This is a genomic window from Howardella ureilytica (assembly GCF_054657495.1).
This window is the reverse complement of record NZ_BAAHYP010000002.1, coordinates 57,672-115,342: the sequence shown is the minus strand read 5'-3', so window position 1 is coordinate 115,342 and position 57,671 is coordinate 57,672. Positions and strand designations below refer to the sequence as shown.

General features: G+C 38.3%; 55 protein-coding genes and 6 tRNA genes (2 of these 61 cut by a window edge). 56 read left to right on the top strand and 5 right to left on the bottom strand.

The features are described 5' to 3' along the window. A protein-coding gene (locus ACYQ1N_RS01790) for a glycerate kinase family protein (RefSeq protein WP_459832024.1) crosses the window boundary here: on the bottom strand, positions 1 to 19 show its beginning. It extends 1,136 nt beyond the left edge of the window; only the first 19 of its 1,155 coding nucleotides appear in the window; the start codon lies at positions 17 to 19; its stop codon lies off the left edge, out of view. A 215-nt stretch (positions 20 to 234) separates the two neighbouring features. Here ACYQ1N_RS01790 and ACYQ1N_RS01785 point away from each other — a divergent pair, with 215 nt between their 5' ends. The 12 genes from ACYQ1N_RS01785 (at position 235) to rbr (ending at position 10,293) form a co-directional block, all read left to right on the top strand. Further along, a complete protein-coding gene (locus ACYQ1N_RS01785; RefSeq protein ID WP_459832021.1) occupies positions 235 to 1,314 on the top strand; it encodes a CdaR family transcriptional regulator in 1,080 nt (359 codons plus the stop codon). Between the two features lie 17 nt (positions 1,315 to 1,331). Then, the gene (locus ACYQ1N_RS01780; protein ID WP_459832019.1) at positions 1,332 to 1,679 is read left to right on the top strand and encodes an arsenate reductase family protein; all 348 of its coding nucleotides are present in this window, start codon (positions 1,332 to 1,334) and stop codon (positions 1,677 to 1,679) included. Continuing rightward, positions 1,676 to 2,059, top strand: a complete 384-nt coding sequence (locus ACYQ1N_RS01775) for a DUF1294 domain-containing protein (RefSeq protein ID WP_459832016.1) — start codon at positions 1,676 to 1,678, stop codon at positions 2,057 to 2,059. The genes ACYQ1N_RS01780 and ACYQ1N_RS01775 overlap by 4 nt, the downstream gene beginning before the upstream one ends. Positions 2,060 to 2,083: 24 nt before the next feature. After that, the gene (locus ACYQ1N_RS01770) at positions 2,084 to 2,527 is read left to right on the top strand and encodes an Rrf2 family transcriptional regulator (RefSeq protein WP_459832013.1); all 444 of its coding nucleotides are present in this window, start codon (positions 2,084 to 2,086) and stop codon (positions 2,525 to 2,527) included. 482 nt (positions 2,528 to 3,009) lie between these two features. Next, positions 3,010 to 3,570 (top strand): phosphodiesterase, encoded by a 561-nt coding sequence (gene yfcE, locus ACYQ1N_RS01765; protein ID WP_459832011.1) that lies wholly within the window; start codon positions 3,010 to 3,012, stop codon positions 3,568 to 3,570. Positions 3,571 to 3,676: 106 nt separating this feature from the next. Next, positions 3,677 to 4,240, top strand: coding sequence for a TetR/AcrR family transcriptional regulator (locus tag ACYQ1N_RS01760; protein ID WP_459832009.1), 564 nt, complete (start codon positions 3,677 to 3,679; stop codon positions 4,238 to 4,240). Positions 4,241 to 4,342: 102 nt separating this feature from the next. Further along, a complete protein-coding gene (gene lon, locus ACYQ1N_RS01755) occupies positions 4,343 to 6,592 on the top strand; it encodes an endopeptidase La (protein WP_459832007.1) in 2,250 nt (749 codons plus the stop codon). A gap of 205 nt (positions 6,593 to 6,797) precedes the next feature. After that, positions 6,798 to 7,274 carry a GNAT family N-acetyltransferase gene (locus tag ACYQ1N_RS01750; protein WP_459832004.1) on the top strand — a complete coding sequence of 159 codons (477 nt, stop codon included), beginning with the start codon at positions 6,798 to 6,800 and terminating at the stop codon, positions 7,272 to 7,274. 8 nt (positions 7,275 to 7,282) lie between these two features. Continuing rightward, positions 7,283 to 7,957 (top strand): DNA/RNA nuclease SfsA, encoded by a 675-nt coding sequence (gene sfsA, locus ACYQ1N_RS01745; RefSeq protein ID WP_459832002.1) that lies wholly within the window; start codon positions 7,283 to 7,285, stop codon positions 7,955 to 7,957. An 84-nt stretch (positions 7,958 to 8,041) separates the two neighbouring features. Next, entirely contained in the window at positions 8,042 to 8,698 is a 657-nt protein-coding gene (locus ACYQ1N_RS01740; protein ID WP_459832000.1) for a cupin domain-containing protein, read from the top strand. Positions 8,699 to 8,936: 238 nt separating this feature from the next. Next, a complete protein-coding gene (locus ACYQ1N_RS01735; protein ID WP_459831998.1) occupies positions 8,937 to 9,470 on the top strand; it encodes a flavodoxin family protein in 534 nt (177 codons plus the stop codon). Positions 9,471 to 9,633: 163 nt separating this feature from the next. Beyond that, positions 9,634 to 10,293 carry a rubrerythrin gene (rbr, locus tag ACYQ1N_RS01730; RefSeq protein WP_459831996.1) on the top strand — a complete coding sequence of 220 codons (660 nt, stop codon included), beginning with the start codon at positions 9,634 to 9,636 and terminating at the stop codon, positions 10,291 to 10,293. Between the two features lie 162 nt (positions 10,294 to 10,455). Here rbr and ACYQ1N_RS01725 read toward each other — a convergent pair whose 3' ends face one another. Together ACYQ1N_RS01725 and pyrB are read right to left on the bottom strand one after the other, a co-directional pair. Continuing rightward, positions 10,456 to 10,878, bottom strand: coding sequence for an aspartate carbamoyltransferase regulatory subunit (locus ACYQ1N_RS01725; protein WP_177955805.1), 423 nt, complete (start codon positions 10,876 to 10,878; stop codon positions 10,456 to 10,458). Between the two features lie 36 nt (positions 10,879 to 10,914). After that, on the bottom strand, positions 10,915 to 11,835 hold the full coding sequence (gene pyrB, locus ACYQ1N_RS01720; RefSeq protein ID WP_459831994.1) for an aspartate carbamoyltransferase: 921 nt from the start codon (positions 11,833 to 11,835) through the stop codon (positions 10,915 to 10,917). Between the two features lie 198 nt (positions 11,836 to 12,033). Between pyrB and hslO the strand changes: the two genes are divergently transcribed. The 18 genes from hslO to ACYQ1N_RS01630 all read left to right on the top strand — a co-directional run bounded on the left by hslO (position 12,034) and on the right by ACYQ1N_RS01630 (position 33,212). Then, the gene (gene hslO / locus ACYQ1N_RS01715) at positions 12,034 to 12,990 is read left to right on the top strand and encodes an Hsp33 family molecular chaperone HslO (RefSeq protein ID WP_459831991.1); all 957 of its coding nucleotides are present in this window, start codon (positions 12,034 to 12,036) and stop codon (positions 12,988 to 12,990) included. Position 12,991: 1 nt separating this feature from the next. Continuing rightward, positions 12,992 to 13,522 carry a shikimate kinase gene (locus ACYQ1N_RS01710; protein WP_459831988.1) on the top strand — a complete coding sequence of 177 codons (531 nt, stop codon included), beginning with the start codon at positions 12,992 to 12,994 and terminating at the stop codon, positions 13,520 to 13,522. 14 nt (positions 13,523 to 13,536) lie between these two features. After that, a complete protein-coding gene (locus tag ACYQ1N_RS01705) occupies positions 13,537 to 15,198 on the top strand; it encodes a glutamine--tRNA ligase/YqeY domain fusion protein (protein WP_459831985.1) in 1,662 nt (553 codons plus the stop codon). A 250-nt stretch (positions 15,199 to 15,448) separates the two neighbouring features. Continuing rightward, entirely contained in the window at positions 15,449 to 17,866 is a 2,418-nt protein-coding gene (locus ACYQ1N_RS01700) for an HAD-IC family P-type ATPase (protein ID WP_459831983.1), read from the top strand. Next, positions 17,827 to 19,209: an MATE family efflux transporter gene (locus ACYQ1N_RS01695; RefSeq protein ID WP_459831980.1), complete on the top strand. Its 1,383-nt coding sequence runs from the start codon at positions 17,827 to 17,829 to the stop codon at positions 19,207 to 19,209. The genes ACYQ1N_RS01700 and ACYQ1N_RS01695 overlap by 40 nt, the downstream gene beginning before the upstream one ends. 146 nt (positions 19,210 to 19,355) lie before the next feature. Beyond that, positions 19,356 to 20,447: a PHP-associated domain-containing protein gene (locus ACYQ1N_RS01690; protein WP_459831978.1), complete on the top strand. Its 1,092-nt coding sequence runs from the start codon at positions 19,356 to 19,358 to the stop codon at positions 20,445 to 20,447. Further along, positions 20,431 to 21,378, top strand: coding sequence for a putative manganese-dependent inorganic diphosphatase (locus ACYQ1N_RS01685; RefSeq protein ID WP_459831975.1), 948 nt, complete (start codon positions 20,431 to 20,433; stop codon positions 21,376 to 21,378). The genes ACYQ1N_RS01690 and ACYQ1N_RS01685 overlap by 17 nt, the downstream gene beginning before the upstream one ends. Continuing rightward, positions 21,378 to 22,250 (top strand): methionyl aminopeptidase, encoded by an 873-nt coding sequence (locus tag ACYQ1N_RS01680; RefSeq protein WP_459831972.1) that lies wholly within the window; start codon positions 21,378 to 21,380, stop codon positions 22,248 to 22,250. The genes ACYQ1N_RS01685 and ACYQ1N_RS01680 overlap by 1 nt, the downstream gene beginning before the upstream one ends. A 13-nt stretch (positions 22,251 to 22,263) precedes the next feature. Beyond that, positions 22,264 to 23,163, top strand: a complete 900-nt coding sequence (locus ACYQ1N_RS01675) for a DNA-3-methyladenine glycosylase family protein (RefSeq protein ID WP_459831970.1) — start codon at positions 22,264 to 22,266, stop codon at positions 23,161 to 23,163. Positions 23,164 to 23,209: 46 nt separating this feature from the next. After that, complete coding sequence (locus ACYQ1N_RS01670) at positions 23,210 to 23,836, top strand: GNAT family N-acetyltransferase (RefSeq protein ID WP_459831967.1); 627 nt, start codon at positions 23,210 to 23,212, stop codon at positions 23,834 to 23,836. A 137-nt stretch (positions 23,837 to 23,973) separates the two neighbouring features. Further along, the gene (locus tag ACYQ1N_RS01665; protein WP_459831965.1) at positions 23,974 to 24,258 is read left to right on the top strand and encodes a co-chaperone GroES; all 285 of its coding nucleotides are present in this window, start codon (positions 23,974 to 23,976) and stop codon (positions 24,256 to 24,258) included. A gap of 59 nt (positions 24,259 to 24,317) precedes the next feature. Continuing rightward, positions 24,318 to 25,937 carry a chaperonin GroEL gene (gene groL / locus ACYQ1N_RS01660; protein WP_459831962.1) on the top strand — a complete coding sequence of 540 codons (1,620 nt, stop codon included), beginning with the start codon at positions 24,318 to 24,320 and terminating at the stop codon, positions 25,935 to 25,937. A 296-nt stretch (positions 25,938 to 26,233) separates the two neighbouring features. Next, complete coding sequence (locus ACYQ1N_RS01655) at positions 26,234 to 27,733, top strand: methyltransferase domain-containing protein (RefSeq protein ID WP_459831960.1); 1,500 nt, start codon at positions 26,234 to 26,236, stop codon at positions 27,731 to 27,733. Between the two features lie 30 nt (positions 27,734 to 27,763). Next, positions 27,764 to 28,831 carry an ABC transporter permease gene (locus ACYQ1N_RS01650; protein ID WP_459831957.1) on the top strand — a complete coding sequence of 356 codons (1,068 nt, stop codon included), beginning with the start codon at positions 27,764 to 27,766 and terminating at the stop codon, positions 28,829 to 28,831. Continuing rightward, positions 28,821 to 29,717, top strand: a complete 897-nt coding sequence (locus tag ACYQ1N_RS01645) for an ABC transporter permease (protein WP_459831954.1) — start codon at positions 28,821 to 28,823, stop codon at positions 29,715 to 29,717. Before ACYQ1N_RS01650 ends, ACYQ1N_RS01645 begins: the two co-directional genes overlap by 11 nt. 18 nt (positions 29,718 to 29,735) lie before the next feature. Beyond that, a complete protein-coding gene (locus ACYQ1N_RS01640) occupies positions 29,736 to 31,349 on the top strand; it encodes an ABC transporter substrate-binding protein (protein ID WP_459831951.1) in 1,614 nt (537 codons plus the stop codon). A gap of 69 nt (positions 31,350 to 31,418) precedes the next feature. After that, entirely contained in the window at positions 31,419 to 32,351 is a 933-nt protein-coding gene (locus tag ACYQ1N_RS01635; protein WP_459831949.1) for an ABC transporter ATP-binding protein, read from the top strand. 99 nt (positions 32,352 to 32,450) lie between these two features. After that, a complete protein-coding gene (locus ACYQ1N_RS01630) occupies positions 32,451 to 33,212 on the top strand; it encodes an ABC transporter ATP-binding protein (protein WP_459831946.1) in 762 nt (253 codons plus the stop codon). Positions 33,213 to 33,524: 312 nt separating this feature from the next. Here ACYQ1N_RS01630 and ACYQ1N_RS01625 read toward each other — a convergent pair whose 3' ends face one another. Next, positions 33,525 to 34,397: a PHP domain-containing protein gene (locus tag ACYQ1N_RS01625; RefSeq protein WP_459831944.1), complete on the bottom strand. Its 873-nt coding sequence runs from the start codon at positions 34,395 to 34,397 to the stop codon at positions 33,525 to 33,527. Positions 34,398 to 34,491: 94 nt separating this feature from the next. Next, a complete protein-coding gene (locus ACYQ1N_RS01620; protein WP_459831942.1) occupies positions 34,492 to 34,866 on the bottom strand; it encodes a metal-dependent transcriptional regulator in 375 nt (124 codons plus the stop codon). Positions 34,867 to 35,258: 392 nt separating this feature from the next. On the opposite strand from ACYQ1N_RS01620, the gene ACYQ1N_RS01615 reads away from it, so the two are divergent. From ACYQ1N_RS01615 to trpA, 26 genes are all read left to right on the top strand, one after another. Further along, complete coding sequence (locus tag ACYQ1N_RS01615) at positions 35,259 to 35,489, top strand: FeoA family protein (protein WP_459831940.1); 231 nt, start codon at positions 35,259 to 35,261, stop codon at positions 35,487 to 35,489. A 24-nt stretch (positions 35,490 to 35,513) separates the two neighbouring features. Continuing rightward, on the top strand, positions 35,514 to 37,937 hold the full coding sequence (feoB, locus tag ACYQ1N_RS01610) for a ferrous iron transporter B (RefSeq protein ID WP_459831938.1): 2,424 nt from the start codon (positions 35,514 to 35,516) through the stop codon (positions 37,935 to 37,937). A 12-nt stretch (positions 37,938 to 37,949) separates the two neighbouring features. Then, positions 37,950 to 38,144, top strand: a complete 195-nt coding sequence (locus ACYQ1N_RS01605) for a FeoB-associated Cys-rich membrane protein (protein ID WP_459831935.1) — start codon at positions 37,950 to 37,952, stop codon at positions 38,142 to 38,144. A 450-nt stretch (positions 38,145 to 38,594) separates the two neighbouring features. After that, a tRNA-Pro gene (locus ACYQ1N_RS01600) sits at positions 38,595 to 38,669 on the top strand. A gap of 9 nt (positions 38,670 to 38,678) precedes the next feature. Continuing rightward, positions 38,679 to 38,749: transfer RNA gene (locus ACYQ1N_RS01595), tRNA-Gly, on the top strand. 5 nt (positions 38,750 to 38,754) lie between these two features. Then, positions 38,755 to 38,828 (top strand) — tRNA-Arg (locus ACYQ1N_RS01590). 10 nt (positions 38,829 to 38,838) lie between these two features. Continuing rightward, positions 38,839 to 38,912, top strand: a tRNA-His gene (locus ACYQ1N_RS01585). A gap of 13 nt (positions 38,913 to 38,925) precedes the next feature. Then, a tRNA-Gln gene (locus ACYQ1N_RS01580) sits at positions 38,926 to 38,997 on the top strand. A gap of 21 nt (positions 38,998 to 39,018) precedes the next feature. Continuing rightward, a tRNA-Lys gene (locus ACYQ1N_RS01575) sits at positions 39,019 to 39,091 on the top strand. A 355-nt stretch (positions 39,092 to 39,446) separates the two neighbouring features. Further along, positions 39,447 to 39,746: an ArsR/SmtB family transcription factor gene (locus tag ACYQ1N_RS01570; protein WP_459831933.1), complete on the top strand. Its 300-nt coding sequence runs from the start codon at positions 39,447 to 39,449 to the stop codon at positions 39,744 to 39,746. A gap of 51 nt (positions 39,747 to 39,797) precedes the next feature. Beyond that, positions 39,798 to 40,016, top strand: coding sequence for a cation transporter (locus ACYQ1N_RS01565; RefSeq protein WP_459831931.1), 219 nt, complete (start codon positions 39,798 to 39,800; stop codon positions 40,014 to 40,016). Positions 40,017 to 40,033: 17 nt separating this feature from the next. After that, positions 40,034 to 41,920: a heavy metal translocating P-type ATPase gene (locus ACYQ1N_RS01560; protein ID WP_459831929.1), complete on the top strand. Its 1,887-nt coding sequence runs from the start codon at positions 40,034 to 40,036 to the stop codon at positions 41,918 to 41,920. A 216-nt stretch (positions 41,921 to 42,136) separates the two neighbouring features. Further along, positions 42,137 to 42,700 (top strand): TetR/AcrR family transcriptional regulator C-terminal domain-containing protein, encoded by a 564-nt coding sequence (locus ACYQ1N_RS01555; RefSeq protein ID WP_459831927.1) that lies wholly within the window; start codon positions 42,137 to 42,139, stop codon positions 42,698 to 42,700. 222 nt (positions 42,701 to 42,922) lie between these two features. After that, positions 42,923 to 44,341 (top strand): radical SAM protein, encoded by a 1,419-nt coding sequence (locus tag ACYQ1N_RS01550; RefSeq protein WP_459831924.1) that lies wholly within the window; start codon positions 42,923 to 42,925, stop codon positions 44,339 to 44,341. A gap of 277 nt (positions 44,342 to 44,618) precedes the next feature. Then, positions 44,619 to 45,884: a 3-isopropylmalate dehydratase large subunit gene (gene leuC / locus ACYQ1N_RS01545; protein WP_459831922.1), complete on the top strand. Its 1,266-nt coding sequence runs from the start codon at positions 44,619 to 44,621 to the stop codon at positions 45,882 to 45,884. A 15-nt stretch (positions 45,885 to 45,899) separates the two neighbouring features. Then, positions 45,900 to 46,388 (top strand): 3-isopropylmalate dehydratase small subunit, encoded by a 489-nt coding sequence (gene leuD / locus ACYQ1N_RS01540; RefSeq protein ID WP_459831919.1) that lies wholly within the window; start codon positions 45,900 to 45,902, stop codon positions 46,386 to 46,388. Positions 46,389 to 46,421: 33 nt separating this feature from the next. After that, positions 46,422 to 47,903, top strand: coding sequence for a threonine synthase (gene thrC, locus ACYQ1N_RS01535; RefSeq protein WP_459831917.1), 1,482 nt, complete (start codon positions 46,422 to 46,424; stop codon positions 47,901 to 47,903). 36 nt (positions 47,904 to 47,939) lie between these two features. Beyond that, on the top strand, positions 47,940 to 49,316 hold the full coding sequence (locus tag ACYQ1N_RS01530) for a radical SAM protein (RefSeq protein WP_459831916.1): 1,377 nt from the start codon (positions 47,940 to 47,942) through the stop codon (positions 49,314 to 49,316). 323 nt (positions 49,317 to 49,639) lie between these two features. Next, positions 49,640 to 51,034, top strand: coding sequence for a DUF1254 domain-containing protein (locus tag ACYQ1N_RS01525; protein ID WP_459831915.1), 1,395 nt, complete (start codon positions 49,640 to 49,642; stop codon positions 51,032 to 51,034). A 487-nt stretch (positions 51,035 to 51,521) separates the two neighbouring features. Beyond that, the gene (gene trpE / locus ACYQ1N_RS01520; protein ID WP_459831913.1) at positions 51,522 to 53,045 is read left to right on the top strand and encodes an anthranilate synthase component I; all 1,524 of its coding nucleotides are present in this window, start codon (positions 51,522 to 51,524) and stop codon (positions 53,043 to 53,045) included. 1 nt (position 53,046) lies between these two features. Further along, the gene (locus ACYQ1N_RS01515; RefSeq protein ID WP_459831911.1) at positions 53,047 to 53,613 is read left to right on the top strand and encodes an anthranilate synthase component II; all 567 of its coding nucleotides are present in this window, start codon (positions 53,047 to 53,049) and stop codon (positions 53,611 to 53,613) included. 149 nt (positions 53,614 to 53,762) lie between these two features. Further along, positions 53,763 to 54,779, top strand: coding sequence for an anthranilate phosphoribosyltransferase (trpD, locus tag ACYQ1N_RS01510; protein WP_459831908.1), 1,017 nt, complete (start codon positions 53,763 to 53,765; stop codon positions 54,777 to 54,779). Positions 54,780 to 54,820: 41 nt separating this feature from the next. After that, complete coding sequence (gene trpC, locus ACYQ1N_RS01505; protein WP_459831906.1) at positions 54,821 to 55,621, top strand: indole-3-glycerol phosphate synthase TrpC; 801 nt, start codon at positions 54,821 to 54,823, stop codon at positions 55,619 to 55,621. Beyond that, complete coding sequence (locus ACYQ1N_RS01500; RefSeq protein ID WP_459831903.1) at positions 55,621 to 56,256, top strand: phosphoribosylanthranilate isomerase; 636 nt, start codon at positions 55,621 to 55,623, stop codon at positions 56,254 to 56,256. The genes trpC and ACYQ1N_RS01500 overlap by 1 nt, the downstream gene beginning before the upstream one ends. Next, positions 56,243 to 57,439 carry a tryptophan synthase subunit beta gene (gene trpB / locus ACYQ1N_RS01495; protein WP_459831901.1) on the top strand — a complete coding sequence of 399 codons (1,197 nt, stop codon included), beginning with the start codon at positions 56,243 to 56,245 and terminating at the stop codon, positions 57,437 to 57,439. Before ACYQ1N_RS01500 ends, trpB begins: the two co-directional genes overlap by 14 nt. Then, a protein-coding gene (gene trpA / locus ACYQ1N_RS01490; protein ID WP_459831899.1) for a tryptophan synthase subunit alpha crosses the window boundary here: on the top strand, positions 57,432 to 57,671 show its 5' end (the start). It continues 540 nt past the right edge of the window; only the first 240 of its 780 coding nucleotides appear in the window; the start codon lies at positions 57,432 to 57,434; its stop codon lies off the right edge, out of view. Before trpB ends, trpA begins: the two co-directional genes overlap by 8 nt.

The window sequence follows — 57,671 nt, the reverse complement described above, 5'->3', positions numbered from 1 at the left end:
TTGCCACAACTATATTCATGGTATTCTCCTTTCCTGTATTTTCGAAAGATAAAATTTTTGAAAAATTGTATCAACGAAAGTACAAAATTTAATATTTAGTATCATACAAGTCACATACAAATTAGAACATATTACAAATAACATAAAAGATTGTAAATAATTAAAATCTATAGTATATATAACATATTGACATAACTTATTATCCTAATTTTGCATATTGTAACGGAGACTGAAATGCTTTTATCACTGTCAAGACAAACGGCACAGAAAATTGTTGATGCGGTAAAGGAGGTATGCGGGTACGACATTAACTTTATCAACAACAGGGGAATAATCTTTGCCAGCACGGATAAATCAAGAATAGGCAATTTCCATGAAATAGGTAAAAAAGCGATAGATATGGGAGAAACCATAGAAGTCGAATCGGATGATCTTTTCCTGGGAACAAACAAAGGCGTTAATATACCATACAGATATAATAAGGAAATAATAGCCGTAATAGGAATAAGCGGAAAACCCGACGAAGTTAGGAAATATGCTCTTCTTGCTCAAAGAATTACGTCATTGATTCTAAAAGAGCATGAAATAGACTCTCTCAATTACAACAGAAAAAGTTGGCTGAATTATATTACAAGGAGTCTTATTGAAGGAAGAGAATTTGAATATAATGAATTACAGCCGTATTTTAACGAATTGAAACTCAGCATTAATTGGAATTACAGAACCGTGGTTGTAAGGATAAACATAAAGGATAACATTTCCAATATCTCATCCGTGGAAAATGATATATATCGTACATTTGAAAAAATATCAGCAAGATTATTTACATTTCAATTTCCGAATGAATATGTTGCGTTATTGCCGGAACATCAGTATGTTAACTGCAGTGATGCATTGGAAGGTCTTGCTTCCGAATATAAGAATATAATAAGCACGGGTGTGGGAAACAGTTTATCAATATGGCGCCAGTTTGAATCGTATCAATGCGCCGAAATTGCAATAGAAAGTCTTGAAAACGGTGAGAACTATTCGGTTTTTGATAAATTGGATTTGGAAATTATTTTGGGATGCATAAATGAAAATGTAAAAAACGAATATATTTCAAAAACCATCAGTAAGCTTGACCGTGAAGACAGAAAGATACTTAAAATTTATTTTGATAACAATTTATCACTAAAGGATACATCTGATAAATTGTTTATTCACAAAAATACATTACAATATAAGTTAAATAAAATAAAAAACATAACAGGATATGATCCGAGAGTATTTAAGGATGCATTAAAGTTATATATGGCAATAAGGCTTGAGTAATTATCAGGGAGGAAATTATGTTATTTATTGAATATCCGTCCTGTTCCACATGTAAAAAAGCGAAAAAGTGGCTTAATGACAACGGAATAGAATATACGGACAGACATATAGTTGAGGATAATCCAACGGTGAAAGAATTAAGGGAATGGCACGTTAAAAGCGGTTTACCCCTTAAGAAATTTTTTAATACAAACGGCAAATTATACAAGGAATTAAACCTTAAAGATAAGCTTCCGGGGATGAGCGAAGAGGAACAATACGAACTTTTGGCATCCGACGGAATGTTGGTGAAGAGGCCCATTGTTGTTGATAATGATAAAATACTTGTGGGCTTCAAAGAAACGGAATGGGAATATCTTAAATGATTTGGATATTTTTAACATGCGCCGCCGTAATTGCGGGAATAATAACATTGATTTCTACCGGACATATCAATGAAACTCCTGTTTTTTTGCCCTTTGATTACTTTTCCGAACATAAAATTCTCATGGTATATGTAATTGCAATTAATACTTTTGCATTTACAATATACGGAGTTGACAAATTACAGTCAATAAAGGGCGGACAGAGAGTCAGAGAAACAACTTTGTTTATTCTCGCTCTGCTCGGAGGAGGAGCAGGGGCGTGGTGTGCCATGTATGTATTCAGGCATAAGACAAGAAAGTCATATTTTGTATCGGGAATTCCGTTCATGACAGGTATGAATATATTCTTATTATTTTATATTATAAATTTTAAATGGTAGATTATTGTTTTTGAGGGGGGAAATATGCAAATATCAAGCAGATTTACGATAGCAATTCATATTTTTGCTGTTATAGATATATACGAAAAAGATCATAAGATTACAAGTGATTTTCTTGCGGGAAGCATAAATGTTAATCCGGTAATAATAAGAAATGTTCTTCAGCAGTTAAAGGCTGCGGGTCTCGTTACGGTTAAAAGGGGAAGCGGCGGAGCAAGTATTGTAAAGCCGCTTAACGAAATAACTTTTTTAGATGTATTTAATGCTGTTGAGAGTATAGAAAACGGAGAATTGTTCCATTTTCACGATAATCCAAATCCTAATTGTCCTGTCGGCAGGAATATACACAAATCTCTTGATGACAAATTAAATTTAATACAAGAAGCCATGGAAAAACAAATGCAGCAGATAACCATAGAAGATGTGGTAAAGGATACTCAAAAGTATATAAGTACGGAACATGTATAATTTTTACCAAAATGTCGAATAAATTGTCCAATTTGGGTAATATTAGGACAATTGGAGTAAAATAAATGAAATGCACAAACAGAAGTGGTATATTGAGTTTAACCTAGTTAGGTAAACAATTTTCAAGAATTTTGTTTATGTTGTTTATGAAGTTTTATGCTTCACAATCCGATACCGTAAATAGTCCCATATATTATGGTATCAATTAGGTTTTATACTTTTGGTAACATTAGTGTAATTATTTTTTGTGCTTTATTTTAAGTAGAAAAACTATTATTTTCTTCCCCAAAGAGATTATAGTTAAAATCCCTAAGAGACCGTCTGCGTAAGTTTTATCTTCGCAGGCGGTCTTTTGTCTGTTATCGGCGGCAATTGTGAGCATATTTTTAAAAGTAGGGTGACAAAGTTCTCTTTACGGGTACGTGACAATGGTTCTAACCGTATATTAAAGTCTGTTAAAAATAAAGGAGTTATATAAATAAATGAAATATTTAGTTGCAAGCGATATACACGGCTCTGCGTATTGGTGCGAAAAGTTTCTTGAAAAGTTTGAATCTTCGGAAGCAGAAAGAATTATTCTTCTCGGCGACATACTTTATCACGGTCCGAGAAACGATCTTCCCAAAGAATATAATCCGAAAAAGGTAATTGAAATGCTGAACCGATATAAGGACAGTATATATGCGGTACGCGGGAATTGTGAATCGGAAGTGGATCAGATGGTATTGGAATTTCCGGTTATGTCAGATTATGCGATACTTGACACAGGCAGTTACAATATTTTTTTAACCCACGGACATAAATACAACGAAGACAATTTGCCTCCGATTATTAACGGTGATGCTATAATGCACGGGCATACACATATTTTAAGGGCAGAGAAATGCGCAAAAAACGGATTGACGTTTTTTTGTCTTAATCCCGGATCAATATCCATTCCGAAGGGAGGCAATCCCGAAAGTTACGCAGTATTAGATGGGAATATGTTTACGGTTTTGGATTTTGATGAAAACATTTTGGCTGAAATAATCGTATCAAATTAAGAGAGTAGGATATATCTCAATATATTTTTATTTATTATTTATAAATTTAATGAATAATACATTGACACGTGTCAATGTCGGAAGTATCATATATTCAGTTGGACACGTGTCAGTGCGAAGGGAGGTAATTGAAATTTATCAGGGAGATAATCAAACCGCCCTGGAATCACAGAAATTAATCAGCAACACTTTCTTTGAACTGATGAAGCATAAGAAATATTCCGAAATCAACATTAAGGAAATCTGCGAGAAGGCCGGAGTATCAAGACAGACTTTTTATTCTCTGTTTGAAACAAAGGAAAATGTGATTGTCTACGGAATGGGATGTTCATGTTCGCATCTTAAAGCATCATATATAAAAAACGGGAAAATATCAGCGGATGTAATGAGTACCGTTCTTGCGGATTTCATATATTGTAACTATGATTTCTTAAAATTACTTATGGATCACGGATTAATATGTGTTCTCTACGATTATTTTTATAACAGTTTTAATGAGTGTAAATTATGGGGCGGAATGAAAGATATTTCGGGAGATATTCTCAAGAATTTCTTTATCGGAGGTATGACGGGATTAATTAAAAGTGCCGTAAACGATCCGTCTTACAGGGACAAATCGCAGCTCAGGCATATAATTATAAAATTGTTTGCGGGCGATTATTTGGAATGACATTAGTGTGTGTATGTACGATAAGTTCAAACACACACTATATTTTTAAAATAACTTTGGCACTCATATAAATCAAGTGCTAATAAAGAAGAGGTGTAAGATATGAAAATAATTCCTATAAGTAACAGTTTGATATTGGCAAATACAAAAATACAGCTAAGCGGAACATATCTTGAAAAAATGGATGTGGGTGACATTAAACCCGACGAGGAATTGATACTTTTGATAAAGAAAGATTCCGAAGGCGGCGTGAGATTTCAGCCTGTTGCGTTTTTGGGTAAGGCGTCCGTCGGAGAAATGTCTGATGACGTTACAATAAATGTAGGCGAAAGAGTCAGGGTAGACGAGGTTGATTTAAATAATCAATATGTCACATATCACAGTTATCCTGAGATTGAAGACGTAAATAAAGAAGAAGCCATGAAAAAGCTTGTCGACATAAAAGAGCAAATGATAAGTGTTTTCGGTCCGATGATTAACGGAGGAGAGGCGGTTCCGAGAATGTATCTTTCACGTGCCGCGGATTGGAATCAGACAGCGGTTATGAGCGTTCCGTATCTTCATTTAAGCTCTCCGGAAAAGTATGAAGTTATGAAAGCGGAGAAAGAGTCTGAGAAGATAGATTTGCTTACAAAGTATATTCAAAAATCTCTTGCGATAATTGAAGTTGCAAATGAAGCGCAAAACAATAATGACGAAAGTTATAAACAGTTATACAGAGAATCGGCCATAAAAAAGCAAATCGAATATTTACAGAAGGAGCTTGATGAACTTCATCCCGAAAATAAATCCGATATTCAGCTTTTTGAAGAGAAAATTGAAGATTCAGGCATGAATGAACAGGCGAAAAAAGAAGCCGAAAAAGTAATAAAAAGGCTGAAAACCGAAGGGGAAAGCGGACACGAGTACGGAATGCTTACGGATTACCTTGAATTTGTTACGTCACTTGACTGGAAGAAACACGAAGCAAAGGACATTGACATAAACAGAGCAAAAGACATTCTTGACAAGGAACACTTCGGACTCGAAAAGGTTAAGAAGAGAATAGTGGAACAGATGGCCGTAATGTCGCTGAGTAAGAAGCAGTCAGGATCCATTTTGCTCCTTGTCGGAGCTCCGGGAACAGGAAAGACAAGTATTGCAAAAAGCATAGCTGACGGACTGGACAGAGAATATGTAAGAATAAGTCTCGGAGGTGTAAAGGATGAGGCCGACATAAGAGGACACAGAAGAACATATATCGGCGCCATGCCCGGAAGGATTATGGACGGAATAAAGAAAGCAGGTACAAGTAATCCTGTAATTGTTCTTGATGAGATAGATAAACTTTCAACAAGTTACAGCGGAGATCCCGCAAGTGCTTTGCTTGAAGTCTTGGATCCGGAACAGAATAATACTTTTACGGATCACTATATGAATGTTCCGTATGATTTATCGGATGTAATGTTTATATGCACGGCAAATACATTAGATACAATACCGGGACCTCTTTTGGACAGAATGGAAATTATTAACTTTAACGGATATACTCCGACAGAAAAACTACATATAGCGAAGAATCATTTGATAAAGAAGTCAATGGAGAAGAGCGGAGTAAGTGAAGAAAACTTATCGATTACCGATGACGCATATGAAAAAATAATTTCAAATTATACAATGGAAGCCGGAGTCAGAGGTTTAAAGAAACAGCTTGATAAATTGACAAGAATTGCAGCCGTAAAAACGGTTAGTGACGGCAAAGGTAAAATCGAAGTTACCTCGGAAAACCTTTCGGAGTATATGGATCAGAGAGAAATACATCATGAAAAAATACATGAGACAACAACTCCGGGAATCGTAACCGGACTTGCATGGACTCCCGTAGGCGGTGAAATATTGTTTATAGAAACAATGCTTACAAAGGGCAGCGGCAAGGTGCAAATAACGGGGCAGTTGGGAGACGTAATGAAAGAATCCGCTCAGATTGCCGTCAGTCTCGTAAAGAAAATGTATCCTGAAAAAGCTGAAGTTTTTGAAGAAAACGATATTCATATACATGTTCCTGCCGGTGCAACGCCAAAGGACGGACCTTCTGCGGGAATAACTCTTACAACGGCACTTTCTTCGTTAATTAATGAAAAGCCCGTTGACTCCGAATATGCAATGACCGGTGAAGTATCTCTGAGAGGAGATGTTATGCCGATAGGAGGTCTTCCGGAAAAACTTATGGCTGCTCAGAGAGCGGGAGTAAGGAGCGTATTTATCCCTAAAGAAAATGAATACGACTTAAAAGATGTGGCTCCGGAGGTTCTTAAAGAGCTTACGATAATTCCTGTTGAAAGAGTGGATGAAGTTGTAGGAAAAGTTATGTGATAAGTATCCTTTACCTGATTTTTAAAACATATTAAAGCATTTAAAATCTCTTAACGTATATCTGTTAAGAGATTTTTTTTAAATATAATTTATTATTTTAAACAAATTGTTGTATTATCATTTCATATATAAATGAACAATTTAAAAAACGGTTTTAAAGACTGCGAATCACGCTTAAACCGTTAGTTAAGATAAGGAGATTTACATGGGTTTAGAATTCAGATATGCAAAAAGAGAAGACACGGAGTTAATTCTTTCATTTATTAAAAATCTGGCAGAATATGAAAAAATGTCGGATGATGTGGTTGCGGATACTGCAACACTGGAAAAAGAAATATTTGATGATAAAAAAGCGGAAGTGTTGTTTGCGGAAGTTGACGGAAAAGAAATAGGTTTTGCACTGTTTTTTCACAATTTTTCAACATTTGTCGGCAGATCGGGACTGTATTTGGAAGATATATATATTTTGCCTGAATACAGGGGAAAGGGATACGGAAAAGCGATGTTAAAAAAGCTTGCGTCAATTGCAGCGGCGAGAAATTGCGGAAGAATGGAGTGGTGCTGTTTAGACTGGAATAAACCCAGCATTGATTTTTATTTATCCCTTGGAGCTAAACCCATGTCTGAATGGACGATATACAGGCTTTCAGGGGATGAACTTAAAAATTTCGGTGAAGGGTAATGTGACGTATGATCAGATACACTGATATTCGCTTGGGAAAATTCATAGACAGACCCAACAGATTCATATCTCATGTGGAAATAAACGGAAAAACAGAGACGGTTCATGTAAAAAACACAGGAAGATGCAAAGAGTTGCTCATTCCGGGTGCAACTGTAAGCGTACAGTATTTTGATAAACCGGAAAGAAAAACAAAATGGGATCTGATAGGAGTAGAGAAGAAAAGTCTGGGATGGATAAATATTGACAGTCAGATTCCGAACAAGGTTGTATGGGAATGGCTGAAGGAAGATAACAAAGAATTTAATAATATTACATTGATTAAACCTGAATACAAATACGGCAATTCAAGGGTGGACTTTTATGTGGAAGACGGAGACAGAAAAGCGCTTTTGGAAGTAAAGGGATGTACGCTGGAAAATGACGGCATGGGATATTTTCCGGATGCCCCAACCGAAAGAGGAAGAAGGCATTTAAATGAACTTTCTTCTTCAATAAAAGACGGATATGAGGCTTATCTTGTTTATTGTATTGCAATGAACGGCATTAAAGAGGTATATCCCAACGAAAAGACAGATCCGAAATATGCGGAATGCTTTAGAAAAGCGGTGAATTCAGGTGTGAAGGTTATTTACCTTCAATGCGACGTAACTTCGGATTCCATAGGGTGGAAGGAATATTAAATTAATTTCGTTGTTATTACAACATAATATATTATTCAATCGCGGTATATTAAAACCATAATCATTGCAAAGGAGATGAGTGCCGTGAAAGAAACTTCAGGAAAAGTGTTTTCCATAGCTGCAGACAATCCGCCTGTTTCGGGGTGTACCGTATCAAAGTCGGTATATTCTGAAAACGGGTTTGACATAGCACATTTTTCAATGGCAAAAGATACAGATATAAGTGCTGAAAGTTATATGTATACAAAGCTTTGGCTGACGGATGCCGGAGTTCTTGAGGCATTTGACAATAATTCATCGGTAAATACCGTATCTGAAGGACAGATTTTTATCACGCCTACGGATACGCCGATCGGAGCAAGAGCGATTACGGATTGTGTATATACGGAAATTGCATTAAGGGAGGATACGGAAATGAACGAAATTTTAAAAGCGGGAGAAGTAATAACATTAAAGGATCTTCTCCCATATCAGGAAGAAAAAATAGTAAATATGGACCTTATAAATAATTCTCATATGAAATTTGTTATTATGAGTTTTGACAAGGGAACCGGATTATCCGAGCATGCGGCACCGGGTGAAGCGTTGGTATTTGCACTTGACGGTGAAGCCGTTATCGGATACGAAGGTAAAGAATATCATATTAAAGCCGGAGAAAATTTCAAGTTCGATAAGTCCGGTAAGCATTATATAAAGGCTACGGAAAAGTTTAAGATGGCTCTTTTGCTTACTCTTGATTAATTACTGAACCGTAATGCATTCAAAAGTGTGAATACATTACGGTGACAAAACGGAAATCACATATCCGATGTCGGGAAGAACCCGGTGTCTGATATGTGATTTTTGATATAATTCATAAGATAAAAATATTGTGATAAGTGTTTAAAAATTTTTCGGAAATTTAAAAGTAAAATACATTTTTTTGTACACGGCTTTAAATTGAATGTCTGAAGTATCAAAAAATATACGGGAGGTAAATATGAATATTGTAGTAATAACCGGAAGCGCACATCAGAAGGGCACAACAGCCGCATTGGCTGATGAATTTATTAGGGGAGCATCAGAAAACGGCCACAACATTTACAGATTTAATGCGGCCGTTAAAGACGTTCATCCATGCATAGCGTGTGAGCAGTGTCATGAAACGGATAAAGGATGTGTATTTAAGGATGACATGGGAGTACTTAATCCATATCTGTTAAAAGCCGACACCGTGGTATTTGTAACTCCTATTTACTACTATAATATGAATGCTCAAATAAGAAGTGTAATCGATCGTTTTTACGCAAATGACTCCAACCTTCATCATAATAAAAAAGCCGTTCTTATTACGGCAATGGCAGATACGGATAAAAAGTCGGCGGACGGAGCAAATATATCATTCTCCCACATGCTTGAGTATTTGGATTGGGAAAACGCCGGAATAGTAAATGCGGCCGGATGTTGGGAAAGAGAGTCTTTGAAAAATACCGACTATCCGGAACAGGTATATAAGCTTGCAAAAAGCATATGATACCGTATAAATTATGATATTTTTAAAGCTGTTTTCAGTCGTATAAGATTTTAAACTGTATACATTATCATTGCAAAATGTGCCTTTTTAAGTATATAATACCGATATAAACAGGTGAATTATCGGTTGTTTATATGTGTTTTTATATAACGGAGGTGTTTTTATGGCAAAATATGTTTGTAAAGTATGCGGTTACGTTCATGAAGGCGAATTAACCGATGATTTCAAGTGCCCGGTATGCGGTGCACCGGCAAGTGAATTCGAAAAGGTAGAGGAAACTTCAAAGAAGAATCCATATGCGGGAACAAAGACTGAGAAGAATTTATGGACTGCATTTGCAGGTGAATCTCAGGCAAGAAATAAGTATACGTATTTCGCTTCTGTTGCCAAAAAACAGGGATTTGAGCAGATCGCGGCATTGTTTTTAAAAACGGCCGAAAATGAAAAAGAGCACGCTAAGCTTTGGTTTAAGGCTCTCGGCTGTATAGGTGATACTGCAGAAAACTTACTTTCGGCTGCCGAAGGTGAAAATTACGAATGGACTGACATGTACAGTCAGATGGCAAAGGATGCCGATGAAGAAGGTTTCCATGAACTTGCCGAACAGTTCAGAGGCGTAGCTGCCATCGAGAAGACTCATGAGGAGAGATACAGAGCTCTTCTTAACAATGTTGAAATGAAACAGGTATTTGAGAAGAGTGAAGTTAAGGTGTGGGAATGCCGTAACTGCGGTCATATTGTTGTAGGAACCAAAGCTCCTGAGGTATGTCCGGTATGTAAGCATCCACAGAGCTACTTTGAATTACATGCAGAGAATTATTGATTAATATGATGTATTCAGTGTCTGTCAGTAATGGACGCTGCCACATGCATTGGCGACGGTCGTCTTTTGACACTGTACATATGACTGTTAATATACAATAAAACAATGCCGCAGGCACTACGCCTGCGGCATTGTTTTATTGTATACCTGATTTTCGGATGATTATTTCGCTTTTTCATCACAGTACTTGCATCTGTATGTATGGTGAGAAGCATCTGCCAGGTAAAATATCTGGTCAAGATTAGTTTCAGATGAAGTAATACAACGTGGGTTGCTGCATTTTATGATATTTGTTAACTTCTTAGGTAAAGAAAGAGGCATTTTTTCAATAATTTCTCCGTCCTTTATGATATTAACGGTTATATTGCAGTCTATATATCCTAAAACATCAAGGTCTACAAGATCCAGTCCGCCGTCAATTTTTATAATATCTTTTCTCTCCATCTTGTTGGATTGAGCATTTTTTATTATGGCTATTCCGCAATCAAGATTATCAAGATCCAGATATCTGTATATTTCCATTGCCTTGCCGGCTTCTATATGATCAAGAACGATACCGTTATTCAGGGCTCCTATGCTTAACATATAATATCCTTTCGTGAACAGTTATTCATGTATTGATTATTTTTCGGGAATCAGATTCAAAAGCGTTAATATTACTGCCTGTCTGACATATACGGCATTCTGAACCTGCTCAAAATACTTAGCGCGCGGGTCGTTGTCAACATCTGTGGCAATTTCGTTTACACGTGGAAGCGGATGAAGTACGTACATATCAGGTTTTGCAAGTTTTAGCTTCTCTTTATCCAATATATAGTAATCTTTCATTCTTAAGTATTCGTCTTCGGAAAAGAATCTTTCTTTTTGAACACGCGTCATATAAAGAATATCCAATTCTCCGATTACATCTTCAAGTTTTGTAACTTCTTTATATTCAATATTTTTTTCGTCGAGAATACTTTTTATATAACTCGGAATGCGAAGTTCTTCCGGTGATATAATAACAAATTTGACATTCTTATAATGTGAAAGTGCTTTAATAAGAGAGTGAACTGTCCTTCCGAATTTTAAATCACCGCAAAGTCCGATTGTGAAATCGGATAAGCTTCCCTTCAATTCTTTTATTGTCATAAGGTCTGCCAAAGTCTGAGTAGGGTGTTCATGTCCGCCGTCACCGGCATTAACTATCGGAACGGTAGCATTTTCCGATGCAACAAGAGGCGCACCTTCCTTTGGATGTCTTATTGTAATTATGTCGGCGTAACATGATACGACCTTTATCGTATCGGCTACAGTCTCGCCCTTTGAAACAGAACTTGATTGGGCAGAAGAAAAGCCAAGCACATTACCGCCCATATTCATCATAGCGGCTTCAAAACTCAAACGAGTCCTTGTACTCGGCTCATAGAAAAGTGTTGCAATTTTAAGTCCATCACACAGATGCGAATATTTTTTCGGATTGACCTGAATATCATGTGCAAGAGATAGAAGGTCGTCAATTTCTTCTATAGAAAAATCTTCCGGACTTAATAAATGTCTCATAGTACCCCTCCTGTAATTTTTTACCATTTTACAATGAAAAAAAAAGTATGTAAATGGAGAAATCGAATTTATTTAATTATAGGGAAATATAAATATTAAAATATTTTTTTTCTATGCTATACTATAACGGATAAACATGGTATACAGACGCGTGAAATTATTTTAAGTCTTTACCAAAATGAAAAAGAGGTGCAAATAATGAGCAGAATTCTAAAAGCAGTAACAGCCAACGGCGAAGCAAGAGTGTATTTGGCTGAAACAAAAGAATTAGTTGACGAAGTAATTAAGAGACATAACATGAGTCCCGTAGCCGGTGTAGCTATAGGAAGATTGCTTACGGCGGGTGCCATGATGGGTACGATGATGAAAAACGAGCAGGATATCCTTACGATAAGAATAAAGGGAAACGGACCGATAGGAGACATGCTTGTGACTGCGAAACCTAACGGCGACGTAAAGGGATATGTTACAAATCCGCAGGTTTTTGTTCCTCTTAAAGAAGACGGAAAGATAGATGTGGCAAAGGCTGTAGGTATCGGAGTTTTAAGTGTAACAAAGGATATGGGACTTAAAGAACCTTATATCGGCGACTGTATTCTTGTAACAAGCGAAATAGGCGACGATCTTACGTATTATTTCGCAACAAGTGAGCAGACTCCGTCGGCGGTGGGGCTTGGAACTACTCTCAACAGTGACAATACCGTAAAAGCTTCAGCCGGATTTATTATTCAAATGATGCCCGATGCAACGGATGAAACAATAGGAACAATAGAAGTAAATATTGCAAATATTACATCGGTGTCGGGACTTATCGAAGAAGGAAAAAGTCTTGAGGACATACTTGCCATGATTTTAAAGGGACTTGAATATAAAATAGTGGAAGAGATACCTGCCCGTTTTAAGTGTGACTGCTCAAGAAAGAAGGTTACGGATGCGCTTTTAAGTCTCGGTTCAGAGGAACTCAAGAGCCTTATAGACGAAGGAAAGCCGGTGGAAACCACATGTCAGTTCTGCGGAGAAAGATATGAATTCGGGCTTGACGAGCTTTCGGTTATGGAACAGGCAATGAGAGTTAAAGAGCAGCTCAGAAGATCTAAGAGTGCGGCAGCCGAAGAAGACGGAAACGAGAAATCTGACAAAAAGGAAGAAAACTGACTTGGATAAGGGGAAAAAATCAAAAAACAATATTATACTTATCGGTATGCCCGGCAGCGGTAAAAGTACAATAGGAGTTCAGCTTGCAAAGTGGCTGGGATATAAGTTTTTGGATTCCGATCTTGTAATGCAGGAAGTTATGGATAAACCGCTGGGTGATATTCTTAACGAATTGGGTGATAAGCGTTTTATTGAATTTGAGGACAAAACAAATTGCGCAATCAATACGGAGAGAACCGTAATTGCCACAGGGGGAAGCGCGGTATACGGTGCTTCGGCAATGGCTCATTTTAAAGATATGGGGCATATAGTTTATCTCAAGACAGATGTAAAGGTCCTTAACGGAAGACTCGGAGACCTGTCTGTCAGGGGAGTGGTATCAAACGGAAAATCCACAATAGAAGAAATATATGCAGAACGACAGGAACTTTATGAAAAGTATGCGGAGGTAACCGTCGTTATGAATAAAGACGAAAGTTACAATTCGGCAAGAAGGGTATATGAGGTATGTAAAGACCTGATTGATAATTAAACGGAAGGAACGGTATGGAAAAAGAAGAATCAACATACAAGAATTTTATTGAACAAATCATAGATAAGGATCTTGAAGAAGGAAAAACAGACAAAATAATCACGAGATTTCCTCCGGAACCTAACGGATATCTTCATATAGGTCATGCGAAATCGATATTCCTTAATTACGGAATTGCGCAGGAATATAACGGCACATTTAATTTAAGATTTGACGATACTAATCCCGGAAAAGAAAAGGATGAGTATGTGGACGCAATATTAAGTGACATTAACTGGCTTGGCGTTACATTTGACGGAGACGTGAAATATGCGTCAAATTATTTTGAAAAAATGTACGATGCCGCTGTTACACTTATAAAAAAAGGCAAGGCATATGTCTGCGATCTTACGGCGGAAGAAATAAGAGAGTACAGAGGCACGCTTACGGAACCGGGAAAAGAGAGTCCGTACAGGAACAGATCCGTTGAAGAGAATCTTGATTTGTTCGAGAGAATGAAAAACGGTGAGTTCGCAGACGGCGAAAAAGTGCTTCGTGCAAAAATTGACATGGCATCGCCAAATATTAATATGAGAGATCCGGTTATATACAGGGTAGCTCATCTTACACATCACAGAACAGGAGACAAATGGTGCATTTATCCGATGTATGACTTTGCTCATCCGCTTGAAGATGCTTTCGAATGCATTACACACTCTCTTTGTACTTTGGAATTCGAGGATCACAGACCGTTATATGACTGGTGTGTTAATGAAGTGGGATTTGAGAAGAAACCTCAGCAGATAGAATTTGCCAAATTGAGACTTAAGAATGTTGTGACCGGCAAAAGATATATAAAGAGACTTGTTGAAAACGGTGACGTTGACGGCTGGGACGATCCGAGACTTGTATCTATAAGCGCTCTCAGAAGACGTGGGTATACACCGGAATCAATAAGGGAATTTACAAAATTGGCGGGTGTAACAAAGGTGGAAGGCGAAGTTGAGCTTCCGATGCTTGAGTTTTGCATCAGAGAGGACCTCAAACCGAAATGCAATCGTATGATGGCAATATTTGATCCCGTAAAGGTGGTTATTGATAACTATCCGGAAGATAAAGAGGAAATGCTTACAATCCCTAACAACATTGAAAATGAAGAGCTGGGAGAGAGAAGCGTACCTTTTTCAAGAGAGATATATATAGAAAGAGAGGACTTCATGGAGGAGCCTCCGAAGAAATATTTCAGATTGTATCCGGGTAATGAAGTAAGACTGATGAACGCATATTTAGTTACATGCACGGATATTGAAAAGGATGAAAACGGCAATATAACTCTTATTCACTGTACGTATGATTCTGAGTCAAAAGGAGGAAATTCTCCGGACGGAAGAAAGGTTAAGGGAACTATTCATTGGGTAAGCGCAAAACATGCAAAGAGTGCGGAAATCAGATTATATGACAATATAATAGATGAAGAAAAAGGTGTCTTTGCCGAAGACGGAAGCATCAATGTTAATAAGGATTCACTTATAGTAATTAATAATGCAATGCTTGAACCGGAACTTATGAATGCAAAGGCTGAAGACAGATTTCAATTTGTAAGAAACGGATATTTTGTATGCGATCTTAAAGATTCAAAAGAAGGTCAACCTGTATTTAACAGAATAGTATCTCTTAAGAGTTCTTTTAAGTTATAATAATACCCGATATTCCCGTTAAGAAATTACATTTACTATCAAAGTGTTTTTTATTGCATAATATTTTCTTCTATGTTAGTATATGTTTCAATACTTAACAGTAGTAAGTATTATTGATATGGAATTTAAAGATATAATCATATTTGTATGAGAATATCCGGAATTTATATGTTGTTGTTTGTTAAAATTATGGGGAGTAGCTGTTTTGTTGACAGTTACTCTTTGTTTTACTATTTTGAGGTGCATCAATATGACAGACCATAATATAGGACTAACAACTGCGGAAGCCAACAGAAGAGCGGCTTCCGGAATGTCCAATGCGACAGAAAAAAACACATCCAAAACAGTCGGGCAGATTGTGAGAAGTAACCTGCTCACGGCATTTAACATTCTGTTCTTCTTTTTTGCGATATTGGTAATCACAACCGGATCATTTAACAATTTGACATTTATCATAGTTGTTATTGTCAATACCGTAATAGGAATAGTACAGGAACTTAATTCCAAGAGAATACTTGACAATCTTTCGGTTTTAACGGCTCCCCATTCTAATGTAATAAGAGACGGTAAATTACAACGGATAGAAACCGAATCTCTTGTTAAAGGAGATATATGTGAATTTACGACAGGGGATCAGATAAGTGCCGATGCTGTGGTTTCTTACGGAGAAATAAAAGTAAACGAAGCGCTGGTAACGGGTGAATCCGATGAAATAATTAAAAAGCCCGGAGATAAGCTTTTGTCGGGCAGTTTTGTTATATCCGGAACATGTAGGGCAGAGCTCACGGATGTGGGTGAGCATTCATATGTTAACAGATTAACAAGAGAAGCTAAGGCAAGTAAGGGAAAGAGCAGCACGGAAATGATGAACTCTCTTTCAAAGCTTATTAAGCTTATAAGTATTTTTATGGTACCTATAGGTGTAATAATGTTTTTGCTTGACATGTTTGTCCTCAGGTTCGACTATGTGCAAACAATAAACAGCGTTGTCGCATCTCTCGTAGGTATGATTCCGGAAGGATTATATCTCCTTACAAGTATTGCTTTAACGGCCAGCGTTGCCAAACTCGGCGTGCAGAAAGTATTGGTGCAGGAGATGGCGAGTGTTGAGACTCTTGCCAGAGTAAATGTATTATGTCTCGATAAAACAGGTACACTTACGGAAAACGAAATGGCGTTTGAAGCGCTTGTACCTCTTGACGGATACGATGATACCAATCCTAATCAGCCTACGCTTACACAGATGCTTGAGGATTTTGTGGGTGAAATGTCAAATGACAATGTTACGATGGCCACATTAAAGAAGACATTCGGAAAAAATCACAAGAGCAGAGCGGTCAGGCTGTTTCCGTTTTCATCGGTTGTCAAATATTCCGCCGTGGAGTTTGCGGAAGGTACATTTATATTAGGCGCTCCCGAAAAGCTGCTGCTTGACAAATATTCCGAATATGAAGAGCAGATAAAGGGTTACATGAACATCGGAAACAGAGTTCTTCTTTTCGGGTATATTTCCAAAGAAGACGGAAAAGTGGAAGACGGCAAGCCTATTGCAAATCCGGTTATTCCTTTGGGGTTGGTATTGCTTACAAATCCTGTCAGAAAATCCGCAAAAAAAACCATAAAGTTTTTTCAGGAACAGGGCGTGGAAGTTAAGGTCATTTCAGGCGATAATCCCGCAACCGTGGCGTCCGTAGCCAAAAAAGTAAGGATAAAAAATGCGGATGAATACGTTGACGCGTCAACATTGGAAACAGACGCAGATATATATCGCGCCGTAAGAAAATACACCGTATTCGGACGTGTGGCGCCTTCACAAAAGAGAAAGATAGTTGAGGCGCTGCAGCTTGATGAAAAAGTCGTAGCCATGACCGGAGACGGTGTAAACGATGTGCTTGCCCTTAAGAAAGCCGACTGTTCCATTGCAATCGGAGAGGGATCGGACGTGGTAAGCAAGGTTTCTCAGATCGTTTTACTGGACGCAGACTTTTCAAGAATGGAGTCCGTGGTTTCAGAGGGAAGACAGGTGGTTAACAACATACAGCGTTCCGCATCGCTGTTTCTCAATAAGAATATTTATTCATTCCTTACAGCCATTCTGGTTATGATAATAGGAAGTGCGACTCCGATTTATCCTACTCAAATGTCCTATTTGAGTCTGGTTACAATCGGAATACCGGGATTTTTCCTTTCGTTTGAACCTAACAATGAATTGATAAAGGGTAATTTCCTAAAGACGATTTTGCGTAAGGCACTGCCGGCAGGTTTAACCAATTTTGTAATAGTTTCGGTGGTTACCGTGTTGGCGAAGATATTGAATATAGAATTCAATCAGAGTTCCACAATGTCAATTTTGTTGCTTCTGTTTGTAGGAGTGTTAATGCTCTATAAAATATGTACGCCGTTTAGCAAATACAGATTATTTATATGGTGTCTCACAATATTCTGCACCATAGGAGGCATGATTATTCTTCCTAAGTTATTTGAGATTCATCCTCTTGAAATATGGCAGATTATATGGGTGGCGGCATTGGCTGTTGCTGCGGTATTCCTATATCAAATATTCTATAAGTTGGAAGAAAAGCTTATGAACAGATTTATAAAAAGAGTTAAGAAGAACGGAGGTAACAATTGGATAGGGAAAATAATGCGTCGGATAGGCTTGGTATAATGCCGGTTAATAAACTGGTGTTCAGCATTTCGCTTCCGGTCATTATATCAATGATAGTTCAGGCGCTGTATAACATAGTTGATTCGGCTTTTGTTGGAAGTTACGGTGATATGCCGCTTCGTGCGCTGTCACTGGCGTTCCCGATACAGAATTTATTTATATCATTTGCGGTAGGTTTCGGCGTCGGAACAAATGCGCTTGTTGCACGATATTTAGGACAAAATAAAAAGAAAAAAGCGAGCAGTATTGCCAATACGGGAATAATGCTTTCGATACTCGGATATTTAATATTCCTGGTTTTAGCGTTCTTTATCTGTGAACCATTCTTTTCATTCCAGACGGAATTCAGGGAAGTTGTGGATTACGGTGTAGAATATCTTTCGATAGTAATGATCGGAAGTATCGCCATTTTTATTGAAATAATTCTTGAAAGAATACTTATGGCGACGGGAAGAACAAAGCTGAGCATGGTTTCCCAGGCAACGGGCGCCGTTATAAACATTATCCTTGATCCTTTAATGATATTCGGATACGGTCCTTTCCCTGAAATGGGTGTAACCGGTGCGGCAATCGCAACGGTTATAGGTCAGATTGCTTCAGCAATAATTGCTCTGATTTTAAACCTTGTATATAACAAAGAGGTTACGCTCAGCATCAGACAGGTATTTTCATTCAGATTTAAGGAAATGGGAGAAATACTTAAAATAGGTATTTCATCAATTATACTTAACGCAATTACATCGATTGTTGTTCTTGTGATGAACCAAATCCTAATTCGGTTCTCGGAAAATGCCATAACCGCATACGGCGTTTACTTTAAACTGGTCAGTATTGTATATATGCCTGTTTTTGGACTTAATGCGGGAATTGTACCGATTTTAAGCTATAATTACGGGGCTAAAAAGCTTGACAGAATAAAGCAGGTATATAGAATAAGTATTATATTTGTGGCTATTGTAACGGTTGTATGTACAGTGGTATGCCAGTTATTCCCGGCTCAGTTATACTCAATTTTTAATGCCACACCGGAAGTAACCGCAATCGGAATTCCGGCAATCAGGATAATGTCCATAGGTTTTGTAATGGCGGGAATAGATACCATTAATTCAACCATGTTCCAGTCTATCGGTAATCCGATGCACAGCCTTATATGTATTTTGTTGAGACAATTTGCAATCCTTATTCCGCTTTCCATAGTGTTTGCGCTTACGGGTAATCTTATTTTGGTATGGTGTGCTTTACCTGTTTCTGAGGCGTTTGCGCTGTTTATGAGCTTTATGTTTATGAAGACTCTTAACAGAAATATTCGGAAAACAATAGGAAGCGGACTTCAAAATGCATAATTACTTAAAAATTGGATTATTATTCAATTTACTAAATTAATTAAATATATTAGAATAAATGGGTTATGGACAGTGTTACAATTTTGGTTGTTAATTTACGTTTCATAACCCATTATTTATTTTAAGAGATTGATGGAGATTTTGTTATGTCGAGAGAGTTATTTGATATGCATTGCCATTCGAGAGAAGGTTCATTCGATGCGCATGTACCTTTATCGCAATATGCATCAATTCTTAAAGAAAAGGGATTTACGGGGATGGTCGTAACGGATCATGACTCTTACAAAGGTTATTATCATTATTACGATAATAAAGATATTTTCCCTATACCGGATGATTTTGTAATCTTAAAGGGCATAGAGTATGATACAAGAAATGCGGGTCATATTCTTGTGATAATGCCCGATGATGTAAAATCGGATTTTTTGCAAATTAAAGGTCTTACCATTGATCAGCTTGAAAAAGAGGTTCACGGTAAAGGAGGTATAATAGGATGTGCGCATCCGTTTATGCCGGGACCTTGGGCATACGGCAATACATATTTCGGTAAAGATCATAAGAATTTTCCGAAGAAGTTTGATTTCATAGAGACTTACAACAGTACTATTAACCCTATATATAACCTGCAGGCAGAAGCTTTTGCTTCATATTACGACAAGCTTGCGACAGGAGGTTCGGACGCACATGTTGAGGCGTCGGTGGGAAGGGGGTTTACCCAATTTCCGGAAGGAGTTTCCATAAAATGCAATAATGACCTTATTGCGGCAATTAAGGGTAAGGTTGAGACAACAACGGGCGGAAGCATAGTTGATAAAGTTATAAAGGATAAAAGCAGACCGATAAAACGAATTGTAGACGCCGCATTCTGGGTTTATAACAGATTCGGCGCAAATAAAAACAAGGGCCTGTTGCTCAGTATTATTAACGGTTCCTTCATTGAAGAAGACTTCTTCGGAGATGATGAGGACGCAAGAAACAAGATTTTAAAATATGCCAAGAAGCTCAAAAAACAGGAGCAAAAGAGATTAAAAGAAAGAAGAAGGATTATTCAGAAAGCGCTTGACAGGGGTGCAAAGCCTTCGGAGCTTAAGCTTAAAAAGAAGAATAAGATACATTATCCTATTAAAACAATTAAGTATACTAACAATAAAAAAACTTCACGTAATGAAGACAACGTAACGCCCATAGAGGCAGTTACGGGTAATGAGAGGACTGAAACATATGGGAAAGTACAGTGATAAGATTTTGGTAACAGGACACAAGAACCCGGATACGGATTCAATATGTTCGTCAATTACATATACTAATTTTAAAAACAAACTTGAAAATACGGACAAATATGCAGCCATGAGGCTCGGAAACGTAAGTGATGAAACCAAATTCGTTCTCGATTATTTCAATATGCCGGAGCCTGCTTTAATTGAAGGCGCTCTTGAGGAAGGTGATAAGGTTATACTTGTTGACCATAACGAGAAGTCTCAAACCGTTGACGGAATAGAGAATGCCGAAGTCTTGGAGATTATCGATCATCACAGACTCGGAGGTCTTGTTACAGCTACTCCGTTGTTTATGAGAGTTCAGCCTGTTAGTTGTACGGGAACGATTGTATATCAGATGTATAAAGAAAACGGTATTGAAATAAGCAGGGAAATGGCGGGTCTTATGGTATCGGCAATTCTTTCCGATACTTTATTGTTCCGTTCTCCTACATGTACGGAAGCCGATAAGATTGCGGGCAAGGAATTGGCTGCAATAGCCGGAATCGATCCGGAAGTATACGCAAAGGAAATGTTTAAAGCAGGAAGCAATTTATGTGAGAAATCCGCTGAAGAAATCTTCAATATAGATTGTAAAAAGTTCGAAATGGGAGAGAAAGTAATTACTGTTGCTCAGGTAAGTACGATTAACTCCGATGAGATTGAAGACATACATAAGAAGGTTTCAGACTTTATGGGAGAAGGAATAAAGGCTTCAGGCTGCGATATGGCATTTCTTATGATTACGGATATTATAAATGAAAGTTCAACAGTGGTTTGTGCAGGAGAAGGAGCCATTGATGTTATGACAGACGGCTTTGAAGTTGAAGCAAACGGAGATGCTGTTTATCTTCCGGGTGTTGTTTCAAGAAAGAAGCAGATGGTTCCTGCAATTATGGGGGCGTTTAAATAATGAGAAGATTAAAGCCGACAGACGAGTGCTGGTGTGGCAGCGGCTTAGCCTATAAAGATTGTCATGCGGCATTTGACAGAAAGTTAGACGGATACAGAAAAAAGCATATAAGAGTACCGGGACACAATCTGCTTAAAACTCCTTATCAGGTTGAGATGATAAAGAAGAGCGCTGAAGTAAATGTTGCAGTGCTTGATTATGTAGCGGAGCATATAAAGCCCGGAATTACAACTGAAGAGATTGATCAGATGGTATATACGGAGACCGTAAAAAGAGGAGCTGTTCCCGCACCTCTTAATTATGAAGGATTTCCGAAATCCGTATGTACTTCCGTTAACGATGTTGTATGTCACGGTATACCGTCAAGCAGTCAAGTGTTAAATGAAGGGGATATCATCAATGTGGATGCCTCTACAATACTTGACGGATATTTCAGTGATTCTTCAAGAATGTTTATGATCGGCGAAGTTTCCGATGAAAGAAGAAAACTGGTAGAAGTAACTAAGGAATGTGTTGACCTCGGTATAAAGGCTGTTAAGCCATGGGGATTCTTAGGCGATATTGCGGATGTTATTCAGAAGCATGCATATGCCAACGGATTTTCCATAGTAAGAGAAATCGGAGGACACGGTGTGGGACTGGAATTTCATGAAGATCCGTTCGTTTCGTATGTAATAAGAAAGGGAACGGGAATGATGCTTGTACCGGGACTTATGTTCACCATCGAGCCGATGATTAATGCGGGAATGGCAGGGGTATACACGGACAGGAGAAACGGCTGGGAAGTTCACACTGAGGACGGCAGAGATTCTGCACAGTGGGAAGTACAGGTTCTTGTAACGGAAGACGGTTGTGAAGTGATAAGCTGGTAATCGGAGAAATTTAATGAATGACAAAGGATATAATCCTGAAGTGATATCATTAGATAACAATATAATTATTAAAAACATAGAAGATTTTGATTTAAAGGAAACATTGGAATGCGGACAGTGTTTCCATTTTTTGAATACAGAGGAATCAGACAATAATTATACATATCTAATTTCATCATTTAACAGGGGATTAAAAATAGAACAAAAAAACGGTGATTTGATATTCCATGACACTACCGTTGATGAATATAACAGCATCTGGAAGGAATATTTTGATTTGGACAGGGATTATAAAAGCATTAAAAAGGAAATCGGTGATGCAAGTCCGGAACTGAGGGATATAATCGAAAAAAACAGCGGCATTCGTCTGCTTAATCAGGATTTTTTTGAAACATTGATTTCTTTTATTATTTCCCAAAACAACCAAATTCCCAGAATAAAAAAACTTGTAAATGATATATCCGAAAAATGGGGAAGCAAGTCATTTTCATACATTGACAACATATATAATTTTCCGGATGCGAGGACGATGGATAAGGTTACGGAAGAGGAACTCAGAGAGTTGAAAACGGGATTCAGAGCACCGTATATCGTAGACGCCGTATCAAAATTCAACAGCGGTGAAATCAACGAAGAAGAGCTCAGACAGGCGGATACCGCGGAATGTGAAAAGAAACTTTGTATCATCAGGGGAGTGGGTAATAAGGTTGCAAATTGTGTGATGCTTTTTTCTCTGGGGAAAAGAGATTCATTTCCGATTGATGTATGGATGAAACGAGTTCTTGAACAAGTTTATTTTAACGGAGAGGAAAAATCAAAAGAATACTTGTTTGATTTTTCAAAGGATAAATTCGGAAGTCTGGGCGGCTATGCTCAACAATATTTATTTGCGTTTGCCAGAGGTATAAGGTAGGCTTTGATATATTATGTAAAACGATGAATACTGACAGGAGGTGCACATGTACAGAAAGGCAGAAAAATCGGACTTAGAAGAATTGGTAAGACTCAATTATGAGTCATTTTCAGATTATCCGTTATTCAGGGTATTGAGAGAGGACTGTGAATCGGAAAAAGCGTACGAAAATCTCGTATATGCTCTTATGAACGTATATATAAAATCCAATTTCGGCAAAGCGACATATATTGTAAGAGAGATACATGGGAAAATTGCCGCTTTTGCACTGCTGTTGCCGCCTAATCACAAAAGGTCCTCCGTTTTAAAGGATATTTTATACGGAGGAACAAAGGTAATAAGTATACTCGGAATAAAAAAAGCAATTGCATTTAATAAATTCCTTGACGAAACTACCGAGGCATTTGAAAGTGTAATCGGAGAAGAACATTGGCATCTCGATCAATTTGCGGTTTCTCCCGCAATGCAGGGACAAAGCGTCGGAAGTAAAATGATGCAGCAGGCCGTGCTTCCGTTCTTAAGAAGAAAAAATGCAAAGTGTCTCACACTTATTACAAACAAAGAAATAAACAGAAGATTCTATGACAAAAACGGATTTATACAGGTATTTAACAACGAAGTGATATGGTCAAACCAGGTTGTTGATAACTGGGGATTTAAGATGGATTTATAAACTAAATATAAATAATATTATAATTGTGGAACATTTTAGAAATTCCTTGACATGTAATATTATAAGTGTTAAATTCACTAATAAATAAATAGCACTCAATTTTATAGAGTGCTAATAATCGAATAGGGAGGCTTACCATGAAACTTACACCACTTGGAGATAAAGTTGTATTAAAAGCTATTAAGGAAGAAGAAAAAACAAAATCAGGTATTATATTAACGGGAGAAGCTAAAGAAAAGCCACAGCAGGCAGAAGTTGTTGCAGTAGGCCCGGGCGGAATCGTTGACGGAGAAGAAGTTAAGATGCAGGTTAAGGTCGGCGACATCGTAATTTATTCAAAATATTCCGGAACAGACGTAACACTTGAAGACGAAGACTACATTATAGTATCTCAGTCGGATATTTTAGCAATCGTTGAGTAATTATTTAACGATTCAATCACTTTTTTGTAATTATTTTGATATAAGTAAGGAGAAATATAATGGCAAAAGAAGTTCAGTACGGTTTAGATGCAAGAAAGGCACTTGAAGCCGGCGTTAACAAACTTGCAGACGCAGTTAAGGTTACTATCGGACCTAAGGGAAGAAACGTTATTTTGGAGAAGTCATACGGTGCTCCTCTTATTACAAATGACGGCGTTTCAATTGCAAAGGAAATTGAGCTTGAAGATAAGTTCGAAAATATGGGTGCACAGCTTGTTCGTGAAGTAGCTACAAAGACAAACGATGTAGCCGGCGACGGTACAACAACAGCTACCGTACTTGCACAGGCAATGATTACGGCAGGCATGAAGAATATTGCGGCAGGCGCAAATCCTATTATTCTCAGAAAAGGCATGAAGGCAGCCACAGAAGTTGCGGTAGAAGCCATTCAGAAAATGAGCCGTAAGGTAACAGGTAAGGATCAGATTGCAAAAGTAGCTTCAATCTCGGCTGCAAATGAAGAGGTAGGTCAGCTTGTATCAGATGCAATGGAAAAGGTTACAAGCGACGGAGTTATAACAATCGAAGAATCCAAGACAATGAAGACAGAGCTTGATCTCGTTGAAGGTATGCAGTTTGACAGAGGTTATGTATCTGCTTATATGGCAACGGATATGGATAAGATGGAAGCTAATCTTGATAATCCTTACATCCTCATTACAGATAAAAAGATTTCAAATATTCAGGACATCCTTCCTGTTCTTGAACAGATTGTTCAGGCAGGCGCAACTCTTCTCATCATTGCGGAAGATATCGAGGGAGAAGCACTTACTACACTTATTGTTAATAAGCTCAGAGGAACATTTAATGTTGTAGGTGTTAAGGCTCCGGGATATGGTGACAGAAGAAAAGAGATGCTTGTTGATATTGCAACTCTTACGGGAGGACAGGTTATTTCAAGTGACCTCGGAAATGAGCTTAAGGATGCAACAATCGAAATGCTCGGTCGTGCAAAGTCTGTTAAGGTTAAGAGAGACGAAACAATTATTGTTGACGGTGAAGGCAGAGCAGAGGACATCAAGTCAAGAGTTGCTCAGATTAAGCAGCAGATTGAAGAAACAACATCTGACTTTGACAAAGAGAAGCTTCAGGAAAGACTTGCAAAATTATCGGGCGGAGTAGCTGTTATCAGAGTCGGAGCAGCTACGGAAACAGAAATGAAAGAAAGCAAGCTTCGTATGGAAGATGCTCTTGCAGCTACTAAGGCAGCTGTTGAGGAAGGTATCATTTCCGGCGGCGGAAGCGCATACATTCACGCATCCAAGGAAGTTCTTAAGTTAGCGGATACTCTTGAGGGAGATGAAAAAACAGGTGCTTTAATCGTACTTAAGGCTCTTGAGGCTCCTTTATTCCAGATTGCCACAAATGCGGGACTTGAAGGTGCGGTAATCGTTAACAAGGTTAAGAATTCTGATGTTGGCATAGGTTACGATGTACTTAAAGACGATTATATCGACATGATTGAAGCAGGTATTCTTGATCCTGCAAAGGTTACAAGAAGTGCACTTCAGAATGCTACAAGTGTGGCTTCAACTCTTCTTACAACGGAAGCTGCCGTTGGAATAATTCCTGAACCGGCTCCTGAAATGCCTGCAGGCGGTATGCCGGGAATGATGTAATAATGTTATGAATTGTTTTATGACATTGACGTAAAAGAAATTCCGCATACATTGTTTATCGTATAAATTAAAAATCCCAAAAGTAAGTTATAACTTACTTTTGGGATTTTTTTATGTTCATTTTTAAAGCACAAACAGCCCGTAAAATTGTAACTGTTTTTTATCAAGTCCTGATTTTTTTATTTAACACAAAACCACATAGGGGGGTTAAAGCCTAAAAAAGGCAACATTATACTAAAAAAAATATTTATTAAAACTAAAAAACTTTATTAAATATGCGGAAATGAGGTTTGTAAATGAAAGATGAAGAAAGAGCGTCACGTTGGGCAGACGGAAGCAGTTACAATGAATATATTCTTGAAGAATTCAGTTCGTTCAGAAAACAGGCATGGAAAGATCGTATAAACAAAAAAATATACTTTAAAGGCAGCGGTCTTGATATTCTCGACATAGGAACGGGACCGGGATTTTTCTCCTGTATTTTATCAGAAGAAGGACATAATGTGACGGGAATAGATCAGTCTCCGGGAATGCTTGAATGTGCAGAGGAAAACGCAGAACGCCTTAATGTGCGACCGAAATTTATTAAAGCAGACATTAATGAAATAGATACAAGATTTCCGAGAGAATCGTTTGATGTAATTATTTCGCGAAATGTCACATGGACTCTTGAGCATCCAAAAGAAGTTTATAAAAAGATGAAAGAGTTACTCAGACCCGGAGGCATAATTCTTATTTATGACGCAAACTGGTTTAAGCATAATTTTGATGAGGAACTGAAAAAGAAAGTAGAGCGGCTTGAAAAGGAACATTTTGAAAAATACGGTGTTGAGAGGAAGGTAACGAAAGCTGATTACGAATACTACGATACAGCTCCGCTTACGAAAGAAGACAGACCGAACTGGGATATAAATGTTCTTAAAGGAATGAATATGAATGTTTCCGTTGAATATGATATAGGTCGATATGTATATGAAGATTGGGAAAAAGAACTGTATCGTGAATCGCCGATGTTTGAAATAGCCGCAATAAAGCTTTCCTCAGATGAAGTGCAGAAGAACATGAAAGATTACTGGAACGAAAGAAGTAAAACTTTCGGTTTCCCATATGCTGAAATGGATGATATCAGACATGAGGTTGCTCATATTCTTCCAAGGGAAAAATGTAAGGTTCTCGATGTAGGTACAGGAACAGGTATTATGGCTGCTGTAATGTCAAGCTTAGGTCATGAAGTAATTGCCGTTGATATTGCTGAAAACATGATAGAGAAGGCGAAGGAAAATCTTTACAGCCTTAATCTTAAAGCGGAATTTGTATGTACAAACTCTGATGAACTGCCATTCCTTGATAATACATTTGATGTAATCTGCTCAAGAAATCTTATCTGGGCTTTTCTTGATCCGGAAAAGGTTCTCAGACAGTGGAGACGAGTTCTTAAACCGGGCGGTTTACTTTTATATTATGACGGTAATCATTATAGATATTTATTTGATGAAGAAACAAGAAAAAATAGAAATATTTTGATTGAGCATCTTGGAGATATCCACGGACACAGCGAAGAAGATAAGAAGAAAGTGGATTATTCAAAATGTGATGAGACTGCATATGATCTTCCATTATCAAAACTTAACAGACCGGCTGAATGGGATGACATAGTTCTTCCACAGTATAATTTTGCAATTACTCAGGAAATCCTCAGAATGCCTCAGAGTCTCATACCATATGGAAGATATAAGCCAAACGGTGGATATTATACAAATTTCCTCATTTCTGCAATTAACTGCAAAGAAGATTAAAAATAAAATTATAGTAAAAAAGGTTTTAAAATGGGCAAATATCTTATTAAGAGACTGATATGGCTGATTCCCATTATGATTGCCGTATCACTCGTCGCTTTCTTTCTGATGTATCTGTCGCCCGGTGATCCCGCGGAAATGTATTTAAGACAGGAAGGTAATTCACCGTCACTGGCTGAAATAGAAGCAATGAGAGAACAGATGGGACTTAACAGACCCGTGTTTATTCAGTACTTCAGCTGGCTCGGAGGCGTATTTACCGGAGACATGGGTATTTCATACTATACCCACAGACCGGTAGCACAGGAAATATTGTCATATTTTCCAAATACACTTTTGCTTGCATGTATTTCTGTTGGTTTAACAATTATTATTTCCATTCCTTTGGGAATAATTGCAGCAGTCTGGAAAAATAAATGGCTGGACGGTCTTATCAGAGTCCTTTCATTTGTTTCCGGTTCTTTACCGGGTTTCTTTGCAGCAATGTTAGTTATCATTTTATTCAGTCTGACCTGGAAAATGTTACCGACTTCTGCATCAGGTAATCCTACCGGAATATGGCTTCCTATAATTACTCTTGTAGTAACCATGTCAGGGCCGTATGTCAGACAGGTAAGAGCTGCAGTGATAAATGAACTTAACAAAGAATATATACAAATGGAACGCGCCAGAGGAATAAAGGAATATATGATACTTTTTGCCGGCGCACTAAAAAGTTCATTACCTTCAATACTGACTATAGCAGGTTTGAATTTTGGTCAGCAGCTGGGTGGAACAGCCATTATAGAACTTGTGACATCATATCCGGGAATAGGTCGTCTGGCTGTACAGTCTATTACAAACAGAGATTATCCTCTTATGCAGGGATATATTCTGGTTATGGGAGGCATATATGTACTTGTTAATCTTTTAGTAGATATTTTACATGCATATGCTGATCCAAGAGTTAAAGAGAGATATATAGCAGAAGGCGACAAGGGCAAAAGAAAGATTCATGCAAGGCAGCTGGAGCTTAAAAAGAAAGAAGAAAGAAAAGAAAAAGAAGCAAAGGGTGCATGTAAAAATGCATGCAACAGTGCGGGCATAAATGGTGAGTAAATTTAATTTTAATGATTTAAATGTCAGCCGTGGTATCTGCTCAATAAGAAAGACATTTAATAAAGGGAGCAGTGGTAAAAAGAAAGCTGCAAGAAATTTTAAAATATGGCTGATTATCACGTTATCTATGCTTGGTGTCATATTTTTCATGCAGTTTTTTCCACCATATGATCCATATCAGATTGACGTAAAAAACATTATGAGCGGACCGTCAGCGGAGCATTTGCTGGGTACTGACTACCTGGGGCGTGACTTGTTATCACGACTTATGGTAGGTGGAACAAGAAGTGTTTTTACAGCCATACTGGTTGTTATTATAAATGCTACTGTTGGGACGCTAATAGGAATAATAAGCGGATATGTAGGTGGTAAGGCAGATTTAATTGTAATGAGAATTACTGATATGTTCCAGGCATTTCCAAGACTTGTATTTACAATTTCCATAGCAGCAATGCTTGGCGGAGGTCTCGGATGGAGTGTACTTGCCATCTGTACAGTTGGCTGGACACCATATGCAAGACTTGCAAGAGCACAGGCACTTTCCTTAAAAGAGAGAACATTTGTCAATGCGGCAAGAGTCACAGGTCAGTCAAGACCGGCAGTGTTATTTAAAACAATATTACCTAATGCTCTTACACCATTGATAGTAGAAGCGAGTATGGACGTTGGCCGTGTAATACTTGAGTTCGCGGGACTTTCATTCCTTGGACTTGGAACAGCAAGACCATATCCTGAATGGGGATCAATGTTAAATGATGCTCAGACATCATTTATGATAGTACCTCATACAGCATTGGTACCGGGAATTGCCATACTTATAGTTGTTGTAATTGTGGGTATATTTGGTGACAGTGTAAATGAATATTTAAGTTCAAAAGAAGATTAAAAGGAGTCATAGTTTATCATGAAGAAAAAGGCAGTATTAAAGGTTTTAGGAGTATTATCAACAATTTCCGTATTCGGAGGAGTATTGGCAGGATGCGGCGGGTCAGCCGGCCAGAGTTCGGAAACGAAATCGGCGGTTGCGGATTCGAATGCAGAATTAAATTATATCGTTACACATGCCAATACTCAGACAACGTTGATTCTTGATCCTGCCGTTGATTATTCGGGGCAAAAATCAATGAATGCGGGTATGACCGAAGCATTATTCTATGTGGATGATAATACACATGAAGTTACGCCGTGGCTTGCGGAAAGTATAAAGCAGACCGATAACACAACTTGGGTTATAAAGATAAAAGACGGCATTAAATTCAGCAACGGCAAAGAATTTGATGCTGCTGCGGCAAAAGCAGCCATAGAATATATAATAAAGGACGGCAACAATAAGAGATTGCGCGGATTATTAAAAGCTTCATCTATTGATGCAGACGGTTTGACGCTTACCGTTCATACCGACGGTATTAACGCCGTAGTGCCTAATGTTTTGGCTGATGTCAATATGATAATGTTCGATGTAAATGAGAACAGTGACGATTACAACAAAGGCCTTACAGGTACAGGACCGTATATACTCCAAAAAAAGGATGCCGAAGGCAATATGGATCTTATAAGAAATGAAAATTATTGGGCCGGTAAACCTGCCGCTGCCGCAATTCATACCAAATCAGGTCTGGATTCAACGGCTCAGGTAAATGCCATGTTGAATGAAGAAATCGACTTTGTTCAGCTTTCCGGAACTCAGGGAGCAGACATTTCAAGATTCGAGGCTGATACCGGTAAATTTGACATTAAGCAGTTCGATCAGGGGAGATTATTTTACCTATATATAAATCCCGATGCGGTAGGAACAAAAGATGCGAAAGTTCGTGAGGCGCTTCAATATGCATTTGACAGAGATGCGATAGTAAACGGTGTTTACGGCGGGAGAGCATCCGCAACAACATCAATTTTCCCTAAGGATTCAAGATTTTATCAGGAAAATGACAATGCAGTATCACATAATGCGGAAAAGGCCAGAAATTTACTCCGTGAGGCGGGATATACGGATACAAACAACGACGGATTCGTCGATAAGGACGGAGCTAACTTAAAGCTTCATATTGTTAATTACTCAGCCAACGGATTTCCTACCTTATCGGAAGTACTGCAGTCACAACTGAAAGAAGTTGGAATAGATGCAGATCTTGAGACCTCCGGAACGATTACGGAATCACTTAAATCCGGAAATTATAATATCGGAACATATGCATACAGCACTCAGACAGACGGAGACGCATATAATTATTTGCAGCCGGTATTTAAGTCTGACGGTACTTCCAACTTCAATTCATATTCAAATGCCGAAGTTGATAAATTGCTGACGGAGCTTACATCAACAACAGATGCAAATGAAAGAGCACAGAAGATAAAGGATATTCAAAATGCAATATACAAAGATGACGATACTCATATTTTCCTTTGTCATATTCTGAGTTATAAGATTTCAAGAAAGAATATTACCAATATGACAGGTCCGTTCTTAAGCGATAACGGTGATAACTCCATATTGTATAAAATAGGAAAGACTAATTAAACAACGACTTATATTGTAAATGTATCCGAATTATATTGCGGTTGTATCAGGCTTATTAAAAGGAAAAATATGGATAACATACTAAGTATCGAAGACATATATGTAAACTATGCCGAAAAACCTGTATTAAGAGATGTTAGCTTAAACATTAAAAAGGGGCATATACTCGGTGTTGTAGGAGAATCCGGAAGCGGTAAGAGTACAATTATTAAAACTGTTTTAGGCATTCTTGGTGATAACGGATGGGTTAAAGATGGAAAGATAATATTTCAGGACAGAGATATTATTGAATTACCTAAGGAAGAACTTAGAAAAATAAGAGGCAAGGATATTGCTCTTATTTCTCAGGATCCATCGCAGGCATTCCATCCCGTAAGAAAAAACGGTACACAGGTTAATGAGTTTGCAAAAGCCCACAATGAAAATCCTGAAAAAGTTACCGCAAGAATGCTGGAACTTCTTGAACTTTTTAAGTTAAGTAATCCTAAGAGAGTACTAAACGGCTATTCATATGAATTAAGTGGTGGAATGGCTCAGAGAGTGTCCATAGCCATGGCGATGCTGCTTAATCCAAAAGCGCTTTTAGCCGATGAAGTTACAAGTGCCCTTGATGTAGTTGTTCAAAGAGAAGTTGTAAAGCAGTTTGAAAAGATAAAGAATGAATTTCAGACTTCTATATTTTTTGTTTCCCATAACATGGGAGTAATATCATATTTAGCTGATGAAATAGCAGTTATGTATGGCGGTATGGTTATGGAATACGGTTCAAGGGATAATATTGTGAATAATCCTGTTCACGAATATACAAAGAAGCTCTATGAAGCAATTCCCAAAATGAATGTTATGGTTTCAAAAAATGTAAAAGCAACTTTGCCGGACAGATATACCGAAGGGTGTCCTTATCACGAAGGCTGTTCAATGGCATGCAGTGAATGTAAAACAAATATGCCTGAATTAAGAGAAATTGAACCGGGACATTTTGTAAGGTGCCATGAGGTGTAAATAAAGGGTTATATTGAGTTGTAACTTTGTAAATGAGCAACTAAAAGTGCATTATACCTGCTTTACACCAGATATTAAAGAAACAGAAAAGGTAATAATATGTCATATATATTAGAAATTGACAATCTGTATAAATCATACTGGATCGCAAAAGAAAAGGGATTCCATGATGTTTTAAAGGGTATAAATTTACAAATCAAAAAAGGTGAGATTGTCGGCCTTGTAGGTGAATCCGGGTGTGGAAAATCAACAGTTGCCAAAGTAATCTTTGGGTTAACACCGGCTGATGCCGGAAAGGTTAAGATAGATGGTGAGGTTGCATATTACCGATATCCGAAAAAGCTTTTTAAGAAAATTCAAATGATTTTTCAAATGCCCAAGGATTCATTTAATCCTAAACTCACCATTGGGAAGACGCTGATTGAAGTTCAGAGAAACTTTAATCCAAAGCTTTCAAGACAAGAGGCAGCGGCAAAGGCTGAGGAGTATTTGACTATGATGGAGCTTCCTGTGGAATATGTGAGTAAATACCCTATGCAACTGTCTGGTGGTGAGTGCCAGAGAGTAGCCATTGCAAGAGCACTGCTTATTGAGCCTGATGTTTTAATCTGCGACGAGATGACAAGTTCTCTGGATGTATCCGTTCAGTCCGAAATAATGAACAAGTTATTGGAATTAAAAGAAGAGAAGGGCTTCAGTGTATTATTTATCACACATGATTTAGTGCTCGCCGGCAGTATGTGTGACAGAATCGTGGTTATGAATCAGGGTGAATTTATCGAAGAAGGCCCTGCTTACGATATACTTAATAATCCTAAAAACGAATATACACAAAATATTATTAATTCGATATTTGTGTGATTGTATTAAAGCGAAACAGATTACTAAATAATTTTTTGAAAAATTATGCGTGATTTTAATACTCTATAATTAAGACACAATAAAAGATAAAGAAACACAACAAGACAGAACGAATTAAAATACATAAAACCATAAAACAAAACTAAGAGAAACAAAATAAACAAAACAATTTTAAAATACACAAAACCATAAAACATAAAACCGAAAACAAAATAAATTAAAACACCCCCGGTATATAAGACTGAAAACAGCCTTATGTACCGGGGGTATATTTATGAAATCAACATATTGATTTCATAAATGCATCAATAATCAGATTATTGAAATCTCTTTATCATATTCCTTCTTAAGATATTCCTGCATAGGTACGAGGAGAGAAGAGTCAACCTTCAGTCCTCCGATACCGGTACCGAGGGAAATAAGAGGCTTATTCTTTCCGTGATAGTCTGAACCGCCCGACAACATTAAATCATATTTTTTTGCATAATTGCGAACCTTATCTGTTTCCGACATTCCGTGAGTGGAATAGAAGGCCTCAATTCCCGCAAGACCGTTATCCTTCAAATTGGAAATCAAATCATCGAGATGTTTTTCGCTTAATCTGTATGCATATGGATGTGCCAGTATCGGAACACCTCCGGCCTGTCTTATTAACTTTATGCCTTTTTCGGGCGAAATACCCTTTCTTTGCACAAATGCAGGACAATCACTTCCTATATATCGTTCAAATGCTTCTTTTCTTCCTGATACGTATCCGTTTTTATACAGAAAGTCGGCAAAGTGAGCACGTGTAATTGCATGACTTTTATAAATATCCACAAGCTTATCATAATCTATGTCCACGCCGTATTTTCGTAATCTGCTGCACATAAGCCTGTTTCTGTCTTCTCTTTCGATTCTCATCTGATCCAGTTCGCCGACAAAATCTTTATTATTATAGTCAACGAATAAACCTATTATATGTATTTCCCCTTCCTGGTAAAATGTGCTGATTTCCACACCGGGAATAATGGTTATATCATAGTTTTCGGCGGCTTTTACGGCGTGCGGAACGCCGTCAATGGTATCATGATCCGTGAGTGCCATGGCTTTAAGACCGATTGAAACAGCCATATCAACCAGTTCTTTGGGAGAATTGGTTCCATCTGAATAAAGAGAGTGGACATGTAAATCAATAATACTCATATATACCTCCTTTCTTTAGATTTTACATATATAAAAGTATTTTACGGTTTTAAAACAAGCGATAACATATGTAACCGCTTAAGCTTTTACTATCTCATACATCTGTAGATATATGAGAGTAGCTCTTTAAGGCGTCAAAGGTCTCATCGCTTATATAGTGCTCAACCCTGCATGCATCTTCAGCGGCCGTCTCTTCACTTACACCTATACTAATTAAAAATTGAGTAAGAACTTTGTGTCTCTCATATATTTTTCTTGCAACGGCACTGCCGCTTTCGGTAAGGGATAAGTATCCGTTTTCATCAACAGTAACAAAACCGCCGTCTTTAAGTATTTTAATGGCACGACTTACGCTTGGTTTTGAAAAATTCATTTCTTCGGCAACATCAAGAGAACGAACCGTGTTGCTTTTCTTGGAAAGTACATAAATCGTTTCAAGATACATCTCTCCTGATTCGTGTAAACTCATATGATAAACCTCCCCAATTAGTATATTTTCATAATATTAATTCCTAAATAAAAATTTTTCAACTACCAATTAGCCTATGTTAACCAATAAAAATAACAACTATACAAAAACATATTTATGTGATGTAAGACTTGTATTCCATATAAAAATATTATAAATAATTGAAAAAATAATAATTGACATTTTAATTAGTCAATGCTAACATAACATAATGCTTCAGTTAGCTTAGGCTAATAGCATTATTTAAAATATATGCATGATAAACATTACATTTAATACCATTTATATGCAGTAATAATTTTTTTAATAATTGACTTTTCGGATATCGGTTCGGTTTCTTTAATTTAGAGTGTATGAATAACCGCCGGAATCATTTTGTGGAGGTGATTAAAATGACAACTTTAAAGGATATAAAGGCAGGAGAAACCGTAAAAGTAGTAAAAGTACACGGAGAAGGTGCTCTGAGAAGACGAATAATGGATATGGGGATTACAAAAGGCGTATCCATATATGTAAGAAAATTCGCTCCTCTCGGAGATCCGATGGAATTAACCGTAAGAGGTTATGAATTGTCCCTCCGAAAAGCGGACGCCCGGAATATAGAAGTAGAAAGAAGCAATTAACTGTTTGTTTACGGAGAGGTAATTATGAGTAAAAGAATCGCTCTTGCAGGCAATCCTAACTGCGGAAAGACAACATTATTTAATGAACTGACAGGTTCAAATCAATATGTCGGAAACTGGCCGGGAGTTACCGTAGAAAAAAAAGAGGGAAAACTGAAAAAACATGAAGATGTTATAATAACTGATTTACCCGGAATTTATTCTCTTGCTCCATATACTTTGGAGGAAGTTGTTGCAAGAAACTATCTGTTGGAAGAAAGACCGGATGTTATACTTAACATAATAGACGGAACAAATCTCGAAAGAAGCTTATACCTTACAACACAGCTTGCCGAACTCGGTATACCGATGGTAATAGCAATAAACATGATGGATATTGTAAGGAAAAGCGGCGACAGGGTAAATATCGGCAAACTTTCCGAAGAGATAGGTTGCAAGGTGATAGAGATATCGGCCCTCAAAGGTGAGGGAATAAATGAAGTCGCATCTGAAGCCGTTAGGGCGGCAGACAAATCAGATTTCAAATCTCTTTTAAGATACAGTTCGGAAGTAGAAGATGTTCTTGAATATATTGCTGACAATCTTCCGGCTGAAACAGAAAAAGCCAAAAGATGGTATTCCGTTAAAATATTTGAACGGGATGAGAAGGTATTGGAATACATAAGGTTAAGTGACAATGTAAGATTGGAAACGGAGAATCTTATTCATGAGATAGAATCCGAACATGACGACGATGCGGAAAGTGTAATTATTAATGAACGTTATAATTATATTTCAAGCATAATTGAAGACTGTTACATAAGAAAAAACAATCTTAAAAACAGTGTTTCGGACAAAATAGATAAAGTTGTAACCAATAAGTGGCTCGGATTACCGATATTTGCTGGTATAATGTTCCTTGTATACTTTATTTCAATGGTTGCCGTGGGAACACCGGCTACGGATTGGGTTAATGACGGAGTATTCGGAGAAGGTTATCATTTATTCGGAAACGGTACGGCCGAATATGACGAAGCAATAACTGAATATGCAAAAGAAAATGTTTGGACTCCTGAGTTTGTGGATGTTGTAGACAAGGCGGCAGAAGCGGGAGTAAGCGGAGCCGATGAAATTAAGGCTGCAATCGCCGATGAGGATTACGGTGCATTCGACGAAGCATATTCTTCATATTCGGCAGCACTTACGGAATCCGGATATGATTTATCAGAAATGTATGATAAAGCCCTGGGAGAGGATGCGGAAGGAGTTCCTGCCACGGAAGATTACGGAATATGGGTTCCGAGCATTCCTACAATAGTAACAAATGCTCTTGAATCTGTTAATGCAGCCCCATGGCTTATTAGTATTATAGTAGACGGAATACTTGCGGGTGTCGGAGCGGTACTGGGATTCCTTCCTCAGATGGCTGTATTCTTTGTATTCCTTGCGTTCCTTGAAGCATGCGGATACATGTCAAGAGTTGCATTTATCTTAGACAGGGTATTCAGACGGTTCGGCTTATCGGGTAAATCTTTCGTTCCTATTCTTATCGGATCCGGCTGCGGAGTTCCCGGTGTAATGGCGTCAAGAACCATTGAGAATGAAAAAGACAGAAGAATGACAATAATGACGACAACATTTATTCCGTGCAGTGCAAAACTTCCTATTATAGCGCTTATTGCCGGTTCCATTTTCAGAGGTGCATGGTGGGTTGCTCCAAGCGCATATTTTATCGGGATCGCCGCCATTGTAACTTCAGGTATAATGCTTAAGAAAACTAAGATGTTTGCCGGTGAAACATCTCCTTTCGTTATGGAACTGCCGGCTTACCATTGGCCTACCGTAGGCAATATAGCAAGAAGCGTATGGGAGAGAGTATGGTCATTTATAAAGAAAGCCGGAACCGTAATACTTGTTTCCACTCTCATTATTTGGGCAGGTTCTCACTTCGGAACAGTGGACGGAGTATTCGGTTACCACAGTGAGATAGATTTAAATGATTCCGTAATCGGCGTAATAGGCAACGGAATAGGCTGGATATTCGCTCCTCTCGGATTCGGAGATCCGGCTGCTACAATTGCAACCCTTATGGGACTTGTTGCAAAAGAAGAGATAGTGGGAGTGTTCGGAGTGCTTGATTTTGAACATCTCGGTGCTCTTGCGGCATACAGTTTCCTTATATTCAATCTTCTTTGTGCACCTTGTTTTGCGGCAATCGGTGCAATCAGAAGAGAAATGAACAGCGCTAAATGGACAGCCTTTGCAATAATATATGAATGCGGATTCGCATATGTGGTTTCGCTCATTGTATTCCAGATAGGCTCGGCATTTACCGGTAACCTTAATATAGTAGGATTGGTATTTGCTTTATTCTTCCTCGCAATTATTGTATATATGTTATTTATTAAGAGATTAAAAGTTGACAATAACTACGATAACAGCATGAAGGTGAGTAAGAAAATTGCATAACGAGGTGATAATATGGAATGGTTTATGAATAATCTTTCTACAATAATAATATCAATAATAGTCTTTGCATTTATTGCATTTCTTGTTTACAGACTTATTAAAGCAAGAGTGACAAATAAATCAATGTGCAGCGGTTGTTCAGGATGTGACAGCGTAAAGACATGCAGTGCCGCGCACAATAAACATATAGACCATATTAAACAATAAATATTATAAAAAATATTAACTTTGCGATACGGCGTTATGAATTCTCAAGAGAGAATCATAAATTCCCGTATCGCATTTTTATTTTTAAAATTATTTATCAAAAAAATTATAAACGGTAAGAAACAGAAATCTGTATACCGAAAGAAATAAAAATTCATGCGGAAAATTTGTGTGAATAAGGAAACAGAAATTTCCAAAATAAAGAAAAAAATTTTCGTGAGTTTTTAAAAATAAATTTTAATTAAACGGTTAAACAATAAAAATACGGCGTAAATCGCCTGTGAACATTGGATTTGCAGTAATTTACGCCGATATTAAAAAAAATTAAAATGTTTTTTTAAAAGTACAAAAAAAGGTGTTGACTTTAATATGAATCTATAATAGAATAACCCTTGTCGTTGAGAGACATCAAGACGACACGACAAAAACTTCTGATGAAGTTGTTATTGTCGGGGTGTGGCTCAGCTTGGCTAGAGCGCTTGATTTGGGATCAAGAGGCCGCAGGTTCGAATCCTGTCACCCCGACTTGTATATGCGGGTGTAGTTCAATGGTAGAACACCAGCCTTCCAAGCTGGATACGTGGGTTCGATTCCCATCACCCGCTTTTGTGTGTCCATAGCTCAGCTGGATAGAGCAACGGCCTTCTAAGCCGTGGGTCGGGGGTTCGAATCCCTTTGGGCACATTTGAATATGGTGGGTATAGCACAGTTGGTTAGCGCGTCAGATTGTGGCTCTGAAGGTCAAGGGTTCGAATCCCTTTATCCACCCTCATATTAATAATGGGCTATCGCCAAGCGGTAAGGCACAGGGTTTTGATCCCTGCATTCGCTGGTTCGAATCCAGCTAGCCCAGTTATGGTATGACCGTATATACGGGCTCGTAGCTCAGTTGGTAGAGCACTAGACTTTTAATCTAGGTGTCCCGGGTTCGAACCCCGGCGGGCTCACTTTGATTAAACTATCACCTTTGAGGTGGTAGTTTTTTTATTCTGATTTTTTATTGCGGCATACTAATCTTAAAGGTTTTTAAAATAATGTATATATAATATTCCGTAATTTTACAATATTCCATATCCCTGTATCAGGGTTAAATTACCGGCTGTTTATCATTACAATCTAATTATTGCACCAATCAGATTTAAATCATATGTTGTGAAGCAAAGTACATTTTAAGGTAATCATATGATTTAAGAGCGGATTAAAACGATGTATAAAAATATTGTTGTATTTGTTATTAATATATGATAATATGTACATATGAACAAGTAATCATATATAATATACACGGTCATGGAGGTGACTATGGATTATGAACACTCAGATGAAATTGCAAATTTGTTCAAAATGTTCTCAGACAAAACGAGAGTAAATATTTTATTTTGTCTCAAGGAGAAAAAAGAATGCAGTGTCGATGAAATTTCTGAGATACTCGGTATGGAACAATCGGCTATTTCACATCAGCTTAGGATTTTGAGACAGGGAAGACTTGTCAAGCAGAGAAAGGAAGGAAGATATTCGTTTTATTCTTTGGATGACCTGCATGTTGAACTCATTTTAAACATGGGCAAAGATCATATTTGTGAAGATTGTATTCATGATTAACAATACGGCGTTGAATATATAATTATTATTTTAATTTTAAGGAGAAGTATTATGAAAAAGAAATTTGTTATAGAAGGAATTGACTGTGCCAACTGTGCTTCAAAAATGGAGGAAGCGATTAATAAAATAGAAGGGGTAAACAGTGCCACAATTAATTTCTTTGCTGAAAAGTTAACAATAGATGCGGATGACGATAAGTTTGAAGATATAATCGTTCAGGCTGAAAAGGCATGCAACAAAGTGGACAGAGGCGTCACAATTAAAAGATAATATTAGGAGATTACGGTATGTCCAAAAAACAAAAAAACCGACTTGCAAGAATAATTATCGGTGGCTGCATACTTGCATTGCTGATGGTCTTGTCACATATGTCGCTGCTGCCGGTCGCAGATGTAAACGGATATAATTTGGTTGAGTTATTCCTGTTTGCGGTTCCTTTTGTAATTATAGGTATAGATGTAATTACCGAGGCTGTATATAACATTTTCAGAGGACAGGTGTTTGATGAGAATTTTCTCATGCTCATAGCAACCGTGGGAGCATTTGTGGTCGGCGAATATGAAGAAGGCGTTGCGGTTATGCTTTTCTACCAAATCGGCGAATTTTTCCAGGATATGGCTGTAGAAAAGTCCAGAAGGTCAATCAAAGAGCTTATGGATATTGCACCCGAATTTGCAAATGTGGAACGTGACGGTGAGATTGTTACAATAGATCCGGATGAAGTTTGCATAGGTGATATTATTGTTGTTAAACCGGGAGAAAAGGTTCCGGTTGACGGCGTTGTAATCTCAGGGGAGTCTACACTTGATACGTCATCACTTACGGGAGAATCAGTTCCGCGAACAATAAAAGCGGATGAGGCCGTAATCAGCGGCTGTGTAAATGTATCGTCAGTCATAAAGATGAAAGCTACCAAAGAATATGAAGATTCAACTGTTGCTCAAATTCTTGAACTTGTAGAAAATGCAGGCTCCAAAAAAGGTAAAACGGAAAAGTTTATTACAAAGTTTGCAAAATATTATACGCCGATAGTGGTATTGGGCGCCGTTGCGTTATTTATAATCCCATCGCTGATAACGGGTGAATGGTTTGAATGGCTTCAAAGGGCATGTACATTCCTTGTTGTAAGCTGTCCGTGCGCGCTTGTCATATCGGTTCCTCTCGGATTCTTTGCGGGAATCGGTAATGCATCAAAACGGGGAATACTTGTTAAGGGAGGAATCTTCTTAGAGCAGGCGGCAAAAATTAATACGGTTGTATTTGATAAAACCGGTACGCTTACAAGAGGCGTATTTGAAATCACGTCAATAAATCCCGTTGAAGGCGTATCAAAAGAAGATTTGCTGAGAATTGCGGCTCATGCTGAGGAAATGTCAACACATCCGATTGCTGTTTCAATTAAAGAAGCATATGAGCAGAGCGGAAATAAAGTGGATATATCCATAATTAAGGATAATAAAAATATTGCGGGACACGGTATTTCCGCCAATATAGACGGAAAACAGGTGCTCGCCGGCAACGCAAAACTGTTAAGTGATCACGGCGTGGAACATGATTATGTTACAAGTGCCGGAACAGTATGTTATTTGGCTTCCGACGGAAGATATATAGGCAACATCGTAATATCGGATGTTGTGAAACCTGAAGCAAAAGAGGCAATAGAGAGCCTCAGAGAAAACGGCGTATCGAATATTGTTATGCTTACCGGCGACAGAAAAGAAGCCGGTGAAAAGGTGGCGGCAGAACTTAATCTTGACAGAGTATATACAGACTTACTGCCCGGAGATAAGGTGACCAAGGTAGAAGAGCTTTTAGAGCATAATGATAAACATCACAGGCTTGCCTTTGTGGGAGACGGAATTAACGATACTCCGGTTATTGCAAGGTCAGACGTCGGATTTGCAATGGGAGCCATAGGCTCTGATGCGGCAATAGAAGCGGCGGATATTGTTATTATGGATGATGACATAAGAAAAATATCCAAGATAAAAAGAATTGCTAAATTTACGTTAAATATAGTAACCCAAAACATTGTATTTGCGCTCTCCGTTAAAATCGCAATATTGATACTGAGTGCATTCGGATTTGCAAATATGTGGATAGCTGTATTTGCGGATGTAGGCGTGGCAATGATATGTATACTTAATTCATTCAGGGCATTGTACAGAAAATAGTTAAATATAATGCGTAATATAATATTTTTTAATAAATCGGCAATTTACTATTGCAATTACAGACAAAAAATATAAAATAGTTGAATAGTTACATAATTATCTTATATGTATATAAATGTAACTATTCAATTTATTTGTTTCTGGAGTTATGCAAAAAATTGAATTTCAGTTTAACGATTACAATAATTATATAAAATGTTTTACGGGGGACCTGCAGTGGCTGATTCAATAATAACCAAAAAAGCAATATCAGACAGTTTTAAAAAAATTCTCAAGGAAAAACCCTTTGAAAAGATATCCGTAGGCGAAATTTGCGAAGACTGCGGTCTTACAAGAAAGAGTTTTTATTATCATTTCAGAGATAAATACGATTTGGTGAGCTGGATATTCAGATATGAATTCTTAGACGAACACGAACAGCTTGTGGGCTACGAGATGATTTGGTTTTTTGACGATCTGTTCAGATACTTATTTAATAACAAATCATTTTATAAGAAGCTATTTGATTCAAACGGGCAAAACAGTTTCCATGATACATTTATCGAATCTCTTTCTCCTTTTGCACACGGATTATCCGAGGTCGTTCTTCCGGACGCAAAAAGGGAAGTGACGGATTGTCTTATAGACTTTTTCTGTGAAGGATTGGCTGCTGCGGTTAAAAGAGGTTTAAACAGCGATATAAGCGGTGAAGAATTTATTGAAGCTTCACATAAGTCCGTAACGGAAACGGTGGTATTTATTCTGGGCTGTCAGTTGGAATTCTCACAGATGGAGGATTGATGTCAGGCGCAAACGGAGATTATTTGAAGCTCTGTTTGCGCTTGTTTTTTATTGTCCGATAAAAGGTAGTTAAAAAGATAACATTTAGCGGTAAAAACCGGTAACAAAGGTATAAATGTGTTTACTAAGTTCACAACAGCATATATTTGTCTAATGAAATAAAGCATTTTCAATCATAGAATACAACACGAGATAAAGAGAGACATTTAGGAGGATAATGAAATGGCAGCAAAAATTGATTTTGCACATAAGGCACAAAGAAAAATGTTCGAAGTAGTTCTTGATGCAGCTATCAAGCACTCAGATTCAGATAGAAGAAAAGCTCTTATGCAGCTTGTAGATCTTATAGAGAAGACACTCGGTGATGTTTGGGGACCTGCGGCATACAAAATGTTCAGAGACATTTTCTCAGATCCTGACAGCAAGTGGATGAAATATGCCAACAGCTTACTTGATGACGTACATCCTAACATCATCAAGGGTAAAGGTCTTAATACAGGTCTTGAAGCCGGATTCAGAGGTTTCCATATCGCTCAGGAACAGAAAAAGAAGCATGGTGTTTCAATTCCATGGTTAGTTCTTATCGATCCTACAAGTGCATGTAACTTAAAGTGTACGGGATGTTGGTCAGCTGAATACGGTCATTTGATTCAGCTTTCATACGAAGATCTCGACAGAGTTATTACAGAGGGTGAGGAACTCGGTATTCATGCATGGCTTATGACAGGCGGTGAGCCTCTTATCCGTAAGAAAGATATCTTAAAGCTCGCTGAAGCTCATCCATACAGCTCATTCCACCTTTTCACAAACGGTACACTTATCGATGATGAGTTCTGTGAAGAAGTTGTAAGACTCGGTAACATCGCTCCTTCAATCTCACTTGAAGGTTTCGAAGAAGTTAACGACTTAAGAAGAGGTAAGGGTGTATTCCAGAAGGTTATGCGTGCCATGGATATCATGAAGAAACATAAACTTCTTTTCGGTACATCAATTTGCTACACAAGTGCAAACTACAAGACTGTTACATCAGACGAATTCCTTGATATGATCATTGCCAAGGGTGTTAAGTATACATGGTACTTCCACTACATGCCTGTAGGTAACGATGCATCTACGGATCTTCTCCTCACACCTGAGCAGAGAGAGTATATGTATCACAGAGTAAGAGAAATCAGAAAGGGCGACGGCGGTAAGCCAATCGTTGCTGTTGATTTCCAGAATGACGGTGAATTCGTTTCAGGATGTATTGCCGGCGGTAAGTACTACTGTCATATTAACCCTAACGGTGACGTTGAGCCATGTGTATTCATTCACTACTCAACAGCCAATATCCATGACATGAGCCTTCTTGATTGCTTAAAGCAGCCATTATTCAAGACATATCAGGCTAACCAGCCATTCAACTCAAATCACTTAAAGCCATGTCCAATGCTTGAGAACCCTGAGAAGCTTGTTCAGATGGTACACGAGACGGGAGCTAAGTCTACTGACTTACAGTCACCTGAACCTGTTGAGCATCTTTGCGGCAAGTGTGAGAACTACGCTGCAGAATGGGAAGCAACAGCTGATAAGCTTTGGGAAACAGGACATCTTGTAAAAGTTAATTCAGAAGAGTATAAAGAACTTCATAAGAATGACTAATTTAATTCCTTAATTAGAATATGAAAGCACCTCTATTACGCATTCTGATGTGTACTGAGGTGCTTTTTTGGGGATATTTATTTAAACATTTAAATATTTGCATCCTGATTGCATATTTTGATGTATAAGTTTTTACACAATCTGTTGTTTCTGTGGCTATATTTATAATATAATGCCATAATCGGAAAATCAGACGGATATTAAGCAAATCTCCGTAGTTGCTTAATAATTTTTTATAGTATACAATGAAAAAATGCAAAAAAGGAGGATTCGAGTTATGGGAATGACAATGACTCAAAAAATATTGGCTAAACATGCCGGACTTTCAAGCGTTAAGGCAGGAGATTTAATAGAGGCCGACTTGGATTTGGTATTGGGAAATGATATTACATCACCCGTTGCAATTAAAGAGTTGGCTAAATTTGAGAACAAAGAGGTTTTTAATAAAGATAAAATTGCTCTGGTACCCGATCACTTTGTTCCTAATAAGGATATTAAATCTGCAGAACACTGTAAGATGGTCCGTGAATTTGCCAAAGAAAATAACATTACCAATTACTTTGAAGTAGGACAAATGGGTATAGAACATGCGCTTCTCCCGGAAAAAGGACTTGTTGTATCAGGAGACGTGGTTATCGGCGCGGATTCTCATACATGCACATACGGTGCACTCGGAGCGTTTTCTACAGGTATCGGTTCAACTGACATGGCTGCCGGAATGGCAACCGGTAAGGCATGGTTTAAAGTACCCGAAGCCATTAAGTTCAATTTAACCGGAGAACTTCCTAAGTGGGTAAGCGGTAAAGATGTAATACTTCATATTATAGGTATGATAGGCGTGGACGGTGCGCTTTACAAATCAATGGAATTCACGGGTCCCGGAGTTGCGACTCTCTCCATTGATGACAGATTTACCATTGCAAACATGGCAATTGAAGCCGGTGGAAAGAACGGTATATTCCCGGTAGATGATGTTACAAGAGCATACATCGCCGAACACTCCGACAGAGAGCCGGTTGAATATACGGCGGACGATGACGCGGAATATTCTGCGGTATACGACATTAACCTTTCAGAACTTACGCCTACTGTTTCATTTCCTCATCTTCCGGAGAACACTCATACATTTGACAGCATCGGAGATATTCCTATTAATCAGGTTGTTATCGGATCATGTACAAACGGACATATCCAGGATATGAGAGAAGCTGCGGAAGTAATGAAAGGCAGAAAGATTGCGGACGGAGTTCGTGCAATTATAATACCTGCCACTCAGCAGATTTATTTACAAGCCATGGAAGAGGGACTTATTAAGACCTTTATCGAATTTGGCGCAGTAGTAAGTACTTCAACATGCGGTCCGTGTCTCGGAGGATATATGGGAATTCTTGCGGCGGGTGAGCGTTGTGTTTCCACAACCAACAGAAACTTTGTCGGAAGAATGGGACATGTAGAATCTGAAGTATACCTTGCAAGCCCTGCTGTTGCCGCAGCAAGTGCTGTTACAGGTAAGTTATCACAGCCGGCTGAGCTTGGATTATAACGGTAGGAGGAGCTAATGGAAGCAAAAGGTTATGCTATAAAGTACGGTGACAATGTAGATACGGATGTAATTATTCCCGCAAGATATCTTAATTCATCAGATCCCGCGGAACTTGCATTACATTGTATGGAAGATATTGACAAGGATTTTGTCAATAAAGTTAAAAAGGGCGACATAATGGTCGGCGGTAAGAACTTCGGATGCGGATCTTCAAGAGAGCATGCTCCGATTGCGATTAAGGCCTCGGGAATAAGCTGCGTTATTGCGGAGACATTTGCGAGAATATTCTACAGAAATTCAATAAATATCGGTCTTCCGATTATGGAATGTCCGGAAGCTTCAAGAGAAATCAAAGAAGGCGATGAAGTTGAAGTGGATTTTGATTCAGGTATAATTACCGACAAAACAACGGGCAAGACATACAAGGGACAGGCTTTTCCGCCGTTTATGCAGAAAATTATAAATGCAGAAGGTTTAATCAATTACATCAACGCCAAAAAATAAGAATTACCGTGTTTAATACCATCGGAGGAATATATGAATTACACAAGTACCAGAGATAATAAGGTAAGTCTGAGCGCATCAAAGGCTATTTTACAGGGCTTATCCCATGACGGAGGTTTATTCGTTCCTGAAGTTATGCCTAAGCTCGGCGTTTCATTGGACGCTCTTACGGAAATGAATTACCGTGAAGTTGCATATGAAGTTATGAAGCAGTTTTTTACGGACTTTACGGAGGAAGAATTAAAATACTGCATCGACAGTGCATACGATAAGAAATTCGATACGGATGAAATTGCTCCGCTTGTTGAACTTAAGGACGAATACATATTGGAGTTGTTCCACGGTAAGACCATTGCTTTCAAGGACATGGCTTTATCCATACTTCCGTATCTTATGCAGGTATCGGCAAAGAAGAATAATGTAAATAATGAAATCGTAATTCTTACGGCTACTTCAGGAGATACGGGAAAGGCGGCTCTTGCCGGCTTTGCCGATGTTCCGGGAACAAGTATAATTGTATTTTATCCGAAAGACGGTGTAAGTCCGATTCAGAAGCAGCAGATGCTTACTCAGGAAGGAGATAATACAAACGTAGTCGGAATCGAAGGAAACTTTGATGACGCACAGACAGGCGTTAAGAAAATCTTTAATGATAAAGAACTTGCGGAGAAAATGAATAAGAACGGATATCAGTTCTCATCAGCCAATTCGATTAATATCGGAAGACTGGTTCCACAGGTGGTTTATTATTTCTATTCATATAAGACTCTATTAAAGAACGGTAAGATAAAAAGCGGCGACAAGGTAAATTTTGTTGTTCCTACAGGTAATTTCGGAAATATTCTCGCTGCATATTATGCAAAGGAAATGGGGCTTCCCGTTAACAAGCTTATATGTGCTTCAAACGAGAATAAAGTACTTTATGATTTCTTTAAAAACGGAACATACGATAAAAACAGAGAATTCATTCTCACTTCTTCTCCATCCATGGACATACTGGTATCAAGCAATCTTGAAAGATTAATATATTTCATGACGGGAAGGGACGCTGAAAAGACAAAGGAATATATGGATTCTCTTTCGTCAAAGGGAGTTTACAGCGTTTCTGCCGAAAGCTTTGCAAATGCAGGAGAATTCTACGGCGGTTTTGCAACAGAAGATGAGGACAAGGCCACGATTAAGGCTGTATTTGAGAAAGAACATTATGTCCTTGACACCCATACTGCGGTAGCGGTAACAGTTTATAACAAATATGTTGCGGATACGGGGGATAAAACTCCTACGATTGTTGACTCAACGGCAAGTCCGTATAAGTTTACAAAGAGCGTTATGGAAGCGATTGACCCTAAATATGCCGATAAGGGCGATTTCGAATTGGTTAGCGAACTGGAAAAGATATCGGGAGTACCTGTTCCAAAGGCAGTATCGGAGATTATTACGGCGCCTGTCCGTCATAACAGAATATGCGCCGCGGATAAGATGAAAGAAGAAGTGTGTGATATTTTAGGTATTTAACAAACACACAGCATAATTATTTAATGAGGCTATATAATGTCAAAGATAGATTTCGCTCATAAAGCACAAAGAAAGATGTTTGAAGCTGTTCTTGATTCGGTTATCAGACATTCACATTCTGATAGAAATAAGGCTATTAAGCAGCTTGTCGATCTTGTAAAAAAGACTATGTACGACATTTGGGGTCCGGCTACATATGAAATGTTTGGTTTCAGTTCTTCGCCGGACAGCAAGTGGATGAAGTATATTGACAATCTGCTCAACGACGTGCATCCAAACATTATAAAGGGAAAAGCTCTTAATACGGCATATGAGGCCGGATACAGAGGATTCCGTATTGCACAGGACCTTAAGAAGAAACATGATGTATCCATACCTTGGATTATTCTTATCGACCCTACAAGTGCATGTAATTTAAAATGTACGGGATGTTGGTCTGCTGAATACGGAAACCTTATTCAGCTTTCGTATGAAGATCTTGACAGGGTAATTACGGAAGGAGAGGAGTTGGGTATATATGCCTGGCTTATGACGGGAGGAGAGCCTCTTATTCGTAAGGCGGACATTCTCAAACTTGCGGAAAAACATCCGTACAGCTCATTCCATATATTTACCAACGGCACACTTATTGATGACGCATTCTGTGAAGAAGTTGTCAGATTGGGAAATATTGCTCCTTCAATATCTCTTGAGGGATTTGAGGAAGTAAACGATCTCAGAAGAGGAAAAGGCGTATTCCAGAAAGTTATGCATGCAATGGATATTATGAGAAAGCATAAGCTTCTCTTCGGTACATCCATTTGTTATACAAGTTCTAATTATAAGACTGTAACATCAGATGAATTTTTGGATATGATTATTTCAAAAGGCGTTAAATATACATGGTATTTCCACTACATGCCTGTAGGAAATGACGCTTCAACGGATTTGTTGCTCTCACCTGAACAGAGAGAGTATATGTATAACAGAGTAAGGGAGATAAGAGGCGGAAAAGGCGGTAAGCCTATTATTGCCGTTGACTTCCAGAATGACGGTGAATACGTTTCGGGATGTATAGCAGGCGGTAAGTATTACTGTCATATTAATCCTAACGGTGATGTGGAACCTTGCGTGTTTATACATTATTCATCCGCCAATATTCATGACATGAGCCTGCTTGACTGCTTAAAACAGCCGTTATTTAAGGCTTATAAGGACAATCAGCCGTTTAACCCTAATCATTTAAAACCGTGTCCTATGCTTGAGAACCCTGAAAAGCTTGTTCAGATGGTTCACGAGACAGGCGCTAAGTCTACGGATTTACAGTCGCCTGAACCTGTTGAGCACCTTTGCGGTAAATGCGAAAATTACGCAGCTGACTGGGAAGCGACGGCTGACAGACTGTGGAATGCGGGTCATCATGTTAAAAAGTAATTGAAATCGGACAGAAAGAGTTTTAAATTTCGTATTCGGTTTATGCATTACATATTAAAATTATGTGGATTAACTTAATGTTTTAGTTCATTTTTAAGAGACTGTAGTACACAGTCTCTTTTTGTTTGCCCTGATAATTTTATTATTTGGAAAAATAATATCGTAAATTATGCAAAACATTACCCGGAAGAATCGGAGAATAAATTACACCCGGTCAGAGACTTATTTGTTTTTATAAGTACCTATTAGGTTAGATATAACGGTACGGTTGTGGTATAAGAAAAAGGCAAACCACGTAAATTACGATAAAAGGGAGGATATATATGAAAAAAAATTTGTTTTTGGCACATTGTATGGATATACCGCTTGCAGGATGTACAGGATCAAATTATCCCGAAACTTCGGGAGGCGGAAGTTCTTCGGAATGTATGCAGCAATCTGATGTAATGTCTGTTTTAAAAGAAGCGTATATTTATGCATTTCCTCTCGTACTTATGGATGCAACAAAGACTGTTTCAATAAATACAGAAAGGCCGGGAAACGGTAAGGTTCCGATTAATCAATTTTTGCACGGAGACAATACGGCAGATGCTGAATTTAAAACAGTTGTAACTCCGAATGTTGACACAGTGTACAGTCAGGTATGGCTTGATCTCAGCGTAGAACCTTTAATATTTACAATGCCCGATACAGACAGATTTTTTAATGTGCAGTTGTTGGATGCATGGACAAATACGGCAGATGTACTTACAAAGCCCGGATCCTATGCAATAACATCCCCCGTATGGAACGGCATATTGCCTCAGGAAGTTACAAGAATAAATATACCTACAGATACGGCATGGTTTATAGGAAGATGTATACTTAAGAACAGATATGACATTGATAACGTAACGGAAATACAAAACAAAATGTCATTAGTCCCGTTGTCTGCATATATTTCTGAGAAGGAATATAAAGCACCCGAAGGTACTTATAAAAAAGAAAATGATTATGTTCCGGTTGACAAGGTGTTTTCAATGGGATTTGAAGAATTTTTTACAAAAGCCAACGAATTAATGATACAAAATCCTCCGTCAAAAGAAGATAAGGATATACTCAAAAAAATATCGGCAGTTAATGTCGGTCCCGGTCTTAAATTTGATAAAAAAATTTTAGGAGCGGACGTGCCATTGCTTTGGAGTGATTTTATCAAAGGACTGAAAGATGAATTAATACGAAAGGGCTCGAAATTTTCGGTAAAAATGGGACAGTGGAGTTATTTCGGACGTCCTATAGGAGATTTCGGAACGGAATATGATTATCGTGCAATGATAGCTCTCGGAGGATTGGGAGCAAACACATTAGATGTAGCGCTGTATGCTAAAACAGATACGGACGATACGGGAGAAAGGATGAGCGGAAAGCATACATATCGTATACATTTCAGTTCGGTGCCACCCGTACTTGAAAAAGGTTTCTGGTCGGTTACGGCGTACGGAAGCGACGACTTTCTTATAGACAACCATTTAAAACGCTATTGCATTAATGACCGTTCATACTATGCGATTAATGACGACGGAACATTCTATATTACGGTTTCTGCCAATGAACCTGAAAATGTATCAAACTGGCTTCCGGTAAATGAAGATGAATTTCATTTATATATGAGAATATATTATCCTGATATGGATAGAATCAATAAATGGACAGCTCCGGTTATAACAGTTAAGGAGTAGACAGTTAAAATATACGGTTAACGGATTTTGCAGTAAGTATTTTTTAAGATACAAATTGTCGGATTTATTGACATATGTTAATTTTTCTGCTACCATACCAAACAAATTAAATGAATAACATAAACCGTTGATGCGGAGATAACGTTAAGATATGTGCTTACAGAGAGTTCGGGCAGGTGAGAGCCGGGCAGTAACAGCTTTTCAAATGGACCGCTGAGGGTGCAGTCAACAGCATTTATATGCCCAGTATTCTGCAACGTGATGTGAGCGTTAATCACAGGGAGTATGATGGTACTCCGTTAAGTGCGCGACTGATGTCGTGAATTCAAGGTGGCACCGCGGGAATAAAATCCCGTCCTTGACAAACCTTTGTTTGTTGAGGACGGGATTTTTTGTTGTTTTCAAAAACAATGTTCTCTTCAAAACGGCAATGTATTACATAAATTACACTAATTAAAATTACTTATTATTTATAAAAGGAGCACATATGTCAGACATTAATTCTTTTTATCCGTCAGAAACTTATCCGACGGCAAGTGAGGTAAAGAAGTATTTTGAAAACAAAGATTACGGAAGAATTCCCATATGTATGGAAATATTAAGCGACAGCCTTACACCTGTCGAAGCGGTAAGAAAAGCAAAGGCCGTATACGATCACGTGTTTTTATTTGAAAGCGCAGACAATACCCACAGATGGGGAAGATATTCATTTATCGGATTTGAACCGGAAACGGAAATCACATGCCTTAACGGAGAAATGACAATTTCTCAAATGGAAGGAAATAAAAGAACGGATGTAAAAAAAATACAAGTGGCTCATCCCGGAGATAAAATAAGAGAAATCATAAAACAATACAGGAGTCCGATGATTCAGGGATTTCCGCCTCTTTCGGGGGGACTTGTGGGATATTTTTCATATGATTACATAAAATATGCCGAACCGAGTCTTAAGTTCTCAAACAAAAAGGGAGAGGGCTTCAGGGATGTTGACCTTATGTTATTCAATTCCATGGTTGTATTTGACAATGATGAACAAAAAATAAAACTTATTACCGGAGTTAACAGACCGGACGGAAATGAATCAATTGACGATTTATATGCAGACGCCGTTGAAAGATTAAAGAAAATGGCGGAACTTCTCGGAAGCGACAAACGCCACATATTTGAAAAGCTTACATTAGACGGTGAACTTACGCCTGAGTATGACAAAGAAAGATTTTGCGAAATGGTCAATAAGGCAAAACATTATATAAAAGAGGGAGACATATTTCAGGTGGTACTTTCCAATCCTCTTACGGCAAAAGCGGAAGGTTCACTGTTTGATACATACAGAATATTAAGGACGACCAATCCTTCTCCTTATATGTTTTACTTCTCGAGTGACGATGTTGAAATTGCCGGTGCATCTCCGGAAACACTTGCAAAGCTGGAAAACGGAGAAGTATATACATTCCCTCTCGCGGGAACAAGGAAAAGAGGTTCTACACCTGCGGAAGACAAGATCATAGAAGAAGAACTCTTAAGTGATGAAAAAGAGTGTGCGGAACACAACATGCTTGTGGATCTGGGACGAAACGACATAGGAAAGATTTCAAAGCCGGGAACTGTGAAAGTTGAAAAATATATGGCGATTGAGAGGTTTTCACATGTAATGCACATAGGTTCCACGGTTGTCGGACAGATAAGAGACGACTGCGATGCCGTAAATGCAATAGATTCAATCCTTCCCGCCGGTACTCTTTCGGGAGCTCCTAAAATAAGAGCATGTGAAATTATTGAAGAATTGGAAGAAAGAAAGCGCGGTATATACGGCGGTGCCGTAGGATATATTGATTTTGCGGGCAATCTTGATACGGGAATAGGAATAAGACTCGTTTATAAAAAAGACGGCATGATTTGCGTCAGAAGCGGAGCCGGAATAGTATATGATTCCGTTCCGGAGAACGAGTACATGGAAGGAATAAACAAGGCAAAAGCCGTTGTGGAAGCAATAAAGAAAGGAAGTAATTGATATGGTTTTGCTGATAGATAATTATGACAGTTTTTCTTACAACTTATATCAGCTTCTTGCTTCATTCAGAGATGACATAAAGGTCGTAAGAAATGATGAGATTACGATTAATAATATTAAAGAACTTAATCCGGAAGCAATATTTTTAAGTCCGGGTCCCGGGAAACCGAAAGACGCCGGAATATGTGAAGACGTGGTTAAGGAGCTTAAGGGATTATATCCCATACTGGGAGTTTGTCTAGGACATCAGGCAATTTGCGAGGCGTTCGGAGGAACAGTAAGTTATGCAAAGGAACTGATGCACGGTAAAGTCTCCTTTGTAAAAAGTGAAAACAGTAAGATATTTGACGGAATAGAGCAGCCGTTTAAAGTGGCAAGATATCATTCTTTGGCGGCAGTGGAAAGTACTTTACCGGATGAATTAAGGGTTACCGCAAGAACCGAAGACGGCGAAGTAATGGCTGTTGAGCATAAAGATTACAACATAGTCGGGCTGCAATTTCATCCGGAATCCGTACTTACGCCGGACGGACATACAATGATAAAAAATTTTTTTGAAACTTTATAAAACATAAAACGCAAATACACGAAATATAAATATGAGACATAAAACATCGTAAAGTACGGTGTGATTAAATACCGAAAAACATTCATGAACAATAAAAGCTTTTAATGAAAGAGATTTTAACATAAAAACTTTTCGGAGGGGGAGTAACCATGATTAACGGAGCAATATCGAAACTTGTCGAAGGGCAGGATTTAACACGTGCCGAAATGATATCCGTAATGGATGAAATTATGGGGGGAGAAGCCGATAACATTCAAACGGCATCATTTCTTACGGCACTTGAAATAAAAGGTGCAACCACAGAAGAAATAACGGCAGGAGCGCTTTCAATGCGCAATCATGCAGATACCATTGAAACATACGCGGATATTACCGAGATAGTGGGAACGGGAGGAGACAAATCCAATTCATTTAATATATCAACAACATCGGCATTCGTTGCGGCCGCCGCGGGAGTTAAAGTTGCAAAACACGGCAACAGGGCGGCGTCATCAAAATCCGGAGCGGCGGATGTATTAGAGAAATTGGGATTAAACATAACACTCGATAAAGATAAGAGTTTGGAGATGTTGGAAAAATATAATTTCTGTTTTCTTTTTGCCGTCAAATATCATTCTGCCATGAAATTTGTTGCGCCTGTCAGAAAAATGCTCGGAATAAGGACGATATTTAACATATTGGGGCCTCTTACCAATCCCGCAAAGGCAAGTACACAGGTGTTGGGAGTATATGACAAAGCCTTGGTAAAACCGATGAGCAGAGTGTTATCAAACCTCGGAGTCAAAAGAGGAATGACGGTTTACGGTATGGACGGTCTGGATGAAATATCCGCAAGCGACAGTACATATGTGTGCGAATTAAGAGAAGGCTGGTTTAGAGAATATGAGATTCAACCTGAGGATTTCGGATATAAAAGATGTGATAAGGCGGAACTGATCGGAGGAACTCCGGAAGAAAATGCCGAAATAACAAGAAACATACTTAACGGAAAATTAAGGGGCGGAAAACGAAATGCCGTATGTCTCAATGCGGGAGCCGCAATCTATGTTTCAGGCAGAGCAGAATCGTTGGAATCGGGAATAAAAACGGCGGAAAAAATAATTGACGACGGCAGGGCGATAGAGAAGATGAACGAAATAATTACATTTTCCAAACAATTTGCGTAAATGAACATATTATGAAATGTATATAAAAGGGAGGGCAAACCATGAGCGAAACAATACTTGATGAAATAGCGCGTTCCACAAGGGAGAGAGTGGAAAGAAATAAATCATTGTTCTCCCTTGAAGAATTAAAAAGAATATATGATGCAGGATATGACAATTTAGATAGATTCGGAAACGGCAGATTCTATAATGCAATAAAAAAACCCGGTCTGTCATTTATATGCGAAATAAAAAAAGCATCACCGTCAAAGGGAGTAATATCAAAGAATTTCCCGTATATAGAAATCGCAAAAGAATATGAAGATGCGGGAGCGGATTGCATATCATGCCTTACTGAACCTGATTATTTTCTTGGCAGCGACGATATATTTGTAACCGTAAGGGAGCGTGCGGATACGCCTATGTTGAGAAAAGATTTTGTGGTTGATGAATATCAAATATATCAGGCAAGGCTTATGGGAGCGGACGCAATTCTCCTTATAGCCGCCATTACGGAACCGGAAGATTTGAAATCATATATATCAACCGCTAAAAACATAGGGCTTGATGTTCTTGTGGAAGCTCATAACGAGAATGAGATAAATTCGGCAATTGATGCAGGGGCGGACATAATAGGAGTAAATAACAGAAATCTCAAAGATTTCTCCGTTGATATTTCAAATGCCCTCACTCTTAAGGAAAAGGTGCCTGAGAAAATATTATTTGTTGCCGAATCGGGAATATCATCCGCAGAGGATATTAAAACGCTGAAGAATTCCGGAACAGATGCGGTGCTTATGGGTGAAGTCCTTATGAGATCAAAAAACATTCCTGAGACAATCAGAGAAATGAGAGCAGTGTAATGTTAGTGAAATTATGCGGAATGTGGAGTGAACGGGACATAGAATATACAAATATCGCAAAACCGGATTATGTCGGATTTATAGTAAATGTACCTGAAAGTCACAGAAATGTAAGTGTAGGACAATTGGAGAAGCTGTCTTCGGAGGTGAATCCCGAGATTAAGAAAGTAGGGGTTTTTCTCAATGAAGATTTGGATATTGTTGCCGACCTGTTAAACAGAAATGTAATAGATACGGCGCAGCTGCACGGATCGGAAACGGATGAATATATATCTGAACTTAAGTCAATGACAGACAATAAAGAAATTTGGAAAGTTTTTGAATTGTCAGGAGTAATAAGCGACAGTGAGAAGTTAAAGGCTGTACTAAAAAATGCAAAGGATTCCAAAGCGGATAAAGTATTATTTGATTCGGGGAAGGGATCCGGAGTTGCATTTGACAGACATGTGCTTGACGATTTTGAGAGAGAATATATTCTTGCAGGCGGACTGACTCCGGAAAAAATAAAGTCACTTAGCGGTAAGTTGCCTTTTGCCGTGGATTTAAGCAGCGGCATAGAGACGGATAAAAGAAAAGACTTGAAAAAAATGTTGTTAACTGTTGAGAATGTGAGGAGAATAAATGGAAGCAAGTAAAAAAAGCCGGGGCAGATTCGGTATTCACGGCGGACAATATATGCCGGAAACACTTATGAATGCCGTCATCGAGTTGGAAGAAGCATATAACCGATATAAGGATGATAAAGATTTTAACGATGAATTAAACAGATTATTAAATGAGTATGCAGGAAGACCTTCAAGACTCTATTACGCAGAAAAAATGTCAAAAGACCTGGGCGGAGCAAAGATATACCTTAAAAGGGAAGACTTAAATCACACAGGTTCACATAAGATAAACAATGTACTTGGACAGGCGCTTCTTGCAAAAAAGATGGGAAAGACAAGACTTATAGCGGAAACGGGAGCGGGTCAGCACGGAGTTGCGACAGCTACGGCAGCGGCACTGCTCGGAATGGAGTGCGTTATATATATGGGCGCTGTCGATTGTGAGAGACAGGCGTTAAATGTATACAGAATGAAACTGTTGGGTGCGGATGTGGTTCCAGTAGAGTCCGGAACAAAGACTCTTAAAGACGCTGTCTCGGAATGTATGAGAGAGTGGACGAGCAGAATAGACGACACACATTATTGTCTGGGTTCAGTTATGGGACCTCATCCGTTTCCTACTATCGTAAGAGATTTTCAATCCGTAATATCAAAAGAGATAAAAGAACAGATAACGGAAGCTGAAGGAAGGCTTCCGGATGCTGTAATCGCATGTGTCGGAGGAGGCTCCAATGCAATAGGGGCATTCTATAACTTTATCGGAGACAAAGAAGTTAAATTAATCGGGGCTGAAGCTGCGGGAAGAGGTATAGATACGGCTGATACGGCAGCTACGATAAATACGGGAAGGCTCGGAATATTCCATGGTATGAAATCATATTTCTGTCAGGATGAATACGGACAGATTGCTCCGGTATATTCGATATCGGCAGGACTGGATTATCCGGGAATAGGGCCTGAACATGCATATTTACATGACATAAAAAGAGCGGAATATGTAGCGATTACGGATGAAGAAGCGGTAAATGCCTTTGAATATTTATCAAGAACGGAAGGAATCATACCCGCAATAGAATCGGCTCATGCAATAGCGTATGCCATAAAAATCGCTCCGAAAATGAAAGATAAAATAATAGTGGTAAATGTATCCGGACGCGGTGATAAGGACTGCGCCGCAATGGCAAGATACAGAGGGGAGGATATTTATGAATAAAATCAATATCGCAGACGCATTTTCAAAGGGTAAGGCATTTATCCCGTTTATAACATGCGGCGATCCGAATCTCGAAACCACAAAGGAAGTAGTTTACAGCGCCGTTGAAGCAGGCGCAAATCTTATAGAACTCGGTATTCCGTTTTCAGACCCAACGGCAGAGGGGGTTACAATACAGGGAGCAAATGAAAGAGCTCTTAAAGGCGGAGTTACAACGGATAAAATATTCCAT

Coding starts and splice junctions, on each gene's coding strand:
- ACYQ1N_RS01785 (WP_459832021.1), top strand. CDS start 235: ATGCTTTTATCACTGTCAAGACAAACGGCACAGAAAATTGTTGATGCG.
- ACYQ1N_RS01780 (WP_459832019.1), top strand. CDS start 1,332: ATGTTATTTATTGAATATCCGTCCTGTTCCACATGTAAAAAAGCGAAA.
- ACYQ1N_RS01775 (WP_459832016.1), top strand. CDS start 1,676: ATGATTTGGATATTTTTAACATGCGCCGCCGTAATTGCGGGAATAATA.
- ACYQ1N_RS01770 (WP_459832013.1), top strand. CDS start 2,084: ATGCAAATATCAAGCAGATTTACGATAGCAATTCATATTTTTGCTGTT.
- yfcE (WP_459832011.1), top strand. CDS start 3,010: ATGAAATATTTAGTTGCAAGCGATATACACGGCTCTGCGTATTGGTGC.
- lon (WP_459832007.1), top strand. CDS start 4,343: ATGAAAATAATTCCTATAAGTAACAGTTTGATATTGGCAAATACAAAA.
- ACYQ1N_RS01750 (WP_459832004.1), top strand. CDS start 6,798: ATGGGTTTAGAATTCAGATATGCAAAAAGAGAAGACACGGAGTTAATT.
- sfsA (WP_459832002.1), top strand. CDS start 7,283: ATGATCAGATACACTGATATTCGCTTGGGAAAATTCATAGACAGACCC.
- ACYQ1N_RS01735 (WP_459831998.1), top strand. CDS start 8,937: ATGAATATTGTAGTAATAACCGGAAGCGCACATCAGAAGGGCACAACA.
- rbr (WP_459831996.1), top strand. CDS start 9,634: ATGGCAAAATATGTTTGTAAAGTATGCGGTTACGTTCATGAAGGCGAA.
- ACYQ1N_RS01725 (WP_177955805.1), bottom strand. CDS start 10,878: ATGTTAAGCATAGGAGCCCTGAATAACGGTATCGTTCTTGATCATATA.
- pyrB (WP_459831994.1), bottom strand. CDS start 11,835: ATGAGACATTTATTAAGTCCGGAAGATTTTTCTATAGAAGAAATTGAC.
- hslO (WP_459831991.1), top strand. CDS start 12,034: ATGAGCAGAATTCTAAAAGCAGTAACAGCCAACGGCGAAGCAAGAGTG.
- ACYQ1N_RS01705 (WP_459831985.1), top strand. CDS start 13,537: ATGGAAAAAGAAGAATCAACATACAAGAATTTTATTGAACAAATCATA.
- ACYQ1N_RS01700 (WP_459831983.1), top strand. CDS start 15,449: ATGACAGACCATAATATAGGACTAACAACTGCGGAAGCCAACAGAAGA.
- ACYQ1N_RS01690 (WP_459831978.1), top strand. CDS start 19,356: ATGTCGAGAGAGTTATTTGATATGCATTGCCATTCGAGAGAAGGTTCA.
- ACYQ1N_RS01685 (WP_459831975.1), top strand. CDS start 20,431: ATGGGAAAGTACAGTGATAAGATTTTGGTAACAGGACACAAGAACCCG.
- ACYQ1N_RS01680 (WP_459831972.1), top strand. CDS start 21,378: ATGAGAAGATTAAAGCCGACAGACGAGTGCTGGTGTGGCAGCGGCTTA.
- ACYQ1N_RS01675 (WP_459831970.1), top strand. CDS start 22,264: ATGAATGACAAAGGATATAATCCTGAAGTGATATCATTAGATAACAAT.
- ACYQ1N_RS01670 (WP_459831967.1), top strand. CDS start 23,210: ATGTACAGAAAGGCAGAAAAATCGGACTTAGAAGAATTGGTAAGACTC.
- ACYQ1N_RS01665 (WP_459831965.1), top strand. CDS start 23,974: ATGAAACTTACACCACTTGGAGATAAAGTTGTATTAAAAGCTATTAAG.
- groL (WP_459831962.1), top strand. CDS start 24,318: ATGGCAAAAGAAGTTCAGTACGGTTTAGATGCAAGAAAGGCACTTGAA.
- ACYQ1N_RS01655 (WP_459831960.1), top strand. CDS start 26,234: ATGAAAGATGAAGAAAGAGCGTCACGTTGGGCAGACGGAAGCAGTTAC.
- ACYQ1N_RS01650 (WP_459831957.1), top strand. CDS start 27,764: ATGGGCAAATATCTTATTAAGAGACTGATATGGCTGATTCCCATTATG.
- ACYQ1N_RS01645 (WP_459831954.1), top strand. CDS start 28,821: ATGGTGAGTAAATTTAATTTTAATGATTTAAATGTCAGCCGTGGTATC.
- ACYQ1N_RS01640 (WP_459831951.1), top strand. CDS start 29,736: ATGAAGAAAAAGGCAGTATTAAAGGTTTTAGGAGTATTATCAACAATT.
- ACYQ1N_RS01635 (WP_459831949.1), top strand. CDS start 31,419: ATGGATAACATACTAAGTATCGAAGACATATATGTAAACTATGCCGAA.
- ACYQ1N_RS01630 (WP_459831946.1), top strand. CDS start 32,451: ATGTCATATATATTAGAAATTGACAATCTGTATAAATCATACTGGATC.
- ACYQ1N_RS01625 (WP_459831944.1), bottom strand. CDS start 34,397: ATGAGTATTATTGATTTACATGTCCACTCTCTTTATTCAGATGGAACC.
- ACYQ1N_RS01620 (WP_459831942.1), bottom strand. CDS start 34,866: ATGAGTTTACACGAATCAGGAGAGATGTATCTTGAAACGATTTATGTA.
- ACYQ1N_RS01615 (WP_459831940.1), top strand. CDS start 35,259: ATGACAACTTTAAAGGATATAAAGGCAGGAGAAACCGTAAAAGTAGTA.
- feoB (WP_459831938.1), top strand. CDS start 35,514: ATGAGTAAAAGAATCGCTCTTGCAGGCAATCCTAACTGCGGAAAGACA.
- ACYQ1N_RS01605 (WP_459831935.1), top strand. CDS start 37,950: ATGGAATGGTTTATGAATAATCTTTCTACAATAATAATATCAATAATA.
- ACYQ1N_RS01570 (WP_459831933.1), top strand. CDS start 39,447: ATGGATTATGAACACTCAGATGAAATTGCAAATTTGTTCAAAATGTTC.
- ACYQ1N_RS01565 (WP_459831931.1), top strand. CDS start 39,798: ATGAAAAAGAAATTTGTTATAGAAGGAATTGACTGTGCCAACTGTGCT.
- ACYQ1N_RS01560 (WP_459831929.1), top strand. CDS start 40,034: ATGTCCAAAAAACAAAAAAACCGACTTGCAAGAATAATTATCGGTGGC.
- ACYQ1N_RS01550 (WP_459831924.1), top strand. CDS start 42,923: ATGGCAGCAAAAATTGATTTTGCACATAAGGCACAAAGAAAAATGTTC.
- leuC (WP_459831922.1), top strand. CDS start 44,619: ATGGGAATGACAATGACTCAAAAAATATTGGCTAAACATGCCGGACTT.
- leuD (WP_459831919.1), top strand. CDS start 45,900: ATGGAAGCAAAAGGTTATGCTATAAAGTACGGTGACAATGTAGATACG.
- thrC (WP_459831917.1), top strand. CDS start 46,422: ATGAATTACACAAGTACCAGAGATAATAAGGTAAGTCTGAGCGCATCA.
- ACYQ1N_RS01530 (WP_459831916.1), top strand. CDS start 47,940: ATGTCAAAGATAGATTTCGCTCATAAAGCACAAAGAAAGATGTTTGAA.
- ACYQ1N_RS01525 (WP_459831915.1), top strand. CDS start 49,640: ATGAAAAAAAATTTGTTTTTGGCACATTGTATGGATATACCGCTTGCA.
- trpE (WP_459831913.1), top strand. CDS start 51,522: ATGTCAGACATTAATTCTTTTTATCCGTCAGAAACTTATCCGACGGCA.
- ACYQ1N_RS01515 (WP_459831911.1), top strand. CDS start 53,047: ATGGTTTTGCTGATAGATAATTATGACAGTTTTTCTTACAACTTATAT.
- trpD (WP_459831908.1), top strand. CDS start 53,763: ATGATTAACGGAGCAATATCGAAACTTGTCGAAGGGCAGGATTTAACA.
- trpC (WP_459831906.1), top strand. CDS start 54,821: ATGAGCGAAACAATACTTGATGAAATAGCGCGTTCCACAAGGGAGAGA.
- ACYQ1N_RS01500 (WP_459831903.1), top strand. CDS start 55,621: ATGTTAGTGAAATTATGCGGAATGTGGAGTGAACGGGACATAGAATAT.
- trpB (WP_459831901.1), top strand. CDS start 56,243: ATGGAAGCAAGTAAAAAAAGCCGGGGCAGATTCGGTATTCACGGCGGA.